Source organism: Enterococcus raffinosus (assembly GCF_018917525.1).
GTDB classification, from domain to species: Bacteria; Bacillota; Bacilli; order Lactobacillales; family Enterococcaceae; genus Enterococcus_A; species Enterococcus_A raffinosus_A.
On sequence record NZ_JAHLOS010000033.1, the window covers coordinates 1 to 52931 of the forward strand.

38 protein-coding genes, 13 tRNA genes, 2 rRNA genes and 1 pseudogene are annotated in these 52931 nt (G+C 35.3%); 43 read left to right on the forward strand and 11 right to left on the reverse strand.

The genetic code is table 11. The features are described 5' to 3' along the window. The 15 genes from KQI58_RS16905 to KQI58_RS16975 all read left to right on the forward strand — a co-directional run. A 23S ribosomal RNA gene (locus tag KQI58_RS16905) occupies positions 1-99 on the forward strand; the annotation flags it as partial. Positions 100-172: 73 nt separating this feature from the next. Next, positions 173-288 (forward strand): 5S ribosomal RNA (gene rrf, locus KQI58_RS16910). A gap of 7 nt (positions 289-295) precedes the next feature. After that, positions 296-369, forward strand: a tRNA-Asn gene (locus KQI58_RS16915). Positions 370-420: 51 nt separating this feature from the next. After that, a tRNA-Ser gene (locus KQI58_RS16920) sits at positions 421-509 on the forward strand. Between the two features lie 16 nt (positions 510-525). Beyond that, positions 526-597: transfer RNA gene (locus KQI58_RS16925), tRNA-Glu, on the forward strand. A gap of 15 nt (positions 598-612) precedes the next feature. Then, positions 613-685 (forward strand) — tRNA-Val (locus tag KQI58_RS16930). A gap of 3 nt (positions 686-688) precedes the next feature. Then, positions 689-764, forward strand: a tRNA-Asp gene (locus tag KQI58_RS16935). A 31-nt stretch (positions 765-795) separates the two neighbouring features. Continuing rightward, a tRNA-Phe gene (locus KQI58_RS16940) sits at positions 796-871 on the forward strand. Position 872: 1 nt separating this feature from the next. Further along, positions 873-953: transfer RNA gene (locus KQI58_RS16945), tRNA-Tyr, on the forward strand. 8 nt (positions 954-961) lie between these two features. Then, a tRNA-Trp gene (locus KQI58_RS16950) sits at positions 962-1032 on the forward strand. Between the two features lie 16 nt (positions 1033-1048). Next, positions 1049-1121, forward strand: a tRNA-His gene (locus KQI58_RS16955). Positions 1122-1132: 11 nt separating this feature from the next. Continuing rightward, positions 1133-1204: transfer RNA gene (locus tag KQI58_RS16960), tRNA-Gln, on the forward strand. Positions 1205-1274: 70 nt separating this feature from the next. Beyond that, a tRNA-Cys gene (locus KQI58_RS16965) sits at positions 1275-1345 on the forward strand. Positions 1346-1369: 24 nt separating this feature from the next. Further along, positions 1370-1453, forward strand: a tRNA-Leu gene (locus KQI58_RS16970). Between the two features lie 61 nt (positions 1454-1514). Continuing rightward, positions 1515-1587 (forward strand) — tRNA-His (locus KQI58_RS16975). A gap of 177 nt (positions 1588-1764) precedes the next feature. On the opposite strand, the gene KQI58_RS16980 is transcribed toward KQI58_RS16975, so the two are convergent. Continuing rightward, complete coding sequence (locus KQI58_RS16980) at positions 1765-2883, reverse strand: tyrosine-type recombinase/integrase (protein ID WP_216410195.1); 1119 nt, start codon at positions 2881-2883, stop codon at positions 1765-1767. 266 nt (positions 2884-3149) lie between these two features. Here KQI58_RS16980 and KQI58_RS16985 point away from each other — a divergent pair, with 266 nt between their 5' ends. From KQI58_RS16985 to mobP2, 19 genes are all read left to right on the forward strand, one after another. Next, positions 3150-4757 carry an AAA family ATPase gene (locus KQI58_RS16985; protein ID WP_216410196.1) on the forward strand — a complete coding sequence of 536 codons (1608 nt, stop codon included), beginning with the start codon at positions 3150-3152 and terminating at the stop codon, positions 4755-4757. Continuing rightward, entirely contained in the window at positions 4758-5723 is a 966-nt protein-coding gene (locus KQI58_RS16990) for an HNH endonuclease (RefSeq protein WP_216410197.1), read from the forward strand. It begins immediately after the preceding gene. A gap of 502 nt (positions 5724-6225) precedes the next feature. Further along, on the forward strand, positions 6226-10107 hold the full coding sequence (locus tag KQI58_RS16995; RefSeq protein WP_216410198.1) for a SpaA isopeptide-forming pilin-related protein: 3882 nt from the start codon (positions 6226-6228) through the stop codon (positions 10105-10107). Positions 10108-10304: 197 nt separating this feature from the next. Next, complete coding sequence (locus tag KQI58_RS17000) at positions 10305-10514, forward strand: hypothetical protein (RefSeq protein WP_216410199.1); 210 nt, start codon at positions 10305-10307, stop codon at positions 10512-10514. Further along, a complete protein-coding gene (locus KQI58_RS17005) occupies positions 10515-10865 on the forward strand; it encodes a hypothetical protein (RefSeq protein ID WP_253296006.1) in 351 nt (116 codons plus the stop codon). It abuts the gene before it with no gap. 22 nt (positions 10866-10887) lie between these two features. Further along, the gene (locus KQI58_RS17010) at positions 10888-11895 is read left to right on the forward strand and encodes a hypothetical protein (RefSeq protein ID WP_216410200.1); all 1008 of its coding nucleotides are present in this window, start codon (positions 10888-10890) and stop codon (positions 11893-11895) included. 21 nt (positions 11896-11916) lie between these two features. Beyond that, positions 11917-12798 (forward strand): hypothetical protein, encoded by an 882-nt coding sequence (locus tag KQI58_RS17015; protein ID WP_216410201.1) that lies wholly within the window; start codon positions 11917-11919, stop codon positions 12796-12798. After that, complete coding sequence (locus KQI58_RS17020; protein ID WP_216410202.1) at positions 12799-15618, forward strand: type IV secretory system conjugative DNA transfer family protein; 2820 nt, start codon at positions 12799-12801, stop codon at positions 15616-15618. It abuts the gene before it with no gap. Next, positions 15615-17657 carry a pLS20_p028 family conjugation system transmembrane protein gene (locus KQI58_RS17025; protein ID WP_216410203.1) on the forward strand — a complete coding sequence of 681 codons (2043 nt, stop codon included), beginning with the start codon at positions 15615-15617 and terminating at the stop codon, positions 17655-17657. The genes KQI58_RS17020 and KQI58_RS17025 overlap by 4 nt, the downstream gene beginning before the upstream one ends. A 14-nt stretch (positions 17658-17671) precedes the next feature. Continuing rightward, positions 17672-18040, forward strand: a complete 369-nt coding sequence (locus KQI58_RS17030; RefSeq protein ID WP_216410204.1) for a DUF5592 family protein — start codon at positions 17672-17674, stop codon at positions 18038-18040. After that, a complete protein-coding gene (locus KQI58_RS17035) occupies positions 18037-20589 on the forward strand; it encodes a conjugal transfer protein TraE (RefSeq protein WP_253296007.1) in 2553 nt (850 codons plus the stop codon). The genes KQI58_RS17030 and KQI58_RS17035 overlap by 4 nt, the downstream gene beginning before the upstream one ends. Positions 20590-20769: 180 nt before the next feature. After that, positions 20770-21933 carry a toprim domain-containing protein gene (locus KQI58_RS17040; RefSeq protein ID WP_216410205.1) on the forward strand — a complete coding sequence of 388 codons (1164 nt, stop codon included), beginning with the start codon at positions 20770-20772 and terminating at the stop codon, positions 21931-21933. Then, on the forward strand, positions 21934-22929 hold the full coding sequence (locus tag KQI58_RS17045) for a bifunctional lytic transglycosylase/C40 family peptidase (protein ID WP_216410206.1): 996 nt from the start codon (positions 21934-21936) through the stop codon (positions 22927-22929). Positions 22930-22963: 34 nt separating this feature from the next. Next, entirely contained in the window at positions 22964-23104 is a 141-nt protein-coding gene (locus KQI58_RS17050) for a DUF3789 domain-containing protein (protein ID WP_127978943.1), read from the forward strand. Beyond that, entirely contained in the window at positions 23101-23715 is a 615-nt protein-coding gene (locus tag KQI58_RS17055) for a DUF3021 domain-containing protein (RefSeq protein WP_216410207.1), read from the forward strand. Before KQI58_RS17050 ends, KQI58_RS17055 begins: the two co-directional genes overlap by 4 nt. Positions 23716-23730: 15 nt before the next feature. Further along, positions 23731-24672, forward strand: a complete 942-nt coding sequence (locus tag KQI58_RS17060; protein ID WP_240667967.1) for a hypothetical protein — start codon at positions 23731-23733, stop codon at positions 24670-24672. A 254-nt stretch (positions 24673-24926) separates the two neighbouring features. Next, positions 24927-25214 (forward strand): hypothetical protein, encoded by a 288-nt coding sequence (locus tag KQI58_RS17065; RefSeq protein WP_216410208.1) that lies wholly within the window; start codon positions 24927-24929, stop codon positions 25212-25214. Then, entirely contained in the window at positions 25198-25599 is a 402-nt protein-coding gene (locus tag KQI58_RS17070; protein ID WP_127978946.1) for a hypothetical protein, read from the forward strand. The genes KQI58_RS17065 and KQI58_RS17070 overlap by 17 nt, the downstream gene beginning before the upstream one ends. Then, the gene (gene mobP2 / locus KQI58_RS17075) at positions 25596-27674 is read left to right on the forward strand and encodes a MobP2 family relaxase (protein ID WP_253296008.1); all 2079 of its coding nucleotides are present in this window, start codon (positions 25596-25598) and stop codon (positions 27672-27674) included. Before KQI58_RS17070 ends, mobP2 begins: the two co-directional genes overlap by 4 nt. 167 nt (positions 27675-27841) lie before the next feature. On the opposite strand, the gene mtnN is transcribed toward mobP2, so the two are convergent. Further along, positions 27842-28504 carry a 5'-methylthioadenosine/S-adenosylhomocysteine nucleosidase gene (gene mtnN / locus KQI58_RS17080; RefSeq protein WP_216410209.1) on the reverse strand — a complete coding sequence of 221 codons (663 nt, stop codon included), beginning with the start codon at positions 28502-28504 and terminating at the stop codon, positions 27842-27844. A gap of 387 nt (positions 28505-28891) precedes the next feature. Here mtnN and KQI58_RS23295 point away from each other — a divergent pair, with 387 nt between their 5' ends. Further along, positions 28892-35026, forward strand: coding sequence for an SNF2-related protein (locus KQI58_RS23295; protein WP_216410210.1), 6135 nt, complete (start codon positions 28892-28894; stop codon positions 35024-35026). Between the two features lie 9 nt (positions 35027-35035). On the opposite strand, the gene KQI58_RS17090 is transcribed toward KQI58_RS23295, so the two are convergent. Further along, positions 35036-35362 (reverse strand): hypothetical protein, encoded by a 327-nt coding sequence (locus tag KQI58_RS17090; protein WP_216410211.1) that lies wholly within the window; start codon positions 35360-35362, stop codon positions 35036-35038. 598 nt (positions 35363-35960) lie between these two features. Between KQI58_RS17090 and KQI58_RS22820 the strand changes: the two genes are divergently transcribed. From KQI58_RS22820 to KQI58_RS17105, 4 genes and pseudogenes are all read left to right on the forward strand, one after another. Then, complete coding sequence (locus tag KQI58_RS22820) at positions 35961-36152, forward strand: aldo/keto reductase (RefSeq protein WP_253296009.1); 192 nt, start codon at positions 35961-35963, stop codon at positions 36150-36152. 79 nt (positions 36153-36231) lie between these two features. Beyond that, positions 36232-36828 (forward strand): annotated as a pseudogene (locus tag KQI58_RS22825) (aldo/keto reductase). 1415 nt (positions 36829-38243) lie between these two features. Continuing rightward, positions 38244-41270, forward strand: coding sequence for a beta-glucosidase (locus tag KQI58_RS17100; RefSeq protein WP_216410212.1), 3027 nt, complete (start codon positions 38244-38246; stop codon positions 41268-41270). A gap of 117 nt (positions 41271-41387) precedes the next feature. Further along, complete coding sequence (locus KQI58_RS17105) at positions 41388-41678, forward strand: hypothetical protein (RefSeq protein ID WP_216410213.1); 291 nt, start codon at positions 41388-41390, stop codon at positions 41676-41678. A 1046-nt stretch (positions 41679-42724) separates the two neighbouring features. Here KQI58_RS17105 and KQI58_RS17110 read toward each other — a convergent pair. The 5 genes from KQI58_RS17110 to KQI58_RS17130 form a co-directional block, all read right to left on the reverse strand. Continuing rightward, positions 42725-43282 (reverse strand): TetR/AcrR family transcriptional regulator, encoded by a 558-nt coding sequence (locus tag KQI58_RS17110; protein WP_216410214.1) that lies wholly within the window; start codon positions 43280-43282, stop codon positions 42725-42727. Between the two features lie 843 nt (positions 43283-44125). Next, positions 44126-45736, reverse strand: a complete 1611-nt coding sequence (locus KQI58_RS17115) for a hypothetical protein (protein ID WP_216410215.1) — start codon at positions 45734-45736, stop codon at positions 44126-44128. Beyond that, positions 45736-46617, reverse strand: coding sequence for an ABC transporter ATP-binding protein (locus KQI58_RS17120; RefSeq protein WP_216410216.1), 882 nt, complete (start codon positions 46615-46617; stop codon positions 45736-45738). Before KQI58_RS17120 ends, KQI58_RS17115 begins: the two co-directional genes overlap by 1 nt. Positions 46618-46877: 260 nt before the next feature. After that, positions 46878-47267, reverse strand: coding sequence for a radical SAM protein (locus KQI58_RS17125; protein ID WP_216410217.1), 390 nt, complete (start codon positions 47265-47267; stop codon positions 46878-46880). Continuing rightward, positions 47264-47533, reverse strand: a complete 270-nt coding sequence (locus KQI58_RS17130; protein ID WP_216410218.1) for a hypothetical protein — start codon at positions 47531-47533, stop codon at positions 47264-47266. Before KQI58_RS17130 ends, KQI58_RS17125 begins: the two co-directional genes overlap by 4 nt. A 1096-nt stretch (positions 47534-48629) precedes the next feature. Here KQI58_RS17130 and KQI58_RS17135 point away from each other — a divergent pair. The 4 genes from KQI58_RS17135 to KQI58_RS17150 all read left to right on the forward strand — a co-directional run bounded on the left by KQI58_RS17135 (position 48630) and on the right by KQI58_RS17150 (position 51488). Then, on the forward strand, positions 48630-48929 hold the full coding sequence (locus KQI58_RS17135; protein WP_216410219.1) for a hypothetical protein: 300 nt from the start codon (positions 48630-48632) through the stop codon (positions 48927-48929). A gap of 400 nt (positions 48930-49329) precedes the next feature. Beyond that, entirely contained in the window at positions 49330-50469 is a 1140-nt protein-coding gene (locus KQI58_RS17140; protein WP_216410220.1) for a hypothetical protein, read from the forward strand. A 19-nt stretch (positions 50470-50488) separates the two neighbouring features. Beyond that, positions 50489-50899 carry an ATP-binding protein gene (locus KQI58_RS17145; RefSeq protein ID WP_216410221.1) on the forward strand — a complete coding sequence of 137 codons (411 nt, stop codon included), beginning with the start codon at positions 50489-50491 and terminating at the stop codon, positions 50897-50899. Further along, on the forward strand, positions 50880-51488 hold the full coding sequence (locus KQI58_RS17150) for a response regulator transcription factor (protein WP_216410222.1): 609 nt from the start codon (positions 50880-50882) through the stop codon (positions 51486-51488). Before KQI58_RS17145 ends, KQI58_RS17150 begins: the two co-directional genes overlap by 20 nt. Before the next feature lie 58 nt (positions 51489-51546). On the opposite strand, the gene KQI58_RS23195 is transcribed toward KQI58_RS17150, so the two are convergent. From KQI58_RS23195 to KQI58_RS17165, 3 genes are all read right to left on the reverse strand, one after another. After that, positions 51547-51771, reverse strand: a complete 225-nt coding sequence (locus KQI58_RS23195; protein ID WP_311894422.1) for a transposase — start codon at positions 51769-51771, stop codon at positions 51547-51549. Between the two features lie 223 nt (positions 51772-51994). Next, positions 51995-52261: a transposase gene (locus tag KQI58_RS23200; protein WP_311894424.1), complete on the reverse strand. Its 267-nt coding sequence runs from the start codon at positions 52259-52261 to the stop codon at positions 51995-51997. After that, on the reverse strand, positions 52143-52805 hold the full coding sequence (locus KQI58_RS17165; RefSeq protein ID WP_216410224.1) for a transposase family protein: 663 nt from the start codon (positions 52803-52805) through the stop codon (positions 52143-52145). The genes KQI58_RS23200 and KQI58_RS17165 overlap by 119 nt, the downstream gene beginning before the upstream one ends. Positions 52806-52931: the final 126 nt, after the last annotated feature.

Here is a 52931-nt window from a genome sequence, read left to right on the forward strand (position 1 = left end):
AAGTAAGATCCCTGAGAGATGATCAGGTAGATAGGTCAGGAGTGGAAGTGCAGTGATGTACGGAGCGGACTGATACTAATCGATCGAGGACTTAACCAAAAATTGATTCACGGTTGTTAGAATGTTTCTGATCCAGTTTTGAGTGAACGATGTTTACTCAATTGAATACCAGTGTGGTGGCGATAGCGAGAAGGATACACCTGTTCCCATGTCGAACACAGAAGTTAAGCTTCTTAGCGCCGATTGTAGTGAGGGGTTGCCCCTTGTGAGATTAGGACGTCGCCGCGCGGTTTATTCCGGCATAGCTCAGTTGGTAGTAGCGCATGACTGTTAATCATGATGTCGTAGGTTCGAGTCCTACTGCCGGAGTTTCTCGAAAGAGAATAAACATAGAGTATTGGGCCTTTGTGCTCCTATCTTGGAGAGTTGTCCGAGTGGCCGAAGGAGCATGATTGGAAATCATGTAGGCGGGTATTCCTGTCTCAAGGGTTCGAATCCCTTACTCTCCGTAGTAACATTTATACTGGCCCGTTGGTCAAGCGGTTAAGACACCGCCCTTTCACGGCGGTAACACGGGTTCGAGTCCCGTACGGGTCATTTAATTAAAGATATGGGGGTTTAGCTCAGCTGGGAGAGCATCTGCCTTACAAGCAGAGGGTCAGCGGTTCGAACCCGTTAACCCCCATTCGGTTCCGTGGTGTAGGGGTTAACATGCCTGCCTGTCACGCAGGAGATCGCGGGTTCAAATCCCGTCGGGACCGCCATTTTAATTAAAAACTTTAAACTATTATATATGGCGCGGTAGCTCAGTTGGTAGAGCAACGGATTGAAGCTCCGTGTGTCGGCAGTTCGATTCTGTCCCGCGCCACCATGGAGGAGTAGCGAAGTGGCTAAACGCGACGGACTGTAAATCCGTTCCTTAGGGTTCAGTGGTTCGAATCCACTCTCCTCCATTTGTTTCAGGGGCATAGTTTAAAGGTAGAACAGCGGTCTCCAAAACCGTTAGTGTGGGTTCAATTCCTGCTGCCCCTGTTCTTTTATTGATATGGCGATCGTGGCGAAGTGGTTAACGCACCGGATTGTGGCTCCGGCACTCGTGGGTTCGATTCCCATCGTTCGCCCTTGTAATTATTGGGGTATAGCCAAGCGGTAAGGCAAGGGACTTTGACTCCCTCATGCGTTGGTTCGAATCCAGCTACCCCAGTTTTCTTAGAAAAGTTTTCAGGAAACTCTCTTGAAAAATGCTTGTTCTAAGGAGAAAACAATAGTATAATGGCGGTATAGCCAAGTGGTAAGGCAGAGGTCTGCAAAACCTTCATCACCGGTTCAAATCCGGTTACCGCCTTAGTACTAGAATATTTATTGACATGCCGGCGTGGCGGAATTGGCAGACGCGCTGGACTCAAAATCCAGTGCCCTCACGGGCGTGCCGGTTCGACCCCGGCCGCCGGTATAAAGAGCTAAGATGACGTTATTTCATCTTAGTTTTTTATTTGAAACTAAATAGCACCATGGCGATCGTGGCGAAGTGGTTAACGCACCGGATTGTGGCTCCGGCACTCGTGGGTTCGATTCCCATCGTTCGCCCTACGAAAACACAGCTTTGTAAGTTGTGTTTTTTTATTGCGCTTTTTTTTATCGTTTTTTCGGGTATACCAATGAACGATTTTGAACGATTTTTAAACTGGGTATGCCACAAATATGCCATTTTTCCGCGTTTTTTTTCTTGTATCACCAAATAAATAACAAGTATTGGATTTGAAACTAGTAGAGGTTGTCTAAACGGTCCGCCGTTTCTAGCTGCTTACTAGGGTATAAGTGGCCGTAAAGATCGTAAATCGTATTGATCGAAGCATGACCGATTCGCTCTTTAATCACATATGGGTCTTCGTTATTATTAATCAGCAAAGCTACGTGTGAATGACGAAAATCATGAATCCGAATTTTATCAATTGAAGGATTTCTCCGCAAAATAACCTCATACTTCTTGCGCACATTATCCTTAGAAAGAAGTCTCACTTTATGTTGGAACACTTGAATCTTGTCTATATCATCAATCTTTGTATCTTTGCTTAAGAGGGTGTATTGCGCTTCTTTCCAGTTTTTAAGATCTTCCATTAGTTTTCTATTCACGCTTACTCTTCGACGTCCAGCCGCTGTTTTTGGCGGGTTGTAGAGTTGTTTACCCTTAATATTGACCAAGGTCTTATTAATATCAATTTCTGATCGGTAGAAGTCGATATCTCCCCAAGTTAAGCCCAGCAATTCTCCTGAACGCATTCCTGTGAAAAAAGCGACGGTAAAGAATAAAAGAAAATTTTCTTCATCCGATTCAAAGATCTTTTTGAATTCCATGAATTGTTCAACGGTCCAGAATTTCATCTTCCTTTTCTCGAAATCTAACTTCTTCAGATGAGTACAAGGATTATCGTTCATATATTTCTTTTGTACAGCCATATCAAGAATCTTCTTTAAAAGAATCATTTGTTTATTGATCGTATTGTTCGATAATTCTTTCTCTAGTAAATGATTACGAAAGTCATTAATATGCTCGTAGGTCAATCGAACGACAATCGAATTCTTGAAATAGGGTTCGATATGACGAAGGTAATTGTACTCTTGAGTCTGAACGTAGCTTTCTTTTCTTTTATTTCTAACATCCTCTTTTTTCATGAGGTCGTAAAGAGAATCGATTCGAACCAGATCATGGTTCACCTCATCATTTTGAATGACGATAAGAATTTTTTGTTCCTCGCTTTTCGCTTCCTTTTTTGTCGCAAACCCCTTTCTGACAATCCGTTTTCTTTTCCCTGTTATCACATTAAAGCCAACGGAAATATCTAGTATCCAAGTTTTGTTATCCTTTGCTTTTCTTACTGTCATGTTGATCATCCTTTCAACTTAGGATTTCAACACGTTTAGAGCATTCGAATTTGAAAGAGATGGGCTCTCTTTGTAATAATCATACTAGCAAGAACATGAAAAGTATAGTCTAGAATAAATTACGATGATAAATATTATTTTGTACTAATCCTAGAATGAATCATTGCAAAATATCCGAGATCAATGAAGGGGTGGATAATCTGTGTTTTTATTGTTAGCTCTTTATAGTACACTATTAGAAAATGCTTTTATAAAAGGAGTTTTAAATGATTAAGTTTTATTTCGGGATCAATTATATAAACCCAAATGATAGTATTGCCATTTATCTCAAAAAAGATAATTGGAACGATTATGGGTATGTAACAATGTTTGATGCATATATCTATTACGAAGGCAAATTAGAGCCTCTAGGGCGGGTTCACATTTCTACTCCGAATTACTATTATGAGAATCCCTATACAGCGAATGAAATTAATTTTGCAGAAAAAGCTGAAGAAGGAAATCTTGTTGATTTAGATATTCTAAATACTGAACATCAAAATAGTCTTATTTCGCTTGGAACGATTGAATACTATTCGAATTTACAAAAGTATCCCAAAACAGTTCGGGATCAGATTTTTCTAAGATTGAATGATATTGCTTTTGACATCCATTTATATGAAAAGTACAAAGACCGACCCGTTGTAATAAATTCTTTTTTCAGAGATGTTAAGTCGAGTTCATATATTGAAAGATATCACCGATTAGCATTGAATGAAACGGCTTACAAGTTTGGAATACAGATAATGAAAAAGAATCATCCAAACTTTAGATTAAAAGTAGAAGTTGATGGTGAAAGCACACTACCCTCAAATATTCACGCTTTTATTGGTAACAACGGTTCGGGAAAGACATATCATCTATCAAAAATCGCTGAAATAGCATCAAATTATCTCAGCCCACAGTACAATGCTATAAATAAGGAACAATTGAAGTACGATCATGACGGGAATACTTTTTGCGAAATAATTGGACAATCAGATAAAGTGGAGGAGTATCTTGATCAACCACTAGATGAGATCATCTATATTTCTTACAGCCCCTTTGATGATAACGAAAAAATTTGTACCAACCAGTATGTCAAATTTCTTGGTTCAAACGCTGCATTTAAGTCTTCAATGTCAATGAATGAGTATTTAAAAAAACAGCTCTCACAAGTTTTAGGTGAAAAACAAAATCAGAAACTTGATAGCAATCTGATAAATCCAATATCGAACAGTAAAGAACAGATGAGTTTATGGAACAAGATAGTTAGTGATCTTGCATTTGATCCAGAAATTAGAAAAATTCTTCCACAGCTACTTTTCAAAATTAATGAAGATGAGCTTGGAGTAACTTATATTTCTAAATCTACTATTGAATCACTTAGTTCAGGTCAGCAAATAATTTTACAAACTTTTGCTTTTGTTATCAACAAAGCTGTTGAGCGATCACTAATCATGATTGATGAGCCTGAAATTTTTCTTCACCCACCGCTGATTACAGCATATATTAGAGGATTATCATTCATTTTAAAAGAAACGAATAGCTTATGCCTTTTGGCAACTCATTCACCATTCGTTGTACAAGAAGTACCAAAAGATTGTGTTCACATTTTTAGAGATGGGGGAGTTTTCCATCCTCTTATTGAAACTTTTGGTGAGAGTGTTTCAGTTATTAATGATTATATATTTGGAACAGCAATGAAAATGACAGGTTTTTACTCTTATTTGTCTGACATATCCAATAACGATTGGAAAATTGCGGAGAAGCTAATTTCAGATAGAAAAGTAGGCCTAGAGGGTTTGGCTATTCTAAGGTCATTTGAACTATATCATGAAAAAGAGGATGAGTAGATGAATCGACTTCATTATGATGAAGAAACACAATCAGTGACGAATGTGATTAACTCTCTGATTAATGGTTATCAAAGAAATTGTAAGGGAAAAAGAGAACTGGAAAGCCATAAAAAAGAGTTAATGGATGAACTCCAATTCGATGAAAATCTTTATATTTTACACGCTATTCGAAAGAGCCTTCACTTAATTACCTATAAGAACGTCTTAGCAAATCCGAGCATTGACATTACTATTTTGGAAACATATAGAGGACGAATAGACCCCGAAAAGTTTTTCCCAGAATTTGTCACTCCCACTCAAATATGTTGCTATTGTGGGATAAAAAGCAGGATCACTCAAGAACATGTTCTAAAGAAAGAATCCTACTTTCAATATGCTATTTCTCCATGTAATATTGTGCCTGCTTGCGCGGATTGTAATAACGATAAAGGAGTTTGGTCAATAGATGGTGACCAAACAAGAACCCCTTTTCATCCTTACTTTGAGAACTACGATTTTCGTCCGTACTTGGAGTGTAATATTCTCTACGAAAAAAGTTTTAAATGTTATCTGTTGAAGGAGCGTGATTGCTTTACGTTGGAGATAGATATAAATCAAAATCTTAAAAATCAACCTCAGTTTTCCGAATTTGAGAGATACAGTAATAATTTTAAGATGTTTAAGCTGAAGAAAATTTATTCGATTTATGCAAATGCTGTTATTTCAGAGTTTGCTGCAGAACTAAAAAGTGTAGCTGATAGTGAAAATATTATTTTGGAAAATAATAAAAACTACATTTTGAAAGTTCTTGAAGATTGGATAGAGCAAAGGAAACAGAGTGATCACAGATATTCATTTATGACCGAAAAGTTTGCTGAAAAGCTAGCACTCGAAAAGTTAATGGAATTTCTCATTTCGAAAACTTTATCTTACAATACGGATTTTTTTATAGAGTGTATAAAAAATAGTTCACCTATAATTTAGTCATTTCATTTGGAATAGTTAAAATGTGATTTAGTATGAGTAATATCTTCACTAAGCAGAACACCATAAAAAAGTGTCTACTTAGTGTTTTTTTGTTTCAAAAATGTGTCTTTTTCAAAGAATAACTTGTTCCTAATTACTAGAAGCAGTTGTTCTTTGAAAACTAAATATTTTTTTATCGGTAACGTTTTTCTTGTGGAGAGCTGTCTTTCAATAAGCGCCATGTGCGAAATACTTATTAGGAGAATTGGGACTAGTCATCTTAATGCCATGATCTGCAAGAATGATAATGATACTTCTGTGAAGCTCGTCATAAAAAGGGGAGAGGTGAAAATCCTATGATGCTGAGGACTAAGGCAGCCGATAAAAAGTCTAAATACGTTTTATAAAGGATAGTTATCATTTTTTATATGAGTGAGGTGAAAAACTTAGAAATTCAAAATAGAGGTCCACCTTTAAATAAAAGATTCGAAAAATAAAACGAATGGAGAAGAAAATATAAATGAATATCAAAGTGCGAGGCGCAGCTACAATGTTTAGTCTAATGACCATTGTAGTTGCTTTTTTTGTTGGACCAATTATTAGTTTAGCTGCAACCGTAACTAATGATCCTGTTGCAGATTATTCATCCTCCTGGAAACTAAACCGTTTCGGAGGAAAGGATTGGACAGACAGTCAAGTGTGGATGAAAAAGGCAGATGGTGTTACTGCATTCTGTATTGAGCATGGTGTTGATTTATGGGGAGGTTCTGATTTCACTCCTTCCGAATTGACTATTGCTGAAAAAGATCGATTATCTTTGATCTCTTATTATGGTTATCAGCTTGATCCGACAGTATTAAACTATGCAGTCACTCAAAATATTGTGTGGGAAGAATTAGGGGACTCGTTACTCTCTACGACGATCCCTAATTACGCAGCACACAAGAATCAAATTCTATCAAAAGTTAACAAGCATAATGCTAAACCATCTTTCAATGGACAATCAGTTGAAATAAATGTAGGAGACTCCATCACTCTAACTGATAGTGCAGGTGTGTTGAATAACTATCAGCACCTAGTTGAAAATTCCGCTAACCTAAAAGTCGAGAAGAATGGAAACACATTGAAATTGACTGCTCAAAGTAGTTCCAAGAAAATAGGAAAAATTCAATACAATATTGCTGGAAATGAGCATATCGGTCAAAGTTTCGTTTATCAAAGTGCTGGTCAACAAAAGGTTGCTACATTCAAACTATCAAGTGGTGGTTCATTCGCCCTTAACATTAAAGTAAATCTGGATGGGAATATTCGAGCAAAAAAAATAGATCAGGATACCGGTGCTGCTTTGCCCAATGCTAAGCTAAAATTTGAATATGCCGGTCAATCAAAAGAAATAACAACGAATAGCAGTGGTTTGGCACAAATAAATGATATTCCAGCAGGAACCAAAGTTAAGGTAAGTGAGGTCACTGCACCGAATGGGTATGTCAATAAAGGAGAAACAAAAGAAGTAACGATTAAGCCAAATGAAACCATTGAAGTCGTTCTGAATAATAAAGAACAGTTAGGTCAAGTTAATCTTATTAAAGTTGGGCGCGAATATGGTTCATCGATGTTTAACCAATATTACAAATTGAACGGTGCTGTTTATGGTGTGTATACAAAAGACGGAAAAAAAGTTGGGAGTATGACCACCGACTCTTCCGGCAAAGCTCAATTAGGTAAACTTAAATTAGGTTCCTATTATGCAATAGAAGAAAAGGCTCCAGAAGGATATTTACTAAATACCACAAAGTTGTCGTTTGAACTAAAGTACGCTGGTCAATCAGTCGATATTTCGTATACCGATGTTAAAACAACTGACCAAGAACAAAAAGGATCAGCTATTCTTAAAAAGGAAGACGAAAAAAATGGTGAGAAGGCACAAGGAGCAGCAACTTTGAATGGAGCTGTTTATGAACTTTATCGTTCATCAAACAATAATTTAGTTGATACTGTTACCACAAAAAATGGAGAGGCAAAATCTGACAATCTTCCATTAGATGATTATTATTGGTTGGAAAAAACTCCACCCGAGGGATATCAGTTGGATCGAACGAAATTACCATTCAAGATAGCTTACGCTGGTCAAACAGTAGAAGTCTCTACCCAGCGAACGATCGCAAAGGAAAAAGTAATCACCGGTGGTTTTGATTTAATCAAATTTGGAAATTATGATTGGAAATCCGACGAAAAAGGAAAGATAAAGCCGTTAGAAAATGTTGAGTTTTCTGTGACAAGCGACACTACTAGTAAGGTTGTGGCAACAGGGAAGACAGATATTGAAGGTTATTTAAAATTTACTGAATTACCATATGACACGTATACAGTCAGAGAAATCAAAACACCTGAAGGGTACGAGACGATCCAACCATTTAAAGTTTCTGTCAAAACACAAAATGAAACGCATCATTACGCTCTTGAGAACAAGGTAATCGAAGAAAAATTGAAAGTCATTAAAGTGGACGAGGAGACAGGCAAAGCAATTTCTCGAGCGAAAGCTGGCTTTAAAATCAAAAATAAGCAAACAAATAAATTTGTGGAGATGCCCAACCTAAATGAAGAAGGTATAACCGATACGTTCTTTACCAACGATAAAGGATTTTTGATTTTATCAGAAATGCTATCATATGGAAATTATGAGTTGGTTGAGGTTAAGGCACCTGAAGGATATATTCTAGCAAAAGATCCTATGCCGTTTAAGGTTGACGGGTCACACAATGGGTTGATTGAGATAAAATTCAAAGATAAATCTCAAATGGGTGCAGCATTTTTAACTAAGCATGTCAAAACACCAATTGGTATTGAGAGAGAAGAAACCAAGTTTGGTGAACTTTATCAATTTGTCTATGACGACAAAGTTATTGGAGATGTGACGTTTGATATTGTTGCTGCTGAAGATATTACAACCAACGATGAAACCATTCGAGCGGAAAAAGGTGAAGTTGTCGCCACAATGACTACAGACGAAAAAGGGGAGTTTTTAACGCCGTTTCTATACTTAGGAAAATATGAAGCCATTGAAAAATCAGCACCTAGTGGTGTGGTAATAGATCCGACCCCAATCCCCTTTGAATTAAAATATACTGGTCAGCAAGTTGAACTGTCCTCAATTTCTCTTTCTGTCCAAAATGAATTCCAGTCATTAATGATCAAATTACAAAAGAATCAAGAAAAAATTGATTCTTGGGAAAATAGTATGCCTAAAGTTATTGAGGAACAGGGATCAGTTCAAACATTCGGCATTTTCACTCGTGACGAGCAATCGTTAAGTGATACTACTTCTATTCCAGAAAATTCATTGGTTGGTTTTACTGAGGTCAAGAATGGGGTAGCTACGTTTGAACTTCAATTACCAGAGGGTAACTACTATGTGAAAGAATTAGATGCTGGCGATGCACATGTTCTTGATGAGACAGAATACGATTTTAATTTTACAGCAAAAGATAATCAGACTGTCCAAGAAATTGAGATTTGGAAGGACCGTGTGCTTTATGGAAAGAAACAAATCGGTACAAAAACCACTCGAAATCCAATCGTCAACAAGCTTCACTTAAACGAGTTCCAATTCAAGAAAATCAATGAGAAAGCAACATTGGTTGAAAAAGAAGGCTTTAAGTTTGAGCATAGCGACAATGCCAAAGGTGCTGTATTCACTTTAGAAGATGAAAATCGTCAAGTGATCCAAACGATCACAATTGACGAAGAATCGATCGGTACGGTAAAAAATCTTCCTGTTGGTACCTTCTATTTGAAAGAGAAGAAAACATCCAGCGATCTATTTATTCTTTCAAAGCAAGTGATTAAGATTGTTTCAACTAAAGAGGGAGTCAAAGCTTTCGATGAGAAAGAGCAGGAATTGACTCATGACCTTAAGAAACCTGAGATTTTATTTGAAGTAAAAAATGATCTGATCAAAGGGATTTTTGAGTTGACCAAAAAGGACGTTTCTACCGGTGAACTTTTACCTGACACAGGCATTCAAATTTTGGATGAAGCTGAAAAAGTGATTATTGAGGGTAAGACAGATGACAAGGGTATTCTCACCTTTGAAAATCTACCCAAAGGAAAATACTATTTCAAGGAATTTGATGCGCCAAAAGGATACTTGATAGACGAATCTCTTCACGAGTTTGAAATCAGAGAACATGGAGAAATCGTCAAATGTGAAATGACCAATAAGAAGGAGGAAATACCTAAAGTGCAAATAGAAAGTAGCAAAGAAACACCTCAACAAACTCGATCGAACTCCTTGCCTCAAACGGGTGAGAATCAATCAATCGGGCTAATACTTATAGGAGTTTGTGCTGTTGCTGGTGTTGTTTCATTATACTGGTTTAAGAAAATTCGAAAAACTGATTAATACAGAATATTATCATAAAAATCAAATGAATATATCTTTAGAAGTCATCGTTTTGATGGCTTCTTTTTTTGAAAGGAAGGAAAAAAATGGGTTCAGAAATTATCATTGGTATTGTTGTGATTGGCTTTATGCTGGGAATGTGCGCCTTTATGGGAGTGAAAATTTACCAACAAAAGAGGAAATAGGAGGCTATTCAATTGGGAAAAATCAGTAAAAAGGATCGTGATGCCGCAAAGCGGAAAGCACTTTTGATTATGCGAATACTTGGTAAAGATTATGAAGATCATTTATATGAGACTCATATTCAAATCATCACAGATAGCGAAGAACTAATTAATAAAGCGCTTGAAAAGGAAGCACTTCGCAAAGAAAACGAGACTAAACGAAACAATGGAGGAAAAGCATAAATGAATTGGATGATTAAAAGAAAGTATCGAATAATTTCTTGGCAACGTGTCGCTTTGTGTGCCGCTGCTATTGTAGTTGTGTTAGTAGTTTCTACAGTGGGAGGAACTCATGTCTACGCCGATATTCAATCTTCAGCTAAGTTAGCTGAAACTGGTACAGAACAATTGGTAAAGATTATCGGGAACTCAGCCCTGTTCATTTGTATCTGTCTATTTGGGATTACACAGTTTTTTGGTGTAGAATTGGGTCGCTGGGGGAAACGGTTGATTTTCAGTGCCATTCTAGGTTCAGCAGTCATCTTGAATGCAACATTTTTACGAGATTTGATTTGGGGAAATGTTGGCGGATAAAGAAAAGAAGGAGGACCAATAAGTGATAACTGTTGAAATAACTTCCTCGAACATGGTATTTTTTGAGAAATTTGAATTGGCTGATCGCATTACTTATCAAGACTTCCATGAAATAAGTTCAGATTTAGAGGATGGCGAATTTTTAAAGTTTACTTTATACGATAGTGATGAACCATTCTATCAAGGTACATTTGAGAAAGAGACTACGAATCAGACCGTGACAGATGATATTTTTTCTGTATTAGAAAGTTATCAAAAACAGAAAAAGATCAGCCGAAAACAAAAGAAAGAATTTCAAAAGAAGATTAAACAAGCGATCAAAGCAGGTTCGGAAACAAAATCAATTGACGAAGAGAATGCTCCCGACATTCAAGAACTAAAAAGTAAAAAGAAGCAAAAACAATCTATTCCTATTCTTTATAAAACAATTATTCTCTTCATAGGAGGAATTACTCTATTATCAATTGCTATTGCTCTTTATTCCTTTCTTGAAAAGAGTCCAAGCATTCGAACAAGTGGTGAATCCTATGAACAACTGCTTAGTAATAAGCAATATATTTTAGCCGCAGAGAAATATCCGAAAAAAAAAGATGCAACCGCAGATTATCTGATGGAAGAAGTGATTCAATCGAAAGAGCCAATCTATCAATTGGAAAACTATTATCAGACTGTTTCATCACGTTACAAGGTTTTAGATATTTTTCTCCTAAATGAAGACTATTCATCTGCGATTGCTGAGTATGAAAAAGAAGGATTTTCTTTAGATCAAAAAGATTTGATGCGTGGAACTTTGCTAGGCCGCGCATACCTGAAAATAGATCAAGTAGAAAAAGCTGAAAAAATCAGTGGAGAAATCAATAGTCCTGAACTCGAAAAATATATTGCTCGTTACAAACAATATCAATTGCAAATACAAGAACTTTCAAAAGAAATAGAAACTCTAGAAAAAGATCCGCTAGAAAACAAAGATAAAATCTTTGATAAGATTGATGCGCTTTATGATACAAAACTAGAAATGAAAAAAAAGTAGTGGGAAGAGGTGGAATCATATTTGAGAGCCTCTTATTTTTGTGTTGGCGCAAGTGGTATCAGTGTTTTATTATTAGCGTTCTCTCTTTTTATAAACGTTAATTCACTCAATAATTTCGAAATGAGTTCTGCGGGGTCTCAGTATTTATACTATATTCCTTCAACAGAACAGACAACAAAGGAATTTTTTAAACCACAAGTGCTGTCAGAAGATGAAATAGAAAAAAATGACAAGCAACGAGCAATCGAAAAATCATCCTTCTCACAACTCTTAATGGAAATGGATAAAAATCAATCAAAAAATGTATCATCAACTAATCAGTCATCATTTCGTTCTGAAGTATCTGAACCAAATGAAGAGATTCAAGAGGAAGTTGCTATGGTAGAAGAAATAATCAATGATTCACTTGTTTCAGATGAAAAAAATGAGCAAATTAGCAGTGTCGGCCAAGGAAATGCACCGCAAGCTGTCGATACAACGATTTTACAGCTACTCATTCCGATTGGTAAAAAATTTGAAGCCTGGCTACATACTTCTGAAAGTATACAGCAGCTAGAAAGTGAGCTGAAAAATTCTAAGACACTACTGGATGATTCAACAGCAACACAACAAATGGTAAACACCCAGATTCTTTCTTTATTGGATTCGATGAAAAAAGTAGAAAGGAAGTCTGATATAGAATTGTCGAAATTAGCATTATTTCATGTGATCGAAGAGATGAGATCTATCGATAAAAAAGAATATTCATCAATTATTTTTGAAGAATTTTCTCAAGTTTTAAAGACTATCCAGCAAGTGTACAAGAATCCCCAAGCGAGTATCAACGAGGTGAAAGCCGCCATTCGACAAGGGGAGGACGCACTTGAAGAAATAAAAGGATCGAAAGAGGGAGGGATAAAGTAAATGCCATTTACATGGCAACCAAAATCTGAAAAAAATAAACGAAAAAACTATCAGCAAGCTTATCAATCACCTTTGAGATATTTAGGACAAACTAAGGTATTAGTAGGGGTTCTACTGGGCTGTTTTGTTTTATTTCTTTGTTTATGCAATTACCTCATTACTTTTTTCTCTCTTGTAAAAGAGAGCGGACTACGTTTCGATTCGAGAATGTTTTCGATCGGGCTACACGATCTTTTCAATTTTTCGTTAATACTAAAAGTGCCAGAAATATATCTGGTGCTTTTTTTCATCTATGGACTGTTTGCATTCTATATGAGCTATCGAATAAAAACTAGTTTTGCTCCGTTAGAAGATAAGTTGGTTCAAGGGACATTAGAGTGGGAGTCTGCAACAAATTTAGTCAATCAGTATTTTGCTGTCCCTGTTCATCCACTATGCGAGGGCCAGGACTACTATGAAGGAAAACCGGGATTTCCAATCAGCAGAGTTCCTTTCAATGCAGAAAAAGTAAGAGAACAAGATCCTGTTCATCAAAAGGCAAATGACAAAGCTCCTCAATCTTTTGAACTAAAGAATGATCAGACAGAAAAAATAAAGCTCACCCAGGACGATTTATCAAATCAATCCTTGGAAAAACTGATGAAAGAAGCACGGGAAAGAAAAAAACCTGCTAAAATCAATGGAAAAACAGCAATCAAGCTCTTTGAAGAACTTCATATACCTGAAACAAAACCGAGAAAGTTCTACTATTTGATCGGACAGGAGCCATCTAACTCAATTGTTTTAGCACTCACTCGTGGAGGGAAGGATGTTTATTTCATTAATCCCTTCATTGATATTTTGTCACGAGCAGAAAGGATCGAAGATCGTCCGTCATTTATTATGACAGCCACAAAAGGGGACGAGCCCCGCATGTGGTATGACACCCTAAGGCAACGGGGGTATTTGGTTCGTATCTGTAATACAGTTCGTCAATACTATTCCGATCCCTATAATCCGTTGTCGGTCGTTTTCAATTACTACAAAAAGTTTATCAATCTAAAAGAAGTCAATCGACACGAAAGTACACGTTTTTTGACCGAAGCAGAAAACGAACTGAAACGGAGTGCGTTTACCTTTTTTCAGTCGGGTTCTTCCAAGAGTAGTAGTAACGGTGAATTTTGGGTAAAAGCCTGTCGTAATCTGTTCATGTCCACAGGATTAGCGATTGCTGATCAAGCAGTTCATAACAATGAGCCAGTGAAGTTCAATCCCTATGCGATTTACAACATTGTCAATGAAATGCAAAGTATTCGTATTAGCGAAAATAATCCAGATTATATCTATTCCTTAACTGATGATCCGATTGAACGGAGAAAGTTACTCAAGAAATACGATGGAAAATCAGCGTTAGACGTTTTCTTCTTAGAATTACCAAGAAGTCATCCGGCAAAAAAATATTATTATGCGATTCTTGCCAGTGCCCCAGCAGAAGTAACGATGGGGAATGTGATTACACATTTTGATGGTGATATGGAAATGTTCTTGAATGAAGCAAATGCGAAAATGTCTGCGACAGATGATGGGTTTGATTTTGAGACAATAGGTTTTGGTGATCGTCCAGTTGCTTGTTTTATCGTGATGAGTCAGACAGAAAAAAGTAATAATGCTTTGGGAATGCTCTATTTAGAACAAGCTTACCAAGTAAATGAGAAGCGTTGTACGTTGGAAACACCGTCTCGCACTCAACGAGACGTCCATTTTATTATTCAAGAAGCGGGTAATCTTGGAGTAGCGATTCAAAACTTAACCAATAAATGGACTTCTGGACTTGGACAAGGATTCTTCTTCCACTTGGTATTACAAGATCTGGAACAGCTTACGGAATTATATTCTGAGGCAGTGAAGAAAACAATTGTGGGGAATACAGGGAATCTAATCTATATTCGATCGGGATCGTTAGAAACCAATAAGTATATTTCCGAACGCTTAGGAAAAAGAACCAATTATTCGAAAGACCGAAGCCGACAGGACCCATTGAGCTTGAAAGTTTCCGAAAGAGAAACCTCCGAGCGAATCGAGTTGCTGAATCCTTCTGAGTTGGAACGTTTAAGAAAATCTGAAACGATCGTTCTACGACTGTCTCATGTCGATGATTTAGATGGAGAACCGATCTATCAGTACCCAATTTACAATAGTATTGAAACAGATACGAATATGATTCCATTCTATGAATATCGAAAGAATAAAATCCTCTCATGGGATGAAATCCCTGTCAACAATGCGTTTATGGATTTAGAAATGGATGATCTATTGATTACACTACATCGTGTAGAAGAGAAGAAAAAAATAGTTCCTAATTTGGTCATGCACCAAACGACGAACACAAAAGCCTATCAAGAAAAGAAGCAGGATAAACAAAAGATTGTCAAAGAAGTAAAACCTATTCATTCACCAGAAGAATTCTTGAAAGAGGGTGAAAAAGTGACAGAAACAGTGGATTTATTTTCAAATAGTAAAATTCAGGAACAGGCACAAACGATGGACCAAGCAGAGCTATCAAGGAAAGAAACGCTATTTCAAAAGTTGCGGAAAGCTTTCCCACCAGAATGCGAGTCCACTAAGGTAGCGGATTACTTTTCTAAGAAGGAGATTCAACAACTCTATGTCGTGATTCGTATTTCTTATCTAAGAGATCATCAAGTGTTAGATGAATTCAAAGCGATTTGTCAGAATCAAACTATTCATTCACTCTTAAGCTTTATCTCTTCAAATGATAAAAAAAATCTGACAAAAAACATGATTGCCAAAATTGAAAAATTGAAAGGAGGCAAAAAATGACCGAAGAGGAAATTCTCGCCATTTTAATCAAATTTGCGGATTATTTACAAATCGGTGATATATGGGCGAACGGTTTTCGGAAAATTGGAATGCTACTTGTTCGGGGCTTAGTCTATTTCGTCGATTTAGTGAGTGACAATTTTGTAGATGTCCTGTCCGTTTTAAACTTCCGAAACAATGATTCTGTATCCAAGATATTAACAACACTGCAACCAATCCAAAGTATGCTATTAGGATTTGCTATCCTGATCATTGGGTTGGTTCTTTTTTTTGGAAAAAATACCGAAATGCGCAGTGTTCCGCTTAACTCATTTTTAATTATCTGTGCTTTATCTATGCTACCGGGGCTATTAACTGACGGAGTAAGACTGACTGAAGCGATTAGTTCAGAGATGACCGCGAAAAACGAGAGTCTAGGACTGAAGACAGTAAAAAACAATGTTATCGATGTTTATGAATTAGGGGCAGCAGGTTGGACGACAGATAATCCAGAGACGGGAAATCACTTAGAGAATTTAAAATTTTTTGATGAAAATGAGCGAGTTGAAGATGCAAAAGAAGTCGATCCAGATGGTGTTTTAGATTATCGTGCAGTCAATAAAAAAGGCGGTAAAGGGTATGAAATTAAAAAAATGGATGAAGGTGGAAGCGTATTAGATAGTCTCGTGAAGAAGATGGTATCGCCAACCTATTACCGTTGGAAGATCAATTGGATACCGATATTCATTACGCTGATTGCATTGGCTTTAGCAGTTGGGCTCTTCGTCATTCGTGCTGGACGTTTAGGCATTGAAGTGGTGTTTAACTATATCTGGACGAATGTTACAGCTTTTTTCCATATTCGTGATTTACGGAAGTTTAAACAAGCTTTCCAAGAGATTTTTGTTGGTTTGATTGCGATGGCTTCTATGTTTGTTTTGTTCTATTTATACATTGCCTATAACTCCTATATTTCCAATGGAGAACGTAATGTATTGATACAAGCCTTACTTTACGTTGGTGGAGCTTGGTTGCTGTTTGATGGACCCGCGATCATTCAAAAGCAATTAGGAATTGATGCCGGGTTATCTACTGCTGGAGGCGTTTTAACAAGCATGGGTGCTGCGAAAGCAGCAAATCTAGCTATTAACTCAGTTGAGAAAGCATCAAATGCCGGAAGTGGAATTATGGGTATTCTTGCCGGTATTCGTCAAGGGCGAAAAGAGTCAAGTGAGGATCAAGATTCTTCTCAAGAACGGACTGAAGGAAAAGGTATCAATCCTTCAGTGGACAAAGATCCTGCCCAGGATCAAGACAACTCAGATAATAATACCAAACCGAATGAAACATCTGATGATTCAAAAAGCGAAGAAAACGTGGAATCGAAAGAGGAAGACAATTCTTCTGATGATGTAAATGATCACGTAGATGTCAGTGATGAAAATGAATCGGTAGATCCTGATGCTCTAGAAACTGGTTCGGACAGCGGTGAGTCTTCGCCTGAAAACGATGACAATAATTCAGGCATTAACGATCAGATGGAACATTCGTCTGAAGAACAATCCGATAAGCAAACTGAAAATGAGGCTGGCATACAAGAAGCGGTTGATGACCAAGAAGTGCATTCCGAGGAGTCAGACTCATCAAGTATAAACGATTCGATCAAAAAGAATGAGAAACAAGAGGGAATTAACGACAATCTCGCACACTCAAATAAAGAACAGGAAGAATCTCCAAAAGAGTTATCCAACCAGTTGGACTTTGAACAACAAGAGGAAAATCAATCCAAAGAGGATTCCTCAGAAATACCTGAATCACAAACAAGACAAGAGGGTGAAGAGCTCAAGAAACCAGTGAAACCTCAAAATCCATTAGGTGCCTATGCGAAAGAACGCTTATTAACACCAAAATCTGCCAAATACAACAAATCAGCAGCGGGGAACCTTTATGAATCCCATCAAAAGGGGAAAGCATTAGGAAAAGATCTGGTTCAATACACAAGAGACCGAAAAGCATACAAAAAAGATAAAAAGAGTTTTGATGAACTAAAAGAATCTTAGAAGGGAGCTAGTCGATGTTTGATATTCAAGAAGAGATTACTACTCCAGTAAAATTCTGGGGGAAAATTTTATTTATTGATGGTGTGGCAACATTGATTTTTTTTAATTATGCGACTCAAATTACTGAAATGGCATACCGTCCTTTTCAAGTTCCATCATTGATCTTCTTAGTGGGGATGTACCTGTTTTGGATTTTCCCCAGTAAGCATAATCAGCGAAAGCGTCATTATCACCGTTTAATCTATGTGCTTTCTAGAAATAAAAAGACCTATCTATCCATGGAATTTTATTCCTTTCAACAGGAAGAAACCTTAGATGAGACGTTGGAATCGGAAAAAGAGCTGGCTTTATTTGATTTTGAGGAGGAGGAGTTAGAGCTATGATCATTATTGATGATGCCGATGTAAAGCAGGAAGTGAAAGAAGAAAAAAGTAAACCAGACAAAAAGAAAAAGGGAAAAGCAAAAATAGTTAAGGGAAAGGCCATGTTATCGTTTATTCCTTTTCGAAGAATTATTTCTGAAGATTGCATTGCTCTTGAAGATGGAGTGACGGATTATTTTTCTATTGAGGAAGTAGCAGTTCGCAATGGCTCACAAAATGATAAAGCCACCGCCATCGAGGAGTTTTGGGATTTTCTTAGAGTAATGGAAGTCGATTGCAAGTTCATCCTTACGAACAATCCCACTGATGTGGCAGAAAATATTGACTATGCAAAGCGAAGATTCCAATTAACGGAATCCATCGATACAGATTATATCAAAGAGGAAAAAGAATACTCCCTACGTCAATTAGAATACCTAAATAGTCATTATCTATCTGGTGAGATCTACCTTCAAGTGTTCGCTGACGATCACGAGGAAATGAAATTGGTCCAAAATACGGTCCTTTCATCAAATGGATTATTTTTCAGAGTGCAGTCGATCCCATTGGCACGAAAAGTTCGGCTAATCCATTCACTTTACAATTTTGGTGATTCTTCATTACCTGGGATTCCGTATACTGGCAATGATGAGGACGGGCGACCAGCGGAGATTCAAAAAGTAGTTGATAAAAAAGGATATGACCCAATCTTTATTTGTCAAATCCAGCCAATAGCAAATCTCGGAACAAAGTCCTGCGATTATCTGAGAACGAATCAAGGCTATCTAAAAACGTTGCATGTTACCGCCTATAAGAAAAAAGGGAACCCTTTGTTTTATGGAGAAAATGTCTTCAAATTTGCCAACACTACGACAAGCATTGATATCTTTAACGTAGACAAGAGTAGCACTGATTTTGAGCGTTCGCTTAATCGTTCATTGAACGAATATGAAGATCGTATTGAATCCAGCAAAGATCGTATCAGTCGGAAAAAAGCGGCTAGTGAATATCGTAAATTGGATGAAACGATCGATACGATTATTGAAGATGATGAAGCACTAAAACAGATTCATGTCCGAATCTTTTTGCATGAACCTTCATTGGATGCTCTTGCCGACAAAGAACAAGAAGTGCTAACAAAATTAAAGAAACATGGATTTCACGCTCATTGTTTTATTGATGAAGCAGAAACAGAATACCGCGCATTGTTTGTATCATTTACCGAAAATCAGAAACAAAGAAAACGTAAAGGACAAGAAATTCGAGCGTTCATGTTGGCAGGCAGCTACTTCTTTAGTAGTGCGAAATTGGTTGATCCTAACGCGCTCTATACTGGTTATGCGCTTTATGGGAGTGGCTTAGTAGTCTTGAACCAATTCCACAAAGATCGGTCCAGAAAGAGCTATGGAGGGCTTTATATAGGAAACCAAGGATTTGGTAAGTCGACTGAGATCAAGGCGACTGCTAAGACAAATCGTTTACTTGGAAATAATACTTTTTTGTTCATGGTTTCGAATGAAGCAGAGCGATTAGTCAAAGCTTGTGGTGGCCTCCATTTTGATGCGAGGGAACCCAAAATTAACCCATGCCAGATTTATAGCACTGACTTTGATATTCAAAGCAATCAGACAAAAGATCGTCAATACTTTATCACGAATGTCACGAAAATGAAGATCATTCTATCCATGGCGGCGAATCTTTCGCAACAAACCACGAATAGCAGCCAAAAATATATTACAGATTTTTATAAGAGCTGGGTTGATGAGTATCATTTAGATATTGATCAAATCACAACTTATGATCCAGAACAATATCCTTTGTATTCAAACGTATTAGAATACGCCAAAAATCAGTATCAGAGTGAAACGGATCAGTTGGAGCGCCAAGCGTTAAAAGAAATGATTGGCGGCTTAGAAACGGTTGTAGACACCTATGGAGATATCTTTAATGTGCATACGGAGTTCTCGTTGGATCAACAAAAGTTGGTTGCCTTTAACTTAGAAAGTTTGTTGAATATTCAAGATAGTGACATTTACAATGCACAGTATTTCAACCTATATAACATGGTTTACTCTCATGCGGTTCGAGTTGGGCAACAAGAAAAGTATCTCTACACCACTAAGCAAAAGAAACCGTCTGAGATCATTTTTACAGATATTGTATCCGATGAATTTCATAATCCAATTCGAACTAGAAATGTCCAGTTATTGAATCAAATGGATCGGAATAATCGTGAAGGACGAAAAATCTTTATTGCTCAGCATTATGCGGTTCATGACATCAAGGATTGCTTCATCGACATGGACGATAATGGAAGAATGGGACCGGTATCACAAGCGGTAATGAACCTTTATAAGCTATCAACTTACCGCTTTATTTACAGACAAGATGCCTCTTCATTAGATACTCTTCGCAAGGTTTTTGGTAAAGAAATTAGTGAATCCGACCTACAAGCAATTACAAGGCTGAAGGAAGGACAATCCCATTTGAATATCAAAGGGACCACCAATATTCAGTTTAAGCGAGAAGTGAGTAAACGTGATCTAGAAATCTTTGAGGGGAGTATTTAGTTATGAAAAAAAAGGATAAGAAGCCTTTTCGACAACGCTTGAATAATGCCTCTCGCTATATCTTAGGAAATCCGGATCACTCGAAGGAAACAGGGAAAACAAAGCCCCTGTTTCTTTTTGTTTTCATATTGTATCTCTGTTACATCTTGTTCAAATATGTTTTGTAAGGAAGGTGGTTGATTGGTTGAGAAAATAAACGTATTTACGGAGAGACAGTTACGCTATGCCAGAGGAACCAATATGTTTGAATACCTTCTTTCTCGTGGCGAGAAGTTTGAGAAAGTAAGTGGAAAAACCTATGAACATGTAGCCCATGATTCTATGCGAGCAAACATTAAGACTGGAGTAGTTACTTGGTTTTCACAGTATGATGAAACACGAAAGGATAAATTATCTTCCTTTGATAACGCAATCGAATTTGCGATGCGTGTCCTTCATGAACCCTATGAGCAAACAGTTCAGCAACTGCTCGATTTCCGCAGTCAGAATCAAGTAACGGTCACTTATCAGTCTAAGAAAAATGATCCGCAAATACCTTTCTCTATGGACAATTGGCGTGAAAAAGATTTAGAAAAGTTGACCGATAAAGGGAGAGAGTATTTATCATCTCGCTACATTAGTTCTGATTTGATTTCTTTTCTGGAAGAGCAAAAATTTCTTTCTTCTGATAGCAAGAATAACCTGCTGTTTAAGTGGTATGAGTTCCGCCCATCAGGCAATCAAACGGTTGTTGGTGCAGATGTAGTTGGTACCTTTCGCAAGCCTGTAAAGCAGCGAATTAACTACAATGACTTAACGAAAGAAAAACTAAAAAGAGCCACTTTTAAAGGAATTGCCACCGGTAGTAAGCATACTGGTGGCTTTTATTTATCTGCTGGATTGGATTTCAAAACTGAGCAGCATTTATTTGTTTTTGAAGCACCCATAGAAGCTCTCTCTTATCTCGAATTGTATCAGGGGAGATTTCCCAAGAATTGTTTCTTTCACGCCATGGCTGGCATGAAATGGCAGTCTGTCGAGGAACGTATCAAAGAGATCAAATCTGCGTATCCAGAAGATAGTAAACTCAATGTCATTTTGTGTGTGAACAATGACCATGAAGCCAAAAATTTTATTGAGAAAGTTGAAAAAAACTATTCAACTACTCCACAGAATGATAGGGATTATAAGCTAAAAACACATCTTCCCAAAATTCCAGATGGCGATTGGAATGAGGTGTTGGAGTACAAGAGAACAGGGCACTTAGCGAGTCGAGAATTGAAGAAGAAAGAATACTCGGAAGCTCAGAAACTCCGCAAGAATCTTCTAGAAAAACAACCGGTGATGGAAGGCGGTGAGCGTTAAATGAAACACCTGAAAAGAAAGGTTGTCGCTGTTGTTGCTGCTTTTGGGATGATGTTTGTTCTGGTTAATGGTGTTGTCTCTGAATTTACGAGTGTTGCTATTGAGTCACAAAATACGAGCGATCGAAATGACTATACTGCTACTGGTTTATCAACGGAAGTTCTTGCCTTAAGAGAAGAATTTTTATCCGCAATGAAAGAGATCGGGATGCCAGAATCCTACATTGATTTATTGTTAGCCATCTGTATGCAGGAAAGCGGCGGGCGAGTTGAAGATGTGATGCAATCGAGTGAGAGCTTAGGCCTTTCTCCTAACACTATTAACAAGTCACAAAGCATCAAACAGGGTGTAAAAGTTCTTTGGGAGAACATTCAAGCGATTGGTGACAAGCGAGTAGAAGAGAGTGAGGAGCGGCTTAAAACTGCTGTTCAAGCATACAACTTTGGTTCGGGATTTATCTCCTATGCGCAATCAAAAGATCATAAATACTCGAAAGAGTTGGCTATCTCTTTTTCTGCAATACAAGCGGGAAAAATAGGATGGAGTAGCTATGGGGATATTAACTATATTGATAATGTATGGCGGTACTTGAAGAATCAAACGGTGCCTCCAGATATCGGAGACTTTGAACCAATATTAGCCACTATTTTACCTTATCAAGGTCAAAAATACGTCTTCGGGGGAAAAAATCCTAGCATGGGGTTTGATTGTAGTGGAATCATATCGTGGGCGTATGCGCAAAAAGGAATTATTTTTCCTTCTTATACAGTGAGTCAATGGGACTTAACTACACCCGTTCAGTTAAGTGAGGCTAGACCAGGAGATCTAGTATTTTTCCGCGGGACTTATGGGTCACCAGATTTTATTTCTCATGTTGAGTTTTACCTTAGCGACTCACTGATGTATGGAAGTAATTCAAGTGGAGTTGGTTATCACGATTGGTCGAATGAATATTGGAAAAAACATTTTGCAGGAGTTCGAAGATTAGTTCGTTAGCCAAACAAAAAAATTTAAGAAAAGAGGAAATTTTATGTTTATTCTCAGTCATTTTATCGTATTCGGATTAGGTTCCATCAGTGGTGTTGTCATCATGTGTATGATGCAAGTTGCCAAAGAATCAGACGAAAAAATGGAACTTATGCGACGTGAAAAGAAGGAGCCATCACAATGAAAAAAATAATCGGCGCTGGGGTTTTCGGAGTCGTTATAGGTCTAGTATTCGGTGTCATTATTCTGGCATTTCTTGGGGAACATACCGAACCTACGACAAAGAAAACGATCAATGACTCCAAACAATCCATCGATAGTATCGAGAGAAAAGAATCTACATCAATATCAGAAAAAAACAAATCTATTGAGCGATCCACCCACAATCAGAAAGAATATGATGCGATATCTAGGACCTGTTCAGCCTTCATCTCAGCCTTTTTTACCAACCATCCAAAGACTTCAAATGAAGAAAAAAAGGAACAGCTAATGCCATTTTTATCTGAGGTAGGAAAGAAGAAATTGTTAAAAGATTATAGCTACCAAGAAGGGACAGATATTGCTGAAACCAAAGCGGTTCGGACAACAAACTATGCAAAGTTTGACTCTGTAACGGGTAAAGCAACTGTTATGAGCTTCATGCTTTATCAGACTATTTATCCTGATCAACCAGTGATGAACGCTCAAACGATTGTTCAGTTGAGCTTAACTAAAAATGAGGAAGATATTTGGCAGATTGATCAAGCGGAAATGCGTTTACTGAATCAACCAATGCCGGAATCTTTCTTTTCGTAATGAGGAGAGATTGTCATGATAAAAAAGCAAATGGATCGTTTTCCTAAAGTATTTCGAGGCGTGTTTTCACTTTTATTTAGGCAATGGAACCGACCAAATAGAGAGTCCATGTTTTATGTAGGTATGCTTTTTCTAACGATATTTGGTCTGATTTTCATTGTGTCCAGTCGTTCAATCTTCGGTGATGATAGTGTCATTGTCGATGCCGGAATAGGACAGAAAAGCGTGGCGGAAGTAGGAAAGACAGAAGTGATGATCGTTGGTAAAACCATCAATCCAAAAACGCACTACGGGGAAATAATTTTACGAGTGGATCAACCAGTTACGGAAGTCGGAATCACTTATGAAGCGGTTGTCGGTGAGAATGAGACGAAAGTACTTGTTTCTTCTAAGCTTTCAAAAATACACGATCAATACTACTTACTACAGATCAATAAAATTCCTGATAAGTGGCGGCAACTGGTCATAGATTTTGGCTATACATCAGTTGAAAAACCAAAACTCAATACAAACTATGATGTTGAAAATGTAGAAGAAATAATCAAAAAGAAAGAAGAAAAAACAGAACAAGCCACCTTCATTTTCGACTATCGAAAGATGTCTACTGATAAGAAGTTAGCCAAGAAAAGCATGGATTCGTACATTATCCAAGTGACAGAAATTGAAATGAAAAATGTTGATAAACTTCTCAAAAAAATCGAAGAGGATTGCGATGTTCTTGATAAGGAGATTCAATTATTTATCAAGAAAATTGGAGAATTAACTGATCAAAAAGCCTTCCAAACAGAGGAGCAGCAGAAGAGTACTGACGCTGAAATAGATAATTTGCATCGTGAAATTTCATCCTATGAGACCGCTGTTCTTGATATGGAAAAACAATCAGATCAATTAAAAGAGAAGAAACAAAAATTAATTGAACGTAATCGACAATCAAAATATTTAGCCGACGAAGAATGATTTTCTTGATCAAAAAAAATGGGGTCAATCTCACTCTACAATGGGTGGCATCATTCAAGAAGTTGTGTGTCATCTGGGAAGAATGTGTAGAGTAAATGGGAAGAATCAGCAAATCTCATCCGGACGGGTTCCCCTTGCACTGCAAGGGCGGGAGCTTGTCTCCCGGAAGAACCCCTTATGCTCTTACACAAAACAGGAGGGATTAAACGAGTGCCAAGAACTGAGAGATAAAAATAGGTAGGTGAACTATCAACATGGCAAGGGTTGAAATACGGTTTGACGATGATCGAGTACCAACTGAACTGACAAAACAGGCGAAGGAAAAAGGGTATCAGAGTCGGGAAGAATACTTGAATGAGGTTCTGACAGAAGTAGCAAATGGAGAGTATCAAACAGAAACGGCAGCACTGTATCGTCAGGCCCTGGCGCTCAATCGAACGGCAATGGAAAAAATGTTTGAAGCATTGGTACTGAATATAGAGCTGGGACTAATCAAATTACCGCCAGAATTATTCGAAGGAGGCGATGGAACTGGGAAATAAGAAAGCAAATTTTTATATTGATGAAGAAATTCTAGAGACCATTGATGAAATCTGTCAGTCAAGAGTGTTGGGTGGCCGCGGCGTATTCATCAAAGAACTGGTCGAGACCTATATGAAAGGTGAACTGTTGCAATCTCAATTTGAGAATGAGGTGCTGTCTTTATTACGCCAGTACAAAAATATGTTAAACGAAATTATGGAATCTCAATTTATCCTGTTGAATGTCCTTAACACCATCTGTGAGATCAATGATTACGATAATTTTATCTCTATGGATGAGCGAAAATCATTTGCGATTACCGAATCTGAGAAGCACGTATTAATGCGAAAAAATGCGGAGATCGTTAAACATTTAGAAGATAAAAAAGCAGGGCGAAGTAGTTGAGTCAACAAAAATCTGCGGGTGTCATTTTGACAGGCGCATTTGTCATGCCTTATGCAGAATCCTTTGAGGGATACATTGATTATATGAGTCGAACGGAAGCGGTGCGAAATGAAAAGTTTCACCGCTTCAATGCGTTCAATGACACAGATGGAAAGAATTTTATTGAGGGTGCAGATGAAACAATGTTTGATCGGTACACAGACTATTTATCCAACCCATTAAAAACGAAATCGTTATTCAATCGAAGCTATGATCGGCTACCGATAGAGGTTCTCCAGTATACAAAGAAATATTTCATCGATGGGCAGGAAAACGGTTCGCCTTTATGGCAGCTGGTCTTCAGCTTTCGTAATGAGTGGCTCGTTGAAAATGGGTTGATGAATCCAAATAATAATGAAGTTCTTGAAGAAAAAATCTATGATGCGACACGAGAAGCGATGAACAGTTTGATTCATAAAGAAGGGCTGCAGGCTGAGTGGGTCGGTAGTATTCACTTCAATACTAAGCATCTTCATGTTCATGTCGGAGTGGTAGAAAAAAATCCAACAAGAGAGTGGATCTTCTATGAAGATAAAAAGAATCCCAACAACAGCGGCTGGCAGTTCAAAGGAAAGATCAAAATTCGAAACATCAACGCAACAAAAAGTAAGTTCGTAAATCACCTGTTGGCAATGCAAGATGATCTTGCGATTGTTGACTATGAAATGAAAAGCTTAATCAGTGCAGGCAGGAAAAACCTTCCTTCACTCATGGATGGTATTTTCAGTGAAAAGGTGTTCTCCCTCCAGCAAAAACTACCAAGAAATCGTAGCCGGTGGAAGTATGGGTATGGTGCTGGCCTGAACTTTAAAAAAGAACTGGATGAGTTAATCACGATGTACTTGAATGGTTACATGAAAAATGAGCTCCAAGAATTTATAGCTACACTCAAGCCTATCAGTCAAAAATATGAAGAAGCATATGGAAATCCTCAAAACAAACCAACTTACCTAGAGAATAAAATTTTTGGGAAAGATGGTCTTTATCCATCCTTGGGAAATGCGATTCTAAGACAATTCAGTGAGCTGGAGAAAACTAAGTCAGAGGCAAGACCAATTGGAAAATTGACACTATCGGATGTTCAGCAACTAGAGATAGAGCAGCGATGCGTTAAAAGTTCACTTCCTTCACCAGATGAAATTTTCACCAGTGATTCAGATGAAGGTTACGACTACTACATGGAAAATTTAATCGATCATGAGCCGCTCGTTGAGCAAGAAAACTTTTCCATACCTGATAGTGTTTCATTGGAACAAGACTTTAATGAGTTGCCAGTTGAAAAGTCGACATTTTCCAGTGCAGTTGAACTTCTCAATTCACGACTAGAGGAACTGAGTAAAGAACAAAGGCCTATTGAAGAACAGATCTCCTCTTTTGAGAAATCCATCAAAGAAACTAGAGATCAAAAATTTAAAAAAATGAAAGAGAGTTTCCAATCAAATGCGATACCCGGGATTGAAGTAACAGAGACCAATAGTTCAAGTGAAGGTATCAAAAAGATTGGATCTGTAATGCAGCATTCAGAGAAATCAAATAGGAATAAAACGAGCACAAAAAAAGTTCCTCACTATGAAGAGGGATCAAAAAATATCTCAACCTTTTCTACAATCAATCAGGATGAGATACGAAAGCAATTACCAAGTGCCACTTTCATATTCGGACCTAATCAGTGGCAGTTATCTGGACGAGAAGTAAAACCTGCAGAAAGAGAACGCCCCGTCTATATACTTGCGCCAGTATTTTCTGAAGAGGGAGGAACCAAAGAACTCATTGATTATATTTCCATTCCAATGTTTGATGTTTCTCAGACACAAAAAAGTAATTTTGATTTTGTTTATGCCAATCAAGAAAGAATAAGAATTGAGTCAAAAGTTTATCAATCAGGAATCAACAACAATGGGAAAAGAAATGATTTTGATCTAGAAAAATTGGAAAAGCAAGTTCACCAAGTGATGAAGCGATTGGAATATGATCGTCAACATAATTTGAATAGGAAAGCATATCGTGAAATCAACAGAGAAGTATTTTTAGGATGATCGTAAATCAAAATTGATTAGTGTTAAACGTTACTTAGATTAGACAAAAATTTTATTCAAATTAGTAAGTTTCGAAGATTGACTTATGCCCCTCTTTAATAATTCAAAAGTTTAGTAATTTGGGGCCATCAAGGAGAAGAGCATGAATGAATAGTTAAATAGAAAGTTTAGTCTATTTTGTAAATTAAGCATATTAGATTAAAGATTTTTGTCATCAACTTTTTTTGTTTCGTTTCTCCAATGTTGGCTGCTTGTGAATTAGCTATGTCAGAAACAATACGTATGGATAAAAAGTTTATTTTGTTCAAAAAACAGCATTGAGCTATTGAGGCTGATTCCATGTCAACACAATCAATATGAAAGTCATTAATTAAAGATTTTCTTTGTTCAGAAGTGGTGACGAAACCTTCACCTGTACCAAAAATACCCATTTTTAATGATGGATCATGTTTTGAGAATGAATGAATTAAATCTTCATTTGCTTCGTAAAAGAGTTGATTAGGAAATTTGAGTTGCGATTGTTTTTTTCGAATGTCGTAATGACAGTATTTCTTTCCAATGTAAATATCTGATAAAGAAGAACTGGACGATATTCCTCCACAAATACCTATATTAAGAACCAACTCTGGAGAAAACTTTTCAAGTAACACTTGGGTATAAATGGAACTATTCGTTTTACCTTGACCGGAGCACAGTAAAATAAATTGATGGTTGCCTTGGTTTGAAACATAGAATTTTCTTTCTAGATACTCGAATATTTGTACAGGAGGTAGCTTTTCTATCAAGGGTTCGATTTCCAACTCCATAGCAGAAACAATTCCAATTTTCATAATAGAACCTCCAAAATGATTTTAGAAAATTGTACCATAAAAAAAAATAATGAAACAAGGTAACAAAAAGTCCGTTAACGGAGAAGTTGCATAGTTCTGTAGGCCAGGAATGAATTATTTTGATAACGATAAAAAAACATTCGCCTAATGATTGCTTATTAAGTAGCTATGAATAGAATTAGCAATTGTGTCAGAAAAGAAAAACAAAGCCGTACCAACTAGTGAAATAAAAAAGTTTAAATTATAAGCTACTCAACTCTATCTCTAATAAAAGAGTTGCTAAATATACGAATCTATGTAAAACTAAACATATCTTAAAAGATATGTTTGGTAAAATGGTTGAATGAAAAATGATCGTCCAGTGTAAGAAGGTAAAGGAGGAAATCAATGGCTCAACCACAAACATTTAATGAAATCTATCAAAATGTCACAAAGCAAATCAATTCTTCAGTCGATGAATGGAAATCATTTTTAGACTTTAGTAGTCAAGTACACAAGTATACATTTCCTGAAAAATTGATGATTTATGATCAGAATCCAAACGTAGAATATTTGGCTGATTTTCAAACTTGGAATGAGTTGGGACGGATGATTAAGAGAAACGAGTCAAGTATTATCCTATTCGAAGATCTCAATGATCGTTTCTCCATTCGGCAGCTCTTTGATTACCGTCAAACATACGGAGAAGAAATCTCCTTTCCGGACTGGTCACTATCAATTGATGATGCTCGAAAAGCAGTAGAAGTATTTTATCAAAAAACTTTTTCCGAATCGCTTCCGGATAATCGGTGGGATGTTGGTTTCTATGATTTAATTGATCATGGTGTTCAGTATTATGCGGATAAAGATACTGCAAATTTTATTCGGCAAGATCAAACCAAGCTATTTATTTCAGAGTCTGTGAACTTTGTTATTGGTAAAAAAATAAATTCATTTCGAACTATTTCGGATGATTTTGTTTTGGAACAAATTCGTGATTATAAACCGGGATTTGAGTTAAATAATGTCGGAGTTGTTATCTCTGAAGTGTCTCAGAAAATGTTGCAACATATCTACTCAATTCACCAAGAATTACAAAAAGAGGAGGAAAAAAATCATGAACACACCTTTAGTACAGATGTCGAACCAGAAAGAATTCGATCAACCGCTTCAGGATTATGGAATGATCGCGAAGGAATATCTGAAGGAGAATTATCCGTTCCGATACACCAACCTCATGACGGAGGGGGACTTGATGGAGTACCTACACAATCTCCAGGAATGGGCGATCAATCAGGAGATGAACTTAGAGCAACAAGCGCTGAAAGTGAATCCATACCCGAACACCGAGAATTCGTTACAGTTGTCGAATCACTTGAAAGTGATTCAATCTCAAGTGAGGGAACAAGTGATCCTAGAGATTCAGAGTCAGATCAACAATCCATAGATCAACCTGAAAAGGAAGCAGATAGTCAAATTCTGCTTCCTTTTTTTGAGCCTGAAAGTGAAGTTGAAATTGAAGAAACTAGTAATCCGAAAGATGAAATCATTCCAGCCGAAATTCCCCAATCACTCGCAGATGAACTTATAGTAAATAAGTCAGTTAGTGATCAAGGTGAGGGAAATGAGCTGAATGAGCCTTTCGATCTTTTTGATTTCGATTTTTCTGATGATACAACAAGCGATGAAATTTCGACGAAGAAACAAGAAAGCAAAAACTATTATCTGGACACAACAAACCAATACAGCATTGGTAAAAGAGAAAAGTTTAGAGACAATATTCGTGCCATTCTCACACTTCATCAGTTGGAGGCAGGCGAATTAGACCTTAGCCGTGAGAATCAGGATATTCTAGTAAGATATAGCGGGTGGGGAGGACTTCAAGAAGCTTTTGATGAGCGAGATTCTTCATGGCAAAAGGAATATCAAGAGTTGAAGTTATTATTACCGGGAAAGGAATATGAAAAAGCTCGAAGCTCGGTACTGACTGCTTTTTATACTTCGACTGAAATCGTTCAAGAGATGTATGCAGCGTTAAATCAGATAGGGGATTTTTCTCAAAAGAAATTGCTAGATCCAGGTATGGGCACTGGAAACTTCTTTATGAATCTTCCTGAGAAATTACGATCAACAGAACAGATCGGAATAGAAATTGATCCTTTGACAAGTAGAATAGCGAAACTACTATTGCCTGATGCTACGATTTATCAAACTGGTTACGAAAATGTAGAAATTACTGAAAAAGTCGATGCTGTGATTACAAACGTGCCCTTTAATAATATACGGATTCGAGATAAGAAATATGATCAACATAGATTTCCAATTCATGAATATTTTTTGGCAAAATCAATCGATGTATTAAAAGAAAATGGAGTCATGATGGTAATCACCTCAGCCTCTCTAATGGATAAGAAAACTGATAGAGCAAGAGAATATTTAGCAAAGCGTGCCAATTTAATAGGCGCAATTCGCATGCCAAAAACTGCCTTTCAACAAGCTGCTGGAACTCAAGTAATTTCTGATATTTTATTGTTCCAAAAAAAATCATACAGTAAAATGACGCAAGCTTATGAGCCACCAACCTGGACAGAATCTATTCCTCACCCTGATTTCTCTGAAATTCATATGAATCGATATTTTGTAGAAAATCCCTCTCACATTTTAGGGGATATTGCCATTAAGAATTTTCATGGACAAACAATGGATATATTACCTAAAAATGAAACGCCATTTAGAGAACAGCTTCATAATGCTTTTCAATCTTTCATAGAAGATAAAGAATTTCTACAAACGAGTAAACCAGTTAACAACCGTTTCTCAAGATCAATCCCCTCGATTGAGCCGCTTAAACCGAAAGATATCGATGTTCCTTCAGACGCTCGAAAGTTTACGTTTTTAGAAATTGACTCAACGATCATTTATCATCATACAGATGGGAAATACGATCTTATCCCGCAAGGCCGGCGACAACAGAAGATCCAGATGATGCTAACGGTCAAAGAAGTACTAAATGATGTTATTGCATTACAACAAGGAATCTATACTCCCGAGCAATTAAACGCTCAACTGGAAAAATTGAATACTTCTTATGATCGATTTACAGCAAGATACGGATTTTTCAACACGAAAGAAAATATTCGAGACTTGAGGATGGATGACCAATACCCATTACTGCGTTCAATTGAAAAAGAACAAAGCAATACTTTTGTGAAGCAGCCAATCTTTTTTAAAGCGACAATCCAACCGCCTACAGTTATTTCCGAAGTAGATACTTCATCAAAGGCTCTGGAGCTATCTTTGGCAAAAACTGCACGTGTAGATTTTCCATTTATTCAATCTATTTATCCAAATCACTCAATTGAAGAAATAATCGAAGATTTAGAAGGTCAGATTTTTTTGAATCCACAAAAACTGCAATCGCTTGGACTCGAAAAATCATGGGAATACTGCGATGAATATTTAACGGGAAATGTCAAAGAAAAATTAACCGTTGCAACATTGTCCTCTGCTAGAGAAAGTGATCCAGAGCTGAAGAAACAGTATGAAAAGAATGTTGTTGCCCTGGAAGCTGCACAGCCAGCTCCCTTACAAGCCGGTGATATTGATTTCAAATTAGGATCTCCATGGATTCCTTTGGAGTATTATAATCAGTTCATGTATCAATTGTTGGAAGTGTCCAATTACCAGAGAGGAACTGGAGTAGGGAAAGTCTTTATTGATTACTTAGACCATAATGCCTCTTGGCGAGTGGTTGGTGTAAGTCGCAAGACAGGGGATGTGCTTTCGAGTAAAACGTTTGGAACTGCCAGAAAGAATGCCTACGAAATTATAGAAGCTGCTTTGAATCTTCAACAAGTAAAAGTAAACGATAAGGTTCTTGATGAGGATACCAATAAATATAAATATGTGCTGAATCCTGAACAGACAATGATTGCTCGGGAAAAACAAGCGGAAATTGAAGAGATGTTCAAACAATGGTTGTTTTCTGATTCTGAGCGTCGTACACATCTTCTAGAAATCTACAATGAAAAGTTTAACAATATAGTACCAAGAACTTATAACGGAGACTCTTTAGTTTTTGATGATATGAATATTCAAATGGCTTTACGTCCTCACCAAAAAAATGTAGTGGCACGTATTCTATATAGTGGTTCTGCTCTTATGGCGCATGAGGTTGGTGCCGGTAAAACAGCTGCGATGCTAAGTGCAGGAATGTATTTGAAGAAAAACAATATTATCTCGAAGCCACTTTATGTAGTGCCTAATCACTTAACCGAACAATGGGGAAAAGAAATCTTGACGTTCTATCCTAGTGCGAATATTCTAATCACGACTAAAAAAGATTTTGAGAAGGACAATCGGAATCAGTTTGTTTCTAAGATTGCGACTGGTGATTATGACGCGATCATTATTGGTCATAGTCAGTTCGAGCGAATTCCGTTGAGTCAAGAGCGTCAGGAGGAAATGATTCGTAATCAGATATATGAAGTAACTAATATTGTTCAGCAACTATATGACAATGATGGTCAGCGGTGGTCGATCAAACAGATGGAGAAATTCAAGGAAAATCTTGAAGACAAACTTGAACGTTTACACAATGAGGATAAAAAAGATAACTTATTGACCTTCGAACAATTGGGGGTCGATTTTTTATTTGTTGATGAAGCACATACCTACAAAAATTTATTTACCTATACAAAGATGCAAAATGTGGCTGGAATAGGTAAATCAAATAGTCAACGTGCAACGGATATGTTAAACAAGGTCCGCTATATTCAAGAAAAACATGAGGGATCCAATATTGTTTTTGCGACCGGGACACCGATCTCGAATTCCATGAGTGAGATGTATGTGATGCAGTATTTTCTCCAACCACAAGAATTGACTCGCCGGGGCTTAAGTTCATTCGATTCTTGGGCTGCTACTTTTGGACAAGTGGTTTCTTCTTTAGAGATCACTCCAGAAGCAAATGGGTATCGGATGCGGGATCGCTTCAGTAAATTTCATAACTTGCCGGAGCTGATGAATATGTTTAACTTAGTGGCCGACATTCAAACTTCAGATATGTTGGATCTACCTATTCCAAGACTAAAAGGTGAGAAAGTTCAAACGATCATCACCAATAAAACGGCTTTTCAAGACCAAATGATGGATGAATTTGTCTCACGTTCTGAAAAGATTCGAAATGGCATGGTCAATCCCAGAGAAGACAATATGTTGAAACTGACCCACGAAGCAAAACTTATGGCGATAGATAGTCGGTTAGTTGATCCGAGTCAACCTAGAGAGTCCGATTCAAAATTGAGTGTTTGTTGCAACACAGTGTTCAACATTTGGAAAGAGAACTCAGAAAAACGCTCCACTCAAATGATTTTTTCAGATGCAGGTACACCAAAACCAAATGAGTTCAATGTTTATGATGAAATCAAAGACCAATTGATGGAAAAAGGTATTCCAGCAGAAGAAATTGCCTTTATTCATGACGCGAAAACGGATCTTCAGAAGGATACTCTTTTTGAAAAAATGAGATCTGGAGATATTCGCATACTTCTTGGTAGTACACAAAAGGTCGGTACCGGAACCAACGTCCAGAATAAATTAATCGCAGCACACCATATTGATTGCCCCTGGAAACCGTCAGACTTGACGCAGCGTGAAGGACGAATTTTGAGACAAGGGAATGAAAATGAAGAAGTTGCTATCTATCGATACGTCACAAAAGGGACCTTTGATAGCTACCTCTGGCAAATTCAGGAGCAAAAGCTAACATATATTTCGCAAGTTATGACTGGAAAAAGTATTTCTAGATCTTGTGAAGACTTGGATGAAACCGTTCTATCAGCGAGTGAAGTAAAAGCGATTGCTACAGAAAATCCTTTGTTGGCTGAAAAAATGTCTATCGATAATGAAGTCACTCGGTTGAAACTGTTGCGATCGCAGTGGGAGAATCAACGAAGTCGATTGGATCAAGATTTGAGAATTACCTATCCTAATAAGTTAGCCAGATCGAAGGAGATGCTGGGAAAATATGAGGCTGATGAAAAGACTTTAAAAAAGAATCCGATTGAGGAGTTCGCAATGACGATCAAGGGAAAGTATTTTTCAAAAAGACAAGAAGCTTTTGATGAAATTCAAGCAAAATATTTTTTAACAACAGTAGATCATAATGGGAATGCGACAATTGATATTGGTAGTTTTAGGGGATTAACAGTTGTTATAGAAAGGAGTACGACTCAAGACCATCTTGTTCTAAAAGGTGAGTCCATCTATCGTACTGGATTTAATATCGAAACAGGGACCGGAAATATTACCAAGTTAATGAACTTACCGAACAAGGTGGCTGAAAATGCAAAAATTACTCAAGAAGTTATACTAGATACTCTTCAACAGATTAGCAGTGCAGAGAAGACGATTGAGAAACCTTTTGCTAAGCAGGAAGAACTAGATAAAAAAGTTAAGCGGCAGCGTGAGATAACACGTGAAATGGAATTAGATGCATTAAAAAAGGAAAGTGTAAAACAAGTAATTCAAGAGAAAGAATAAACCTGAGAACTATTTTTTCTCAGGTTTTCTTGGAACGTTTTTTCGTTTATTCTCACCATACTCGATGGTTTGTTTTTTTAGAAATAAATTTACCTTTCCTGGACCTTCTCCTTTTGAAAAAAAAGGAAATAGTAAACCATTTCTAATGGATTGGCCGATCGCAGTATATGATTGATCCGTATATGACCTAGCTTCGCTTCTTGTTAAAAGATTGTTTTGTAACCAGTAATATAGATAATCTTGTTTTTTTGATTCTGTTAATTTATCTAAAAGATAGTCTAAATCCTCTTGTGAATTGATTTGCTCAAATAAATCATCGATCCCTTTTTTATTCATGAAACCGTCCCTTCGTAAGAAAGTATATCACAACAAACCTCTGAATATTATAAAGTGAATGAATTTTAAAATGAACATATCTTTAAAGACATGTGCAAATGTGGTAGAATCATTTTGAAGGGAGTGAAAAAATTGTTTTTGATAACCGAAATAGGTTCACTCATTAAGATTATTGGTTCAGTTTTGGCATATATCCTCTTTATCCCAATAAATTTATTGGATAAATATTTTATCAGTAGGATTCTTTTTGAACAATCATCTTCTAAGACACTTGCTCTAGTTGTTGTACTTATCTTTTTTTTCGTTGCTCTTGGCTTGCTTATGAGATCAGTTGTACTAATAATTAAAGTTGGAGCTATTATTCTAAGTGTATATTTACTGTCAGATTTCCTCATCGGTTTGTTATTTTTTTCATTATGTTTTTTTTTATTAAAAGAATGGTGGAAAAGTGCAACCTAAATAGACATATTTTTTTTTACTAAAAAACGACTCTAAAAGTTCAATATAATAGAAAAATTTGAAATTTCAAAAATCTAAACTATTGGAGGTAAATAATGAGATTTAAACATTTAAAAAAGCTGATGTTACTATTACAGAAATGGCTATTGGAACGTGGGCCATTGGTGATCAGATGTGGGTAGAAGTCAACGATCACGATTCTATTGCTGCAATTCATGCAATGATTGATCAAGGAGTGAATCTCATTGATACAGTACCAATTTATGCAGATGGTCATTCTGAATCAGTCGTTGGAACAGCACTTAAAACGGATATCGTGAGAAAGTACTAGTTGCAACAAAATTTGGAGTTAGTTATGCATCTAATAGAAGTATCATTAACGATAATAGTTATGATAACGTTTTAGAAGAGTGCGATCAGTCGTTGAAAAGATTAGGTGTGATGCAATTAATATTTATATTGTACACTGGCCTGATCCAAAAACACCTATTCAAGAAACAATGAAAGTATTAAATCACCTCAAATAAGTTGGGAAAATTCGTTTTATCGGAATGTCAAATTTTTATAAAGCTGGGGTTGAAGAAGCTAAACAATATGCGCAAATTGATTTTCTACAATTACCATGTAGCATGGTAATTGTAGATGGCAAACTACTTCTGCAATGGTGTGAAGAACAAGGAATAGGTACAATGACCTATGGATCATTGGCGTCTGGGATTCTTACTGGTACTATTCGGACAAAACCAGATTGATCTCAAGATGATGTACGATTGACATTCTATGATTATTATCATGAACCAAAGTTTTAAAAAATCATTAAGTTGCTTGAAATTATGGATGATCTTAGTGAAAAGAACAAACAACCACTTGCTCAAATTGCTTTATATTGGAGTTCTTCTAAAACATTTGTAACTACAGCTATTGTAGGAGTCAGAAACCCTAAAGAAGCAAAACAAAATACGAGTACATTTGAATGGCAAATAAGTTCAGAAGATTTAGATTGCTGAATAAAAAAAATTGGATTAGGTATCTCTGATGGAACAACAATGAGTGCAGCTAAAAGAAAAACTGAATAGAAAAACACGGCAGAGGTATAGTAACTAATAAACATCCGAGAAAAATTGATTTACTGGTATAAAAATAATTAAGCCTTATTATGACAATTTTGTAAAAACACAAACTTAATAATATATTCTTGATAAGAAGCCCAATCTTCTTAGTTATATGATTGGGCTATTTTTGTGTTTAAGTGCCCATTTACGGTGATGATATAACAAATGCATTATTTAGAATACTGTCATAATTAAACTATGGGTATTTGAAATACCTAGGGAGGCTATTTTGAACCAGCGTAACACTCATAAATAGGAGATAAGTATCTTTCTTCGAAGTTGCTTTGTAGTTGGATAATTATGAGTCCAATATTTTGGATAAATAATTAATATTGTTTCTAACCAAATCTGTTAGATATTAAAATAAGATATTGAAGAGAAATTACTTATATAATAAAACGACTCACTAAATAATGATAGAGAAAAAATATAGTATAACAAATGACTATATTCATTTTAATGGCTAGCATATTATTGATAGAGATTGAAAAAATATTGGAGAATAAGCACTTGTTCAAAATGATTGAACATTTAGTAATCTTTCTTTATACATATAATATCTTGTCCAGGGTACATAGCAAAAGAATTAGAATAGTTATTATTGAGAAGTATGATGAAACTTTATCAATTAACTACGAACATAAGATACGAATGTTGTGGCGACAAGCAAATTTGGTATTCGAGTCACAAGCGCTGGGGGAAGCGACAGAAATCTAAATAATTTTTTGGCTAATAAAATACTGAAATTACAAAGAAAGCTTGTTCTGATGGTTTCAAAGTATTTATCGTTAATTGATAAAATATCATGGAGTATAAGAAGGAGTTCAAAAAATTGAGATAAGCTATTTTTTCAAGCGGAGTGAAAATAAATCTACCATTCAAATTTAATTTTGAACCTAAGTCAAAATTTTAAGATATTGAATCAAATGGGGAATAATCAAGAAAACCGAAGGGAAGTTTTTAAAGTACTTAAAAATTATTTAGAATGAGGTGGTTAGTAATTGTACTATTTAATAGATCAGAAAAATAAGAATGATCTTAATTACACAGCATTTTATGATTTCGCATGTTAAGAACGATTATGAATTTCGCTGGAAAAGTATTTTTAAAGGCTAAGTTAAAAAATCTTAAGATTATATCCTATAGAACTCATTAGAAGATTGATAATCAACTGTATTTAATTATCGTTCATTATTGAACTTATATGAATAATTGATGATTGTTTCAACTCTGTATTTCTCTTAATCTTTATTCATTAGGAGGTGAACTACAAATACCGTTAATAAAAAAATGATTAGAAGGAGAAAAAGATGAAGATTAAACAGGTAAAAAGGAAGTTAATAGTATTAGCAATAATGACATCGTTATTAGGCGCCTGCTCTACACAAGAAGAAGTCAATTCTGAAGAAAAAAAATTCCCGTCGGTATATCCTAAATCAGCTCTTACTGTAGATAATAATTCTTCTGTTAAGAAAAAAGTGAAAGCGTTATTAAAAGCTATGACTCAGAAGGAAAAATTTAGCTTGCTTGGTGGAAACGGAACAGGAAATGAAGGGAATGCTGGGTACTTAAAAGGGGTACCACGATTGGGAATACCTGAAAGCAAAATGTATGACGGCCCGGCAGGAGTTCTATATTTAAGTGATACAACGAATCCGCCAATTGAGCAATTAGTCGCTGCGACATGGAGTGAAAATTTGGCATATAAATATGGACAAATTCACTCTTTAGAGAATAAAGCAATAGGCGGAAATATTCAACTAGGATCTCAATATGACATAACAAGATCATATTTCTTTAATCGTGCAAAGGATCAATTTGGTGAAGATCCTTATCTTTTGAAGAAACTTGCTGTTGAGGAAACAAAAGGAATTCAAGATGAAAATGTCATAGCCGTTTTGAAACATTTAGCTGTATTTTCGCAAGATGCAACACCAGCAACTAATACTAATATAAAAATTTCTGAACAAGCACTTCATGAAATTCATTTACCAGCCTTTGAAGATTCTGTTACTAAAGCAAAGGCTCTTGGTGTAATGTCTAGCTATAATATGGTAAACGGAACTTTTGCATCTTCAAATAGTTATCTTCAAAATAATGTTTTAAGAGGGATGTGGAATTTTCCAGGATTTACTGTTACAGATTGGGGAGGAAATGACGGGTTTACGTTAGACAAAGGAACAACAATTGAAATGCCCGCATTATCAAATAATTCTTTAAAAAATGCTGAACAGAAAATTAATGATGGTGAGATCACTCAAGAAACGATAGATAAAGCTACAGAGGAAGTTTTGTATGCTTTGGGAGATGCTGGATATCTTGGATTGGTTAAACTTGATGATGATGGTGCCGTTATCGAAGAAAAGAACAGATCAAAAGCTATCAAATTAAAAACGGATACAGAAGAGTTAGAAAAGGTAAAAGAAAAGAATTCTAAAGAGTCGAAAACGATTGCTGAATCTGGTGGAGTCCTACTAAAAAATGAGAATAATTCATTGCCATTAAATACAAAAAATGATCAAACTGTTGGCGTAATCGGGCTCAACGGAATGAATTTGATTAGTGGAATAGGTGGTGAAAGAAGTTATGGAACTTTAGAAAAAATGACCAGTCCTTACGATGCCTTAGTGAATCAATTAGGAGATGGAAAAATTGATGGTGAAGTAGGTATTGATATAATTGGCGAAACAATTCCTAATAAAAATCTATATCTAACAAGTAATTCAGAAAAACATGGTGTTCAAAGAACATATGGTGTTGCACAAAGTGAAGGAAGTAGTAAAAATGTTCAAGGTCAACAAAAAACTAGTGGTGCTTCTAAAGAAACTAAAATGGGTAATCACAAGGTTGGTAAAGATACAGGAATTGTTGACAAACAAATTGATTTCAATACAGGAACCATTGATAACAAGCCGAATAAAACATATTTATCCAAAAACGCTGATGAGGGAACAGCTAATTCTTTTAAACTTGATTCAGGAGCAGCTTATACATGGTCAACATATTTGGAAGCCCCGGAAGATGGTGAATATACGATTTCATTGCAAGGAATTGGTGGAACAGTTAGTGGGTCGATGACAGTAGGCGATGAATATCTTGATTTTGGAATTTCTGACGTAAATCAAGGAACTCAATGGCCTAGTGATAGCGTAGTTCCAAATGAAACAGGAATGAGTATCTCTAATAATAAAGTAACTTTAAAAAAGGGGCAAAGATACAAAGTACAAATTCATGGAATAGCAGAACTTAAAGAAAAAGATCTTCAAGTGAAATTAGCCTGGATAACTCCTTCACAAAAGAAAAAGAATTATGAAGGTTCTTTGAGAGCTGCTAAGGATAATAAGACAGTTGTAATGTTTGCGTATCAAGAAAATGCAACCTTAGGGGACTCTATTGAATCTTCAACATTAGCATTGGATAAAGATCAAGAAGATTTATTGATAGAAGTTGCTGAGACAGCAAAAGAAAATAATAATAAAGTCGTAATAGTTTTGAATAATAGTACTCCAGTAACAATGGAGAGATGGATAGATAAGGTCGATGGCTTAGTGGAGATGTACTTCCCTGGACAAGAAGGTGGTATAGCAACTGCTAATCTGTTAACTGGAAAAGTAAATCCTAGCGGCAAACTAGCATATACTATTCCTAAAAAGGATACAGACACTTTATTAACTCACTCTCAAGAATTATGGGACAAAAACAATATGAAAGAAAAAGGCGAAGAAAAAGACGACGAATACTATTTAGCTCAAGCGAAAACTTTAGGTGTGAAGACAGCTGAAGAAGCAAAAGCAAAGATGGCTGAAATGGGCATGGATGGGACAATAAATACTTCAGATTACTCAGAAGGAATTTATACAGGATACAGATGGTATGACGAGATGAACATCGATCCTCAATATGAATTTGGTTACGGGTTATCTTACTCAAAATTTGAATATAGCGATCTCTCTATTAAACGCTCTGATGGAAAAGATGAAAAAGTCGGATTTGATGTTACATTTAAAATAAAAAACACGAGTAATGTGACAGGTACTGAAATCGCGCAAATCTATTTAGGGGAAACCAAGGTGCCTACAACAGTACAGATTGCTAAGAATCAATTAGCAGGTTTTTCAAGAGTTGAAAATATCAAATCAGGAGAAACAAGAGAAGTCACTATCCATCTTGATGAACGATCTCTTTCTTATTGGGATGAATCAAGTGAACTTGAAGAGCAGAGTGATGGAACAAAAGGAAAATGGAGGGTTGCAGAAGGCGAAAGAGAAGTATCTGTTGGTTCTAGTTCTAGAAGTTTTTCTCTGCAGAAAAACATTATTGTTAAAAACAATCAGTAAAACGTATATATTTAAAAGTATAATGAGAATTTAGTTGTTTTCAAAAAGAGGCATTGGTATTTTCAAAGTACTAATGTCTCTTCTGTCAGTACAATAAAATGCTTTGGAAGGTTAATTATGAAAAAATGTGTAAATATTTTAGTTGTTTGTAATTATGGAATTGGTTGTGGACCAATAGCTGCTGCAAAAATTCACAAGCAACTGAACAGAAGGGGTATTTTAAACATAGTGAAAAATGAATCAATTGAAAGGATATCGAATTATTTTGATTGGTATGATATCGTAGTAATTCAAGATTCGTTGTATAAAAAGAATGAGATTATTTCATTTGAAAATAATTTGATAATCACAGTAAAAAACATACTAAAAATTGATGATACCGTAAACAAAATTTTAGGAAGTGTATAAAGAGAATGGATTTCTTTCTTGATCATTTGAATACTGCGGTGATAGAAAAAATAGATTAATTTATTAGTGACGAAAAAAATGGCTTTTAAAATCAATTTAAACCAGGTATTTTAGTCGAAATATATTAAAGAACTAATTTCACTCATTCAATTCGTTTAAAATTCGTGTTAAACGTACAGGATCTTTGTTGTGCTGACTAATAGAAAAAAGTTTATCCAATAGTAGTAAGGGAATTGTATATGATTATGCAAGAACAGAGTCGTATAATGCTTCAATTAAGGATGATAAACATTTTCAATAATTACTTGAATTTTGAAAATGTTCATGTTTAGTTACAATTTGGTTACAAAAAAATTGTACTTGAATCCATTGTTTGATTTGATTGATTAGCTCCACTGAAGTTTGAAAGTCATAAAAGAATCAGAAAAGCTTAAGTTTCACTACAAAAATGAGTCTAACAAAACAAAAAGAATCTATCCAAAACTTTTCGAAATTTTGGATAGATTTTTTCTATGGACATTTATTAGGGGAATGTTCTCTTTTCTTCATGAATTTACTATTACTAAACATTAAAGTCACGGAGCGTTGAGATCAGGAACAAGAAATTTAGATTTAATTAATATTGAATAAAATATGTCCACAAACCTTCTTAACTCTAGTCTTCATTATCACTCCCACATTTTTGAAATAGACTAATAGTGAAAACACCATCAGCGAATAAAACGGTCTTCAATTCTGTTAATGTTGAATACTCTATCCTATAGATTTACGACCGAGGAGAAGCATATTATATGGAAACAAACATAGTTGAAGAAAAGCTGAGCGTCTTCGATGTATTAGATGGCCAATCCAAACCGGTCGTTGTCTATGTACTCAGGTTCACTGCGAACACAAAGTTGGACATATACTGTTGAGATACGTACATTTGAATTACAGCTACTTGATAATCGATTACCAGAGAGGAATGTAAAAAAGGTTCATTATAAAAGTATAGTAATTATTGATGTCTAATTTGGAATGTACTCAAATATACCAAATTTAATTTTTTACACCTCAACATCTGTACTTTGAATTTGTAGAATAATTAAATCAATTAATTGAGATAAAACGATAAAAAGTTTTTCTTGACCATATGAATCTGCTTTTGGTAATAAATATAAAATATTTTTATAAATAATTTCGATTTTCATGCGATTCGTTTCATTAAATTTTATGTTTTGTGATTTAAAGCTAGTTTCCATCAATTTTTTTATGAACAATTCCTCAATAAATTCATTGTATTCTTCTTGGCGTAAAATTAGCATTTTATGCATATTATCCAAAGTTATTTCATGGAAACTGTGTAAAAAATTGATCGATTCATCATTAAACAAAAAATCAATATTTAGCTCATCAATCGTTTCATCCAAAAACTGATTCACAACAGATTCGTATAAGTCATAAATATCTCTGTAATGTAAATAAAAAGTTCCTTTATTAATTTTTGAAACCTCGGATAATTCCTTAATCGTTATCTTTTTTAGAGGTTTTTCCTCCAATAATTCAAAAAAACTACTTTGAATATTTTTAAGAGTTTTTTGAACCCTTAGATCTTTATAACTCATTTCCTTAACCTCCCTTAATTTTAGCCTACTATAAGAAAGTTAATGATGTCAAATCGGTTGGATATAGAACACTAACAAGCTATAAAAAAGGAGTTATAATATTAGTTACCTTTTTAATCATCAAAGCTAAGATATTTACTTCCTGAAGACATCGATATTCGATATGTGTTCAAATGTCTTAAATTCTATAGTTTTTATTCTTCTTTTGTTGTGCTCTGCAGCTACAGTAATGGAATGAATTCTTCCCGTTGTATAGAATTAAGACTATTATTTAGATTTAAATATAGTCTACAAAATGAAATGAACAGTGTAGAACACTGTACATATTTTATGGAAATTCACCGTCAAACACCAAGTATTAGAAATATCACTTCATTTCTCCACGTAGTAAACTACATCTAGAGATTTTAGATTTCGTGTAATGATTAAATCGTAAGATTGTAGGGATGAGGAACTACTATTTGATCACTCCGATATCCCGGAAAGGGCTAGCGAAGATTGATTGGTATATCAGAAAACTGCTGGAAATTCATTACAATACGAAACGCCAAAAATCAAAATATAGAGACCCAAAAACAGCTGTGAACCTATAAGAAGGGAAATTAGAGAAACTAGCAATTGGATAATTCTGTAAAGCACATGATGAAGAGTGTCGGAAAGCCGTATGAAGGAAAACTTCACGTACGGTTTGATGAGGAGAAGCAGAAAGTAAAACACCGACACAAGGGCCGGTGTTTTACTTTCAGTTTTCTATCTACTAGTACTATAAAAATTTGGCTATTTGCGATGCTACAAATGTATTATATCTTTTTTAGCTTCAAATTGAGAATTTAATAATCGCATTTACATTCTTCTATCAATCATGTGTTTCATATTTTTTGCTTGAACAAGTAAGGTTAGAAAAAACCAAACAGAAATTATAATGATTAATGAAGAAAAAGATCGACTATAATTATTGAAAAGATTAAGAAATCTGACTCTTTGTGTAATGTCAACGTACCATAGAAAAATGTATATTACTTCAAAGGCCAATCCTTTTTTCAGCGTAATATTGATTGAGTAAGCAAATGTTGTTATTAATAGGGTGCTGAATAACACAGTGGCAGCACCCATGAAATTATTCGATAAAATAGATTTTACGATTAAACCAGAGAAGTAAATCAACCAGACAATCCAACTCCCAATTAAATTGCTCCACATAATTGCACGTGGAAAAGCTGGAGTAACTTTCAAATAATCCATTCTTGAGATAGATCCATTTTTTGACCAAAAAGAGATTGGAACAATTGTTGAAATTAACATCACACTGTTTGCTAACTCTTTTTCAAGGGGAAGCCATTGAATTATAAAAATGAAGAGTAATATTAAGAAATTCAATTTCTGAACACGAATGACTGGAAGAATCTGAAAGTAAAAAAGTCTCAGAATTGGTATATTTCGTTTTATTGATTTGTTGGATTTAAATGTAAAATAGTTGTTCCCTTCTATTTTAGTTTGTTCTTGTTTCTGAGAAGTAATTGTGGATTTATCATCTTTGAAAGAAACTTTAGATAAGAAAATAGATTTTGAAGGAGTTAACAATCGAACTAAATGCAGTAATAAAACTGAAAAAATTATTATCAAGATTCGACTCAAGATAAATGAAAAATCCCACTCAAAATTGAAGTAAAAAAAATCGGTGTATTTGGGACTGTTACCAAATATTTTAAATCCAGGATATCCTCCTTCATAAGTAGAAACTAAAGATCGAGTAATCTGCTCCATGCAATATCTAATACCACTAAAATCAATGAGGTTTACAAAGATACTGTTTCCTCTACTTTGACTCAGGTTGATTAATGGAAAAGACAGCGAGGCCATTCCGAATATAAAAATTATAAAGTTCCCTAAACTTCCCCTTAAAATAGGTATTGCTTCAAAAATAATTGCCATCGTTGCTAAGAGGAATAAGAAGGGTAGGACTATCAAAAAATAAGGCAGACAATAAGAAAATAAATTGAATCCTGGTGCTTCATTTCTCAATAATTGAATTACCATTCCGACTACTTCAACGATAAGCATCAAAAAAGCAAGATATAAAAAATTGCCAAGGCGTTTTCCTTCAAAAAAACCGGACTTACTTATATTACTACTGGACATCAGCATACCATAACCATTCAACTGCTCACGACGAAGTGATTTTCGAATTAGGTAGATACCTATGAACATCAATAATGTGCCAAAATAGACAATTATTAAGACTCCAATCCAATCTGAATTATATAAACCACGTGCTGATAGTATGTCATCTCGCCTCAAGGAAATTGAAAAATTTAGAGAAGAATTTTTTTCTGGAAAACAAAAAATAGTAAATATCATAAATAGAACAATGATTGTCAGGGTGCTTCTTTGGCGAACTTTTTGCAAAAATTCATATTTTGCTGTGATCATAACTACTGATAACCATGGTTTCATTATAACACCTGCCCATTTAAGGAAACTAAATTTTGATGAACATAGTATAAATATAATTCTTCCAGGTTTGGGAAGACTAATTTTGCGCTGTCTACTGGTTTTTCAGAGATAAATCTAACTTCCATACAGTTATTGCTATGAAGAGTATTACTAATCGTGTATTCTTTCTCAAACCTTGTATATTCATCAAAAGAAATTGTTTTTTCCCAAACTTTTCCGTTCAAATCTTGGAGCAATTCATTTGTCTGTCCTTGTGTTTGAATTTCACCATCATTCAAAATTATGATATTATTTGCTACTGATTCAATATCTGAAACAATATGTGTTGAAAGTAAGATAATTGTAGATTCTGCTAAGTTAGTCATTATATGCTTCAGATTTAGTCTTTCATCTGGATCAAGCCCTACAGTTGGTTCGTCCAAGATTAATAGTTGAGGTTTGTTCAAGAGCGCTTGACCAATTGCCAGACGTTGTTTCATACCACCTGAGTACGAGTTAATTTTATTTTCTGCCACGGACGAGAGATTTAATAGATCAAGCAGTTCGGGCATTACTATTTTAGCTTCTTGGCGGTCAATGCCTTTAGCAGAGCTCATATAGTCTAAAAACTCTTTCCCGGTTAAACTATTTGGTAAACTAAAGCTTTGGGGTACGTATCCTAAAATATCTTTTAATTTAAAATCTTTTGCTTGAACTTCAAGAATGGATACTTCACCATTAGTTTCTGACTCTAAACCGACTAGGATTTTTATCAGAGTAGATTTTCCGGCTCCATTTGGTCCGAGTAGACCTATTATTCCGTTACTAAGAACAATATTTATGTTTTTTAGAGCATTAACCTTTTTGTATGACTTAGTTAGATTATCAATTTGAATTTTCATGATTTGCTCCTTAATAAAAATGAGTAGATCTCTTTTTGAGAATATGGAAAAACAATAGCTTAGGATCTATCTATAAAACATAGAGAATTTGGCGAATCATCCATTATGTCGTCAACGGCTGAGATGTAAAAGCCCACCTTTTTTTTTTAAATCATTATCTTCTAAAATTTGAAGGACCTCAGTTACTGCATTAATATTACTTTTATCTACATTTACACGGATAGTGATCCTAATTAAATCAACACATTCTTTAATATTATTCAGAATAGTATAAAAAGTAGGGCGCCCATTTTTCGGCACTCTTCTAGTGTCATGGATTCTAGGGGGCCATCTAGCGTAATTTGGGCGTTACTAACACCAAGGTCTCTCAATAATTCAGCATTTTTCCTGGTCAAATAAACTCCATTTGTGACAATGTCCGCTTGATAATTCTCTTTTATTTTTTCGTCTTTCCAAAGTTCTTTTGTGATAAACTCAATTTGTTTCAACCCAAAAAGAGGTTCACCACCGTACCAACAGATCCCCAAACCATTTTTATTAATGAAACTATCCTTTATAAAGCGTACAAATTGAAGTTCGGTATCTTTGTTCATAGTGGTGTAACGGAATCCTTCTTCATAACAATAAGGACAAGCTAAATTACATCTCATGTAGGGGCCAACGTTAATGAGAGATAGTTATCATCAAAACGAGCATTATCATTGAAAAATTTAATCATACCCGGTTCATCAACATCTTCTTCAACAATCATTCGACCTTCCTTAAGTCCGTTAATCAAATCTTCTCTTTCACATTCGCTGGATGTTTTTAGTTTTAAGTAATCTTCACCGTATTCGTTATTAAGGAAAAGGATTCCAGACGATAATGAATTATAAATTAATAATCCATCATCAATTATAGTTTCAACATTAAACATAGATAGTTTCATTTCTTTTATTTTTTATAGATTAAAGTCACATTGATTATGCCTTTTAACTATCGATGAAAAGAATGATTGAATGATATAACCATGAGGACAATCAATATTTGTTCTTGCTCTCAATTTAATTTACGACTCATTTTTTATCCATGAGTAAAATCGGCAAACATCAAAAAGACTAGGTGTTTTTGTATGAGTAAAACCGGCAATTAGCAGAATAATATAGACAGGTACAGCATTTTGAGGCTAAAATAAGTTTAAAGAAATTGCCTTCAGGCATATAAAGTGTTTGAGTGGCTAATTTAAGTTAAAAATGTTTGGAAAAAACAATTGAAAAAGAGTTTGAATTATTTGAGAAGAGGTTGTTGGTGGAAAAAGGACAAATTGAATTGGTTGAAAACTCTAATACGTTGCCGAATCCACTAATAGAAAAATGGATTCTATCATTTGAATTTGAATGATATGGAAGCGAACAATCGGGAGAATGAGTATAAAAATGCCTTAATTCGATATACATTTAGTATTAAGGATAAGTTGTCAAGTGAGTTTTAAGATTTGATTATTGAAGATCTTGAAAACCGGAGCCCTAACGAAATTTTTCTTGGGGTTCTTTATTTCAAGTTATCGCGCTTATCACAATCTTCAATTAGTTTTGAAAATCAAATTGAAATTGCCGTAAGACTGGATACCTTATTTGTGCTTTCAGATATTTTAGATGACTTTTAGATGAAGACAAAAAGTTTAAAATAAATAATAACGATTTGATGATTAATCTACTTCATATTCCATTTGTTATTATTGAAGATTTTATTGATCTAGGAAAACCAGAAATTGAATCAAAAAGAATCATTCTTTTTTTAAAGAATCAATAAGCGGGGAATGGGATGATTTCTACTCGTCTTTAACGGAAAAATCGTCAGTAGAGACACCATTTGAAAAGTTGATGAAGAAATCAGTCTCACAAATTTCTTTACTTTGCTATTTTGTTTGTCCCAGTCAGGAGAATATTTTCATAGATTTTGCGATCTACCTATCGACTGCTTTCCAGCTTCAAAATGATGCTAAGGGTATTACTAATCTAAGGAAATCTGATTTGAGAAAGTATAAAGAAACATTGCCCTTAATCAAAGCAAAAGAATATGCTTTGCGAAGTTCAAATAAAGAAATTTTGGAAATAATCGATAGAAAGTCTAATTCCAGTATTGAACTCAATTTATTAGCTCATTTTATTAATAATTCAGGAGCCGTCCAATATACGATGAAAGCATCAGAACTTTATTTGAAGAAGGCATTTGAGATTATTGATAATACCTTTACGAATAAAGAACTTAAAAAGAACTTAATGACTTGTCTAAAGGGAGAGGTTTCACTTGGTATCGAGAACAAAAATTGAGATTATCATAAGTTGGATTGTTCTATTTACTTATTTGTTTATGCATCAGATTTTTTTTAAATCAAATATCTATTTTCTTTTGAGTATAATTAGTATATTATCTAATTTGTTTGGCAGCATTATACTTATCAAGTTGCCAAAAACTGAATATTCCAAGAAAATATTTTATCTAATGTTTTCAATATCGATCATGTTTCAGTTCTTGTATTCTGGTAGTTCAGGTTTAAATCAACTCGGGTTAATTCTGTTAAGCACTTGCCCGATTTTATTGTATCTGTTTCTATTTAGTTTTATTAATTCAACTAATAAAAACTTGAAAAAAAAATCAATTTTTATTTTAGGGCTAACATGTTTGTTGTGTCTATTTTCTTTTCTACAAAATATTTACTCTGAGGCAGGGTTGCTTATCTTAGTAGTAGTTACTGTTGCCACTTGTTTTAAACTACTTTTAAACGAGCGAAAATTCCTACTGAGTACTATAAAAAACAAAATACTAATGTTTTCGATTTGTATTTCAATTTTGCCCTTTACTTTAGTCTACTTTGCTCAAACAATAAGCCCAAATTCATTTATTAATATTGAGAGATTAGTATTCCTCCCAATCTTTTTTCTACCAATTGGCATTATTTACATTCTCATTTGTGAAAGGCAAATATTGCTGACAAAATTTGCACTAAAATTGATTAATGGATTGCTGTTTTCTGGATTTTTTATAACTATTTTGGGCTATATAGATTTAAAATTCCACGATAAGATTGTTCTTTCAGTATTGTTCATTATTTTACTTTTATGTTCAGAAGTCGGAAATGATCTAGTTTCCCGTTTTAGAATTGAACGATCCAAAGCGAATGTAAAATCAATGAATAATGAACGCACTGAAATAATTAGTCAAATAGCATATTCGCAGTTCTTAAATAGTGTTTCGGATATTATACAAAAAGAATTATCAAATGTTCTACCCATAGAGGTTGAGGATATAATAGTTTGTAATCAAGATGGGGAATTCTTCACCCTTTGCCAAAAGAACAATTCGAGCTTTAAAGTATTTAAAAGAAAAATTGATTTTAGTAAGAATGAGATGCAAATATTGAAGATAGGAAGTAAACAGTTTCTCAGCTTTCCCACAAGGTTTCATAGTTTTTCATTATGGATCGTTTATGAATACTGTGATTTAACTTCCAATCTGAATCATACAGAAATTTCTGATGAGATAATACAATATGGAGTCATTTTGGATACAGTAAACACGCTTTATAAAAGTCAATTGAGCTATTCTCAACCATTTTTAAACACTTGTCAGTTATATCAAACCAAAATGTTTAGCAGCATTGAGAGGAGTAAAATGGAATTTACAAATTATCTTCATGATGATATTCTGCAATCCATTATTGCCTTAAGCAGACTTACTGAAAACTTAGATGGAGATAGAGATATAAAATGGATGACTAGTGTCGAATTTTCAAAATTGATTCAAAATATTCGTAGAAAAATATTTGATACTTCTCCATCAACTCTTTACCACTTACCACTTACCATTTGATGACAATATTAAAATATTAATGGATGATTTCAGCCAGAAATATCCTGAGATAAAGTATGTTTTAGATATTAGCACCACTCAAGAAATTTCTGATTTTTTTAAGCCACACCTATATAGGATAATCAAAGAACTAAATGAAAATATTGGGAAACATTCTGGTGCCACAATAGGAAAAACGACAATCGTTACAAACAAACAAGATCTTAAGATCATGGTTGAAGATAATGGAATTGGAGTTAATAATAATCTAGATATTAAGAAACAGTATGGTGATACGAAAGGCCATTTAGGTTTACTATCAATAAAGAACGATGTGAATTTGTTAGCTGGCATACTGAAGATACACTCCAGAGTAGGTGAAGATTCTGGAACCATTGTTGAAATATCTATTCCAGTTTCGGGAGGTCAAGATGAAAGTATTACTAATTGATGATCATATTTTAATTGGAAAAAGTTTGGAACTTTCTCTTGAGAGATCAAATGAAATTTCAGAATTTAGGTTTTGTTCAGATCCAACGATTGCTCTTGATATATTGAATGAATTTAAACCTTCAGTAGTTTTATTAGATATTCATATGGGGGAGTATAACGGGCTAGATTTAGGTAAGAAAATTTTAGATCAATACTCTGTTAAAGTAGTCTTTCTATCGGGATTCAATTTAATTGAATATAGAGAACAAGCAATTAAGATCGGTGCATCAGGATTTCTTGATAAAAATATTGCAATAGATAAACTAGTAAGCATTTTACACAAAATTGAATTCGAAGATGAACATGTCTTTCCTGAAATAGATAGCGAGAACTTGTATTATCATTCGTTGACTACTAGGGAGAAAGAAATTCTTCAATTTCTTTCTCAAGGTGTAAAACAAACTGCTATTGCTTCTGAACTAGATATCTCTGAGAGGACACTTAGAAATCACATTCATTCGATAAACAGGAAACTAGATACAACTTCAGCACTAAGTTCGGTCTTAAAAGCTATTGAATTAGGAGTAGTTAATATTCGTTTACAATAGATTCTCTAAATACACAATCGTTTTCTGAAAAGCAACTTACCTTTACAAACCCAATAATTCAAAAGGGAAAAAGTAAGAAATTTAACAACAAAATCAAAACCACCCATTCACACGGGTGGTTTTGATTTTGTTTTGGTGGTTCTTTTCGGCAATATTTTCCACGGTAAAGAAAGATTTTTAACTTGAAATTGATAAAATTTCGGAACCCGTAAGCCATTCGTTTGAGTACTTTGATGTGATTGTTCGCAGTTTCTAAAGTACCATTTGAATAAGGCCGCGTCAAAGCTTGTTTGATTTCGTTCTGGTATTTTCTAAGTGTTTGGAGGGTCGTCTAGTACGTTTCGGGCAACGCATCGCACTCCTCGTGAATCAATTGAATAAAGCCTTCACAGTTTTCGATCTGTTGTGCTTTCGTGTCAGAGTAACGAAGGACACGAAGAAACTTCTGATAAACTTCATAACCAGCCGCCAGTATTTTTTGAGGTGTCGAGCGTACTTTTTTTCTTCTAAGCCTTTATTTTAAGTCTGTTCATTACTTGGATTCGATGATTCATTAGCGTCTGATTGATTAATCTTGTGATATGGAATCGATCGATAACCACCTCGACGTTGGGGAAAAGCGCCTTTGATAGGGAACGATAGGGCCAATAAAAATCAGAAACAACAAATCGAATTTCTTTTCTTTCTTCTAATGGAAAGCGTAAAAAATAATGTTTCAGATTGTTTAATCGTCGATCTTCTAATACGTCGATCAACTGACCGGGCTCGACCACCCATCATCACACAGCTCATTTCGCCAGCGGCAAATTTTCCTGAGCGAAATTCATCGAGACAGAGCACTTCAGGAAGGGCATCCACTTCCGGCAATACTGGTTTTCTAAATGAGCGCAAAACGCGTAAGACTGTTTGAACCGAAACGCGCAGATGCTCAGCGATCAAGGTCATACTCATCGGTTTATCTAAATACGCACCAATAGCCAACTTTACTCGTCTGGAGATGGAACAATGCCGATCAGTGAGTTGGCATTCTGCACAAAAGGTTCGCTCACAGGATTTACATTTAAAGCGCTGCTTTTTCAACTTCAGAATCGTTTTATACTCAGATACCTTATTCAATTGAATCGAGACCATTTTTGATCCCCACTTGATAATGGAAGAAGCATCTGTTTCTTTACAATGAGGACAGGTATGTGCTCGATAGGTTAATTGGGCTTCGAAAATATAGCAGGATTCTCCTTTGAAAAAAGCTTTGTGGAAGAAACTGGCATTGTTTTGATTCTCAGAGACCAGAAAATAAATATTAGGTGTATTTTGCAAGACTTTTATGGTTCTTTCCAGTGTTAGTTGATTTCCAAGTCCGACTTTGGTAATAATAATATAAAAACTAGAACGGAGTCGTCGAAACTTTGGATGAACTTATAAAATTACTAGATACCCATCTAC

Excerpts from the sequence above, each read along its gene's own strand:
- KQI58_RS22820 (WP_253296009.1), top strand. The coding sequence starts at position 35,961 with ATGGCTATTGGAACGTGGGCCATTGGTGATCAGATGTGGGTAGAAGTC.
- KQI58_RS17090 (WP_216410211.1), bottom strand. The coding sequence starts at position 35,362 with ATGAATAAAAAAGGGATCGATGATTTATTTGAGCAAATCAATTCACAA.
- KQI58_RS17125 (WP_216410217.1), bottom strand. The coding sequence starts at position 47,267 with ATGAGATGTAATTTAGCTTGTCCTTATTGTTATGAAGAAGGATTCCGT.
- mtnN (WP_216410209.1), bottom strand. The coding sequence starts at position 28,504 with ATGAAAATTGGAATTGTTTCTGCTATGGAGTTGGAAATCGAACCCTTG.
- KQI58_RS17105 (WP_216410213.1), top strand. The coding sequence starts at position 41,388 with ATGAAAAAATGTGTAAATATTTTAGTTGTTTGTAATTATGGAATTGGT.
- KQI58_RS17045 (WP_216410206.1), top strand. The coding sequence starts at position 21,934 with ATGAAACACCTGAAAAGAAAGGTTGTCGCTGTTGTTGCTGCTTTTGGG.
- KQI58_RS16990 (WP_216410197.1), top strand. The coding sequence starts at position 4,758 with ATGAATCGACTTCATTATGATGAAGAAACACAATCAGTGACGAATGTG.
- KQI58_RS17150 (WP_216410222.1), top strand. The coding sequence starts at position 50,880 with ATGAAAGTATTACTAATTGATGATCATATTTTAATTGGAAAAAGTTTG.
- KQI58_RS17030 (WP_216410204.1), top strand. The coding sequence starts at position 17,672 with ATGTTTGATATTCAAGAAGAGATTACTACTCCAGTAAAATTCTGGGGG.
- KQI58_RS17020 (WP_216410202.1), top strand. The coding sequence starts at position 12,799 with ATGCCATTTACATGGCAACCAAAATCTGAAAAAAATAAACGAAAAAAC.
- KQI58_RS17130 (WP_216410218.1), bottom strand. The coding sequence starts at position 47,533 with ATGTTTAATGTTGAAACTATAATTGATGATGGATTATTAATTTATAAT.
- KQI58_RS17145 (WP_216410221.1), top strand. The coding sequence starts at position 50,489 with ATGGATGATTTCAGCCAGAAATATCCTGAGATAAAGTATGTTTTAGAT.
- KQI58_RS16985 (WP_216410196.1), top strand. The coding sequence starts at position 3,150 with ATGATTAAGTTTTATTTCGGGATCAATTATATAAACCCAAATGATAGT.
- KQI58_RS16980 (WP_216410195.1), bottom strand. The coding sequence starts at position 2,883 with ATGACAGTAAGAAAAGCAAAGGATAACAAAACTTGGATACTAGATATT.
- KQI58_RS17100 (WP_216410212.1), top strand. The coding sequence starts at position 38,244 with ATGAAGATTAAACAGGTAAAAAGGAAGTTAATAGTATTAGCAATAATG.
- KQI58_RS17060 (WP_240667967.1), top strand. The coding sequence starts at position 23,731 with ATGATAAAAAAGCAAATGGATCGTTTTCCTAAAGTATTTCGAGGCGTG.
- KQI58_RS17115 (WP_216410215.1), bottom strand. The coding sequence starts at position 45,736 with ATGAAACCATGGTTATCAGTAGTTATGATCACAGCAAAATATGAATTT.
- KQI58_RS17110 (WP_216410214.1), bottom strand. The coding sequence starts at position 43,282 with ATGAGTTATAAAGATCTAAGGGTTCAAAAAACTCTTAAAAATATTCAA.
- KQI58_RS17035 (WP_253296007.1), top strand. The coding sequence starts at position 18,037 with ATGATCATTATTGATGATGCCGATGTAAAGCAGGAAGTGAAAGAAGAA.
- KQI58_RS17005 (WP_253296006.1), top strand. The coding sequence starts at position 10,515 with ATGAATTGGATGATTAAAAGAAAGTATCGAATAATTTCTTGGCAACGT.
- KQI58_RS17055 (WP_216410207.1), top strand. The coding sequence starts at position 23,101 with ATGAAAAAAATAATCGGCGCTGGGGTTTTCGGAGTCGTTATAGGTCTA.
- KQI58_RS17050 (WP_127978943.1), top strand. The coding sequence starts at position 22,964 with ATGTTTATTCTCAGTCATTTTATCGTATTCGGATTAGGTTCCATCAGT.
- KQI58_RS17120 (WP_216410216.1), bottom strand. The coding sequence starts at position 46,617 with ATGAAAATTCAAATTGATAATCTAACTAAGTCATACAAAAAGGTTAAT.
- KQI58_RS23295 (WP_216410210.1), top strand. The coding sequence starts at position 28,892 with ATGGCTCAACCACAAACATTTAATGAAATCTATCAAAATGTCACAAAG.
- KQI58_RS16995 (WP_216410198.1), top strand. The coding sequence starts at position 6,226 with ATGAATATCAAAGTGCGAGGCGCAGCTACAATGTTTAGTCTAATGACC.
- KQI58_RS17065 (WP_216410208.1), top strand. The coding sequence starts at position 24,927 with ATGGCAAGGGTTGAAATACGGTTTGACGATGATCGAGTACCAACTGAA.
- KQI58_RS17070 (WP_127978946.1), top strand. The coding sequence starts at position 25,198 with ATGGAACTGGGAAATAAGAAAGCAAATTTTTATATTGATGAAGAAATT.
- KQI58_RS17025 (WP_216410203.1), top strand. The coding sequence starts at position 15,615 with ATGACCGAAGAGGAAATTCTCGCCATTTTAATCAAATTTGCGGATTAT.